This window comes from Lentzea rhizosphaerae (assembly GCF_042649515.1).
GTDB lineage: Bacteria > Actinomycetota > Actinomycetes > Mycobacteriales > Pseudonocardiaceae > Lentzea > Lentzea aerocolonigenes.
This window is the reverse complement of record NZ_JBHRZI010000015.1, coordinates 338,140-394,525: the sequence shown is the minus strand read 5'-3', so window position 1 is coordinate 394,525 and position 56,386 is coordinate 338,140. Positions and strand designations below refer to the sequence as shown.

General features: G+C 69.7%; 56 protein-coding genes, 2 tRNA genes and 1 riboswitch (2 of these 59 running past the window's edge). Of the genes, 36 read left to right on the top strand and 22 right to left on the bottom strand.

The features are described from left to right. From ACFOWZ_RS18800 to ACFOWZ_RS18780, 5 genes are all read right to left on the bottom strand, one after another. A protein-coding gene (locus ACFOWZ_RS18800; protein WP_382374155.1) for a patatin crosses the window boundary here: on the bottom strand, positions 1-784 show its start. Its footprint begins 1,097 nt before the window's first position; only the first 784 of its 1,881 coding nucleotides appear in the window; the start codon lies at positions 782-784; its stop codon lies beyond the left edge, outside the window. A 77-nt stretch (positions 785-861) separates the two neighbouring features. Further along, positions 862-1,305 carry a hypothetical protein gene (locus tag ACFOWZ_RS18795; protein WP_382374153.1) on the bottom strand — a complete coding sequence of 148 codons (444 nt, stop codon included), beginning with the start codon at positions 1,303-1,305 and terminating at the stop codon, positions 862-864. Further along, positions 1,302-1,943 carry a CatB-related O-acetyltransferase gene (locus ACFOWZ_RS18790; protein WP_382374151.1) on the bottom strand — a complete coding sequence of 214 codons (642 nt, stop codon included), beginning with the start codon at positions 1,941-1,943 and terminating at the stop codon, positions 1,302-1,304. Before ACFOWZ_RS18790 ends, ACFOWZ_RS18795 begins: the two co-directional genes overlap by 4 nt. After that, positions 1,940-3,814 (bottom strand): ABC transporter ATP-binding protein, encoded by a 1,875-nt coding sequence (locus ACFOWZ_RS18785; RefSeq protein WP_382374149.1) that lies wholly within the window; start codon positions 3,812-3,814, stop codon positions 1,940-1,942. Before ACFOWZ_RS18785 ends, ACFOWZ_RS18790 begins: the two co-directional genes overlap by 4 nt. Positions 3,815-3,848: 34 nt before the next feature. Then, positions 3,849-4,745 (bottom strand): alpha/beta hydrolase, encoded by an 897-nt coding sequence (locus ACFOWZ_RS18780; RefSeq protein WP_382374147.1) that lies wholly within the window; start codon positions 4,743-4,745, stop codon positions 3,849-3,851. A 70-nt stretch (positions 4,746-4,815) separates the two neighbouring features. On the opposite strand from ACFOWZ_RS18780, the gene ACFOWZ_RS18775 reads away from it, so the two are divergent. Continuing rightward, positions 4,816-5,838 (top strand): M48 family metallopeptidase, encoded by a 1,023-nt coding sequence (locus ACFOWZ_RS18775; protein WP_030472833.1) that lies wholly within the window; start codon positions 4,816-4,818, stop codon positions 5,836-5,838. Between the two features lie 15 nt (positions 5,839-5,853). Next, complete coding sequence (locus ACFOWZ_RS18770) at positions 5,854-6,633, top strand: S1 family peptidase (RefSeq protein ID WP_382374145.1); 780 nt, start codon at positions 5,854-5,856, stop codon at positions 6,631-6,633. Here ACFOWZ_RS18770 and ACFOWZ_RS18765 read toward each other — a convergent pair. Together ACFOWZ_RS18765 and ACFOWZ_RS18760 are read right to left on the bottom strand one after the other, a co-directional pair. Continuing rightward, positions 6,585-8,783 (bottom strand): tetratricopeptide repeat protein, encoded by a 2,199-nt coding sequence (locus ACFOWZ_RS18765; protein ID WP_382374143.1) that lies wholly within the window; start codon positions 8,781-8,783, stop codon positions 6,585-6,587. The two genes, ACFOWZ_RS18770 and ACFOWZ_RS18765, sit on opposite strands and share 49 nt — an antisense overlap. A 5-nt stretch (positions 8,784-8,788) precedes the next feature. Next, a complete protein-coding gene (locus ACFOWZ_RS18760) occupies positions 8,789-9,409 on the bottom strand; it encodes a TetR/AcrR family transcriptional regulator (protein WP_382374141.1) in 621 nt (206 codons plus the stop codon). A gap of 53 nt (positions 9,410-9,462) precedes the next feature. Between ACFOWZ_RS18760 and ACFOWZ_RS18755 the strand changes: the two genes are divergently transcribed. Then, positions 9,463-10,767: a serine hydrolase domain-containing protein gene (locus ACFOWZ_RS18755; RefSeq protein ID WP_382374139.1), complete on the top strand. Its 1,305-nt coding sequence runs from the start codon at positions 9,463-9,465 to the stop codon at positions 10,765-10,767. Between the two features lie 5 nt (positions 10,768-10,772). Beyond that, on the top strand, positions 10,773-11,531 hold the full coding sequence (locus ACFOWZ_RS18750) for a hypothetical protein (protein ID WP_382374137.1): 759 nt from the start codon (positions 10,773-10,775) through the stop codon (positions 11,529-11,531). Positions 11,532-11,536: 5 nt separating this feature from the next. On the opposite strand, the gene ACFOWZ_RS18745 is transcribed toward ACFOWZ_RS18750, so the two are convergent. Beyond that, positions 11,537-12,145, bottom strand: a complete 609-nt coding sequence (locus tag ACFOWZ_RS18745; protein ID WP_382374135.1) for a LysE family translocator — start codon at positions 12,143-12,145, stop codon at positions 11,537-11,539. Between the two features lie 148 nt (positions 12,146-12,293). Here ACFOWZ_RS18745 and ACFOWZ_RS18740 point away from each other — a divergent pair, with 148 nt between their 5' ends. Beyond that, the gene (locus ACFOWZ_RS18740) at positions 12,294-13,028 is read left to right on the top strand and encodes a serine protease (protein ID WP_382374133.1); all 735 of its coding nucleotides are present in this window, start codon (positions 12,294-12,296) and stop codon (positions 13,026-13,028) included. Positions 13,029-13,040: 12 nt separating this feature from the next. Further along, a complete protein-coding gene (locus tag ACFOWZ_RS18735; RefSeq protein WP_382374131.1) occupies positions 13,041-13,499 on the top strand; it encodes a GNAT family N-acetyltransferase in 459 nt (152 codons plus the stop codon). Here ACFOWZ_RS18735 and ACFOWZ_RS18730 read toward each other — a convergent pair. After that, entirely contained in the window at positions 13,453-14,652 is a 1,200-nt protein-coding gene (locus ACFOWZ_RS18730; RefSeq protein ID WP_382374129.1) for an 8-amino-7-oxononanoate synthase, read from the bottom strand. The two genes, ACFOWZ_RS18735 and ACFOWZ_RS18730, sit on opposite strands and share 47 nt — an antisense overlap. A 37-nt stretch (positions 14,653-14,689) precedes the next feature. On the opposite strand from ACFOWZ_RS18730, the gene ACFOWZ_RS18725 reads away from it, so the two are divergent. Continuing rightward, entirely contained in the window at positions 14,690-15,751 is a 1,062-nt protein-coding gene (locus ACFOWZ_RS18725; RefSeq protein WP_382374127.1) for a hypothetical protein, read from the top strand. Here the strand turns inward: ACFOWZ_RS18725 and ACFOWZ_RS18720 are convergent. Then, a complete protein-coding gene (locus ACFOWZ_RS18720) occupies positions 15,735-16,568 on the bottom strand; it encodes a quinone oxidoreductase family protein (RefSeq protein WP_382374125.1) in 834 nt (277 codons plus the stop codon). The genes ACFOWZ_RS18725 and ACFOWZ_RS18720 overlap by 17 nt on opposite strands. A gap of 82 nt (positions 16,569-16,650) precedes the next feature. Between ACFOWZ_RS18720 and ACFOWZ_RS18715 the strand changes: the two genes are divergently transcribed. From ACFOWZ_RS18715 to ACFOWZ_RS18655, 13 genes are all read left to right on the top strand, one after another. Then, the gene (locus ACFOWZ_RS18715; protein WP_382374123.1) at positions 16,651-17,157 is read left to right on the top strand and encodes a helix-turn-helix domain-containing protein; all 507 of its coding nucleotides are present in this window, start codon (positions 16,651-16,653) and stop codon (positions 17,155-17,157) included. Positions 17,158-17,167: 10 nt separating this feature from the next. Next, positions 17,168-18,127: a threonine aldolase family protein gene (locus tag ACFOWZ_RS18710; RefSeq protein WP_382374121.1), complete on the top strand. Its 960-nt coding sequence runs from the start codon at positions 17,168-17,170 to the stop codon at positions 18,125-18,127. A 136-nt stretch (positions 18,128-18,263) separates the two neighbouring features. Beyond that, positions 18,264-18,379, top strand: a riboswitch (cobalamin riboswitch). A gap of 35 nt (positions 18,380-18,414) precedes the next feature. Next, positions 18,415-20,319, top strand: coding sequence for a putative cobaltochelatase (locus ACFOWZ_RS18705; RefSeq protein ID WP_382374119.1), 1,905 nt, complete (start codon positions 18,415-18,417; stop codon positions 20,317-20,319). Between the two features lie 10 nt (positions 20,320-20,329). Then, entirely contained in the window at positions 20,330-20,944 is a 615-nt protein-coding gene (gene cobO / locus ACFOWZ_RS18700) for a cob(I)yrinic acid a,c-diamide adenosyltransferase (RefSeq protein WP_382374117.1), read from the top strand. Continuing rightward, a complete protein-coding gene (locus tag ACFOWZ_RS18695) occupies positions 20,941-22,317 on the top strand; it encodes a cobyrinate a,c-diamide synthase (protein ID WP_382374115.1) in 1,377 nt (458 codons plus the stop codon). The genes cobO and ACFOWZ_RS18695 overlap by 4 nt, the downstream gene beginning before the upstream one ends. A gap of 30 nt (positions 22,318-22,347) precedes the next feature. Further along, positions 22,348-23,382 carry a cobalt-precorrin-4/precorrin-4 C(11)-methyltransferase gene (locus ACFOWZ_RS18690; RefSeq protein WP_382374113.1) on the top strand — a complete coding sequence of 345 codons (1,035 nt, stop codon included), beginning with the start codon at positions 22,348-22,350 and terminating at the stop codon, positions 23,380-23,382. Further along, positions 23,382-24,203: a hypothetical protein gene (locus ACFOWZ_RS18685; protein WP_382374111.1), complete on the top strand. Its 822-nt coding sequence runs from the start codon at positions 23,382-23,384 to the stop codon at positions 24,201-24,203. Before ACFOWZ_RS18690 ends, ACFOWZ_RS18685 begins: the two co-directional genes overlap by 1 nt. Next, positions 24,200-25,456: a cobalamin biosynthesis protein gene (locus ACFOWZ_RS18680; RefSeq protein WP_382374109.1), complete on the top strand. Its 1,257-nt coding sequence runs from the start codon at positions 24,200-24,202 to the stop codon at positions 25,454-25,456. The genes ACFOWZ_RS18685 and ACFOWZ_RS18680 overlap by 4 nt, the downstream gene beginning before the upstream one ends. A gap of 101 nt (positions 25,457-25,557) precedes the next feature. Next, complete coding sequence (locus tag ACFOWZ_RS18675; protein WP_382374108.1) at positions 25,558-26,928, top strand: M36 family metallopeptidase; 1,371 nt, start codon at positions 25,558-25,560, stop codon at positions 26,926-26,928. A 123-nt stretch (positions 26,929-27,051) separates the two neighbouring features. Then, positions 27,052-27,825 carry a S1 family peptidase gene (locus ACFOWZ_RS18670; RefSeq protein WP_382374107.1) on the top strand — a complete coding sequence of 258 codons (774 nt, stop codon included), beginning with the start codon at positions 27,052-27,054 and terminating at the stop codon, positions 27,823-27,825. 45 nt (positions 27,826-27,870) lie between these two features. After that, a complete protein-coding gene (locus tag ACFOWZ_RS18665; protein ID WP_382374105.1) occupies positions 27,871-28,584 on the top strand; it encodes a PIG-L deacetylase family protein in 714 nt (237 codons plus the stop codon). Positions 28,585-28,635: 51 nt separating this feature from the next. After that, entirely contained in the window at positions 28,636-29,844 is a 1,209-nt protein-coding gene (cobA, locus tag ACFOWZ_RS18660; protein WP_382374103.1) for a uroporphyrinogen-III C-methyltransferase, read from the top strand. A gap of 82 nt (positions 29,845-29,926) precedes the next feature. Next, on the top strand, positions 29,927-30,832 hold the full coding sequence (locus tag ACFOWZ_RS18655) for a ricin-type beta-trefoil lectin domain protein (RefSeq protein WP_382374101.1): 906 nt from the start codon (positions 29,927-29,929) through the stop codon (positions 30,830-30,832). Here ACFOWZ_RS18655 and ACFOWZ_RS18650 read toward each other — a convergent pair. Beyond that, a complete protein-coding gene (locus ACFOWZ_RS18650) occupies positions 30,745-31,971 on the bottom strand; it encodes an MFS transporter (RefSeq protein ID WP_382374099.1) in 1,227 nt (408 codons plus the stop codon). The genes ACFOWZ_RS18655 and ACFOWZ_RS18650 overlap by 88 nt on opposite strands. A gap of 48 nt (positions 31,972-32,019) precedes the next feature. On the opposite strand from ACFOWZ_RS18650, the gene ACFOWZ_RS18645 reads away from it, so the two are divergent. Continuing rightward, positions 32,020-32,370, top strand: a complete 351-nt coding sequence (locus ACFOWZ_RS18645) for a DUF3024 domain-containing protein (protein WP_382374097.1) — start codon at positions 32,020-32,022, stop codon at positions 32,368-32,370. A 163-nt stretch (positions 32,371-32,533) separates the two neighbouring features. Here ACFOWZ_RS18645 and ACFOWZ_RS18640 read toward each other — a convergent pair whose 3' ends face one another. The 3 genes from ACFOWZ_RS18640 to yaaA form a co-directional block, all read right to left on the bottom strand. Next, complete coding sequence (locus tag ACFOWZ_RS18640) at positions 32,534-34,072, bottom strand: DEAD/DEAH box helicase (protein ID WP_382374095.1); 1,539 nt, start codon at positions 34,070-34,072, stop codon at positions 32,534-32,536. Between the two features lie 234 nt (positions 34,073-34,306). Next, positions 34,307-35,272, bottom strand: coding sequence for a serine protein kinase RIO (locus ACFOWZ_RS18635; protein WP_382374093.1), 966 nt, complete (start codon positions 35,270-35,272; stop codon positions 34,307-34,309). Positions 35,273-35,482: 210 nt separating this feature from the next. Beyond that, a complete protein-coding gene (gene yaaA / locus ACFOWZ_RS18630) occupies positions 35,483-36,211 on the bottom strand; it encodes a peroxide stress protein YaaA (protein ID WP_382374091.1) in 729 nt (242 codons plus the stop codon). A gap of 21 nt (positions 36,212-36,232) precedes the next feature. Between yaaA and ACFOWZ_RS18625 the strand changes: the two genes are divergently transcribed. The 3 genes from ACFOWZ_RS18625 (at position 36,233) to ACFOWZ_RS18615 (ending at position 37,776) form a co-directional block, all read left to right on the top strand. Continuing rightward, entirely contained in the window at positions 36,233-37,609 is a 1,377-nt protein-coding gene (locus ACFOWZ_RS18625) for a hypothetical protein (RefSeq protein WP_382374089.1), read from the top strand. Between the two features lie 16 nt (positions 37,610-37,625). After that, positions 37,626-37,698: transfer RNA gene (locus tag ACFOWZ_RS18620), tRNA-Gln, on the top strand. Between the two features lie 6 nt (positions 37,699-37,704). Further along, positions 37,705-37,776, top strand: a tRNA-Glu gene (locus ACFOWZ_RS18615). Here ACFOWZ_RS18615 and ACFOWZ_RS18610 read toward each other — a convergent pair. Next, positions 37,776-38,531, bottom strand: coding sequence for an SAM-dependent methyltransferase (locus tag ACFOWZ_RS18610; RefSeq protein ID WP_382374087.1), 756 nt, complete (start codon positions 38,529-38,531; stop codon positions 37,776-37,778). The two genes, ACFOWZ_RS18615 and ACFOWZ_RS18610, sit on opposite strands and share 1 nt — an antisense overlap. 86 nt (positions 38,532-38,617) lie before the next feature. Here ACFOWZ_RS18610 and ACFOWZ_RS18605 point away from each other — a divergent pair, with 86 nt between their 5' ends. Further along, positions 38,618-39,577 (top strand): GNAT family N-acetyltransferase, encoded by a 960-nt coding sequence (locus ACFOWZ_RS18605; RefSeq protein WP_382374085.1) that lies wholly within the window; start codon positions 38,618-38,620, stop codon positions 39,575-39,577. A 731-nt stretch (positions 39,578-40,308) separates the two neighbouring features. Here ACFOWZ_RS18605 and ACFOWZ_RS18600 read toward each other — a convergent pair. Then, complete coding sequence (locus ACFOWZ_RS18600; RefSeq protein ID WP_382374083.1) at positions 40,309-40,668, bottom strand: VOC family protein; 360 nt, start codon at positions 40,666-40,668, stop codon at positions 40,309-40,311. Between the two features lie 134 nt (positions 40,669-40,802). Between ACFOWZ_RS18600 and ACFOWZ_RS18595 the strand changes: the two genes are divergently transcribed. After that, positions 40,803-42,545, top strand: a complete 1,743-nt coding sequence (locus ACFOWZ_RS18595) for a proline--tRNA ligase (protein ID WP_382374081.1) — start codon at positions 40,803-40,805, stop codon at positions 42,543-42,545. A 46-nt stretch (positions 42,546-42,591) separates the two neighbouring features. Here the strand turns inward: ACFOWZ_RS18595 and ACFOWZ_RS18590 are convergent, their stop codons facing one another. Further along, the gene (locus tag ACFOWZ_RS18590; RefSeq protein ID WP_382374079.1) at positions 42,592-43,536 is read right to left on the bottom strand and encodes a hypothetical protein; all 945 of its coding nucleotides are present in this window, start codon (positions 43,534-43,536) and stop codon (positions 42,592-42,594) included. A 118-nt stretch (positions 43,537-43,654) separates the two neighbouring features. Here ACFOWZ_RS18590 and ACFOWZ_RS18585 point away from each other — a divergent pair, with 118 nt between their 5' ends. After that, on the top strand, positions 43,655-44,614 hold the full coding sequence (locus ACFOWZ_RS18585; protein WP_382374077.1) for an ABC transporter permease: 960 nt from the start codon (positions 43,655-43,657) through the stop codon (positions 44,612-44,614). Here the strand turns inward: ACFOWZ_RS18585 and ACFOWZ_RS18580 are convergent. Genes ACFOWZ_RS18580 through ACFOWZ_RS18570 form a run of 3 tightly spaced genes read right to left on the bottom strand, consistent with a single transcriptional unit; the run spans position 44,510 to position 46,450 of the window. Beyond that, positions 44,510-44,917 (bottom strand): YjbQ family protein, encoded by a 408-nt coding sequence (locus ACFOWZ_RS18580; RefSeq protein WP_382374075.1) that lies wholly within the window; start codon positions 44,915-44,917, stop codon positions 44,510-44,512. The two genes, ACFOWZ_RS18585 and ACFOWZ_RS18580, sit on opposite strands and share 105 nt — an antisense overlap. 4 nt (positions 44,918-44,921) lie before the next feature. Beyond that, entirely contained in the window at positions 44,922-45,479 is a 558-nt protein-coding gene (locus ACFOWZ_RS18575) for a sugar O-acetyltransferase (protein WP_382374073.1), read from the bottom strand. An 8-nt stretch (positions 45,480-45,487) separates the two neighbouring features. Further along, positions 45,488-46,450, bottom strand: coding sequence for a GlxA family transcriptional regulator (locus ACFOWZ_RS18570; protein WP_382374071.1), 963 nt, complete (start codon positions 46,448-46,450; stop codon positions 45,488-45,490). Positions 46,451-46,566: 116 nt separating this feature from the next. On the opposite strand from ACFOWZ_RS18570, the gene ACFOWZ_RS18565 reads away from it, so the two are divergent. The 5 genes from ACFOWZ_RS18565 (at position 46,567) to ACFOWZ_RS18545 (ending at position 50,294) form a co-directional block, all read left to right on the top strand. Then, positions 46,567-47,412: an NAD(P)-dependent oxidoreductase gene (locus ACFOWZ_RS18565; RefSeq protein WP_382374069.1), complete on the top strand. Its 846-nt coding sequence runs from the start codon at positions 46,567-46,569 to the stop codon at positions 47,410-47,412. A 1-nt stretch (position 47,413) separates the two neighbouring features. Continuing rightward, the gene (locus ACFOWZ_RS18560) at positions 47,414-47,977 is read left to right on the top strand and encodes a maleylpyruvate isomerase N-terminal domain-containing protein (protein ID WP_382374067.1); all 564 of its coding nucleotides are present in this window, start codon (positions 47,414-47,416) and stop codon (positions 47,975-47,977) included. Between the two features lie 125 nt (positions 47,978-48,102). Next, complete coding sequence (locus ACFOWZ_RS18555) at positions 48,103-48,567, top strand: DUF4442 domain-containing protein (protein WP_382374065.1); 465 nt, start codon at positions 48,103-48,105, stop codon at positions 48,565-48,567. Next, the gene (locus ACFOWZ_RS18550) at positions 48,560-49,513 is read left to right on the top strand and encodes an aminotransferase class V-fold PLP-dependent enzyme (protein ID WP_382374063.1); all 954 of its coding nucleotides are present in this window, start codon (positions 48,560-48,562) and stop codon (positions 49,511-49,513) included. The genes ACFOWZ_RS18555 and ACFOWZ_RS18550 overlap by 8 nt, the downstream gene beginning before the upstream one ends. Positions 49,514-49,568: 55 nt before the next feature. Further along, positions 49,569-50,294 carry a hypothetical protein gene (locus tag ACFOWZ_RS18545; RefSeq protein ID WP_382374061.1) on the top strand — a complete coding sequence of 242 codons (726 nt, stop codon included), beginning with the start codon at positions 49,569-49,571 and terminating at the stop codon, positions 50,292-50,294. 56 nt (positions 50,295-50,350) lie between these two features. Here ACFOWZ_RS18545 and ACFOWZ_RS18540 read toward each other — a convergent pair whose 3' ends face one another. Together ACFOWZ_RS18540 and ACFOWZ_RS18535 are read right to left on the bottom strand one after the other, a co-directional pair. Beyond that, complete coding sequence (locus ACFOWZ_RS18540; RefSeq protein ID WP_382374059.1) at positions 50,351-50,779, bottom strand: ferritin-like domain-containing protein; 429 nt, start codon at positions 50,777-50,779, stop codon at positions 50,351-50,353. After that, positions 50,776-51,219, bottom strand: coding sequence for a hypothetical protein (locus tag ACFOWZ_RS18535; protein WP_382374057.1), 444 nt, complete (start codon positions 51,217-51,219; stop codon positions 50,776-50,778). The genes ACFOWZ_RS18540 and ACFOWZ_RS18535 overlap by 4 nt, the downstream gene beginning before the upstream one ends. Positions 51,220-51,348: 129 nt before the next feature. Between ACFOWZ_RS18535 and rimP the strand changes: the two genes are divergently transcribed. The 4 genes from rimP to infB form a co-directional block, all read left to right on the top strand. After that, positions 51,349-51,873, top strand: coding sequence for a ribosome maturation factor RimP (rimP, locus tag ACFOWZ_RS18530; protein WP_382374055.1), 525 nt, complete (start codon positions 51,349-51,351; stop codon positions 51,871-51,873). Next, entirely contained in the window at positions 51,870-52,883 is a 1,014-nt protein-coding gene (gene nusA, locus ACFOWZ_RS18525; RefSeq protein WP_030472878.1) for a transcription termination factor NusA, read from the top strand. The genes rimP and nusA overlap by 4 nt, the downstream gene beginning before the upstream one ends. Positions 52,884-53,000: 117 nt before the next feature. Beyond that, on the top strand, positions 53,001-53,249 hold the full coding sequence (locus tag ACFOWZ_RS18520) for a YlxR family protein (RefSeq protein ID WP_382374053.1): 249 nt from the start codon (positions 53,001-53,003) through the stop codon (positions 53,247-53,249). Positions 53,250-53,336: 87 nt separating this feature from the next. Continuing rightward, on the top strand, positions 53,337-56,386 hold the 5' portion of the coding sequence (gene infB / locus ACFOWZ_RS18515; RefSeq protein WP_382374050.1) for a translation initiation factor IF-2. It continues 133 nt past the right edge of the window; the window shows 3,050 of its 3,183 coding nt (coding positions 1-3,050); its start codon is at positions 53,337-53,339; its stop codon lies off the right edge, out of view.

Below are 56,386 nucleotides of genomic sequence, written 5' to 3'. Positions count from 1 at the left end.
GCAACGACGGCGTGAAGTCACCGGTGCCCGGCACCAGTCCGAAGTGGATGGAACGCGCGTTGTCCTTCAGGAACCGTTGCATGGCATACCCGTACGTGACGGTCAACGCGCTGACCGCCGCGAGCGACAGCACCAGCCACACGAGCAGCACGACCGCCGCCGTCGCGTAGTGCCGCGAGAACGCCAGGCCCAGCACGAGCGGCACCGCGGCGAACACCCAGGCGGGCCAGGGCAGGCTCGACCGCAACGGCCACAGCACGAGCACCACGCAGGCGATCGCCAGCAGCACGACCAGCGTCGCGAGCCATCCCGCGTAGGACTTCGGCGCCAGCCAGGCCGACCACAGCACCGGTCCGCCCAGCCACAGCAACGCCATCAGCGCGAGCACCGCCTTCGCGCGCAACCCCACGGCACCCAGCAACGCGAAGAACAGGCACGAGATCGCACTACGGCCCGTGGTCTCCCGTTTCTGCATGGTCGCCACGACGATCCGGTACAGCGCACGGGTCTTCTCGGCGGGCTGGAACAGCTGCGCGAGCCGCCACCTGTCCGCACCGCTGCCGGACGTGAACCAGTCGATCAGCTTCGTGAGTCTCTCGAAGCCACCGGAAGCACGACCGCGTTCAGCGGCCGCCGTGAACGCCGCGGCGATCGCACCCGCCGACGCGCCGCCGATCTGCTTGAAACCGTAGTGGCGCGCCAGCGATGCGACGGCCAGGGGATACACGACGCCGCTGGTCGTGCCTCCGCGCATGGTCAGGTCGCAGTAGCGGTCGTACTCCATGTGCTGATGATCGCGCGGTCAGAAGGCTCCGTCGCGAAAGTTCACTCGGACGCCACCGAATCGATCGCCACTCGTGGTCACCACGCCCACGGCGGATCCGGGACGGTGCCGCCCTGCGCGCGGTAGATGCGGGCGAACGCGTCCAGCGCCTTGGTGACGTCCCCGTACCGCGCGACGTCGCCGCGCCGGACGCTGCCGCAGTTCAGGTCGAACACGACGGTCTGGTTCGAACCGTCCGGGTACTCGAACCGCATCCGGTACCCCGGCCGCATCGCAGCGAAGCAGCCATCACCGCGCTTCGTGCTCGACAACGAGTTCAGCTCGCTGACGACCGGAGTGACGTCCTTGTCGATGACGGAGTTGAGCGGCCAGCTGCGCTCGAAGGGCCCGTCCACGGTCAGCTGCGCCTGCACGGCGCCGTCCGGCACGACAGGTGCGACCAGCTCGTCGCGCAGGATGAACGGCAACGACGCGGCGGCCAGCAAGGCCACCGCGCCCACCACGAACCAGCGTCGTCTCACGCCACCCCCGCCGCCTCAGCGAGCTCGGCCGGCGTCCCCGACATGATCACGCGGATGTGCTCGGTGACCTTTTCCACCGGCCAGTCCCACCACGCTATCCGTTCCAGCAGCTCGATTTCGGCGTCGCTGTACCGCTTCCTGAGCAACCGGGCGGGGTTGCCGCCCATGATCCCGTACGCCGGCACGTCCGCCACGACCACGGACCCCGCCGCGATGATCGCACCGTTCCCGATCCGCACGCCGGGCATGATCAACGACTGGTACCCGATCCAGACGTCGTGGCCCACCACCGTGTCCCCGCGAGAGGGCGCTCCCAGCGCGATGTCCAGGGTCTTCTCTCCCCACACGCCGCCGAAGATCGTGAACGGGAACGTGGACACGCCCGCCATGTTGTGGTTGGCGCCGGACATGATGAACCGCACCCCCTCGGCCAGAGCGCAGTAACGACCGATGACCAGCTTCTCCGCGCCGAAGTTGTAGAGCACGTTGCGTTGCTCGAACTGCAAAGCGTGGTGCGGGTCGTCGTAGTAGGTGTATTCGCCGATCTCGATCTGCGGGTTCTTCACCAACGGCTTGAGCTGCACCGTGCGCGCGATGTCCGGCAACGGGTAGAGGTTGTCCGGCGACGGGATGGTCACGGCGCTCCGATCGGCTCTTCGCTGAACTGCGTCCGGTACAACTTGGCGTAGTGGCCCTCCAGAGCCAGCAACGACTCATGCGTACCACGTTCGACGACCTGACCGCGGTCGACGACGAGGATCTGGTTCGCCGCCCTGATCGTCGACAACCGGTGCGCGATCACCAGAGACGTCCGGCCCGCCAGCGCCTCGACCAGCGCCTCCTGCACCGCCGCCTCGGATCGCGAGTCCAGGTGTGCGGTGGCCTCGTCCAGGATCACGACGCGTGGCTTGGCCAACAACAACCGCGCGATCGTCAGCCGTTGGCGCTCACCGCCGGACAGCCGGTATCCACGTTCGCCCACCACGGTGTCCAACTGGTCCGGCAACGACGACACCAGGTCCGCCAGCCGTGCGCGCTCCAGCGCGTCCCACAGTTCCTCGTCAGACGCGTCAGGTGCCGCGAGCCGCAGGTTCGCACCGATCGACTCGTGGAACAGGTGCCCGTCCTGCGTCACCATGCCCACTGTCTCGCGGATCGAGTCGAACGACAGGTCGCGAACGTCCACACCGGACAGTCGCACGGTTCCGGAGTCCGCGTCGTACAACCGGGGCACCAGCGAGGCGATCGTCGACTTGCCCGCGCCGGACGCGCCGACCAGTGCGATCAGCGAACCGGGTTCCGCCACGAAGGACACCCCGCCGAGGATCTCCTCGCCGCCGCGCGTGTCGAGCGACGCGACCTCCTCCAGCGACGCGAGCGACACCTTGTCCGCCGACGGGTAGGCGAAGCGGACGTCCGAGAACTCGACGGACACCGGCCCGTCGGGAACGGCCACCGGGGAGTCCTTCTCTTTGATCAGCGGCGGCAGGTCCAGCACCTCGAAGACTCGTTCGAACGACACGAGCGCGGTCATCACGTCCACCCGTGCGCCGGCCAACGCGGTCAACGGCGCGTACAACCTCGTCAGCAGCAGCGCGAGCGTCACGATCGTGCCCGGCACCATCTGCCCGGCGAACACGAAGTACCCGCCAAGGCCGTAGACCAGCGCCAACGCCAGCGAGGACACCAGCGTCAGGGCCACCAGGAACAGCCACTGCGCCACCGCGGTCCGCACGCCGATGTCGCGCACCCGCCGTGCCCGCGACCCGAACTCCAGGCTCTCCAGCGACGGCCGCCCGAAGAGCTTGATCAACGTCGCACCCGGTGCCGAGAAGCGCTCGGTCATCTGGGTCGTCATCGCGGAGTCGAGGTTCGCTGCCTCGCGGTGCATGGACGCCAAACGCTTGCCCATGCGGCGCGCCGGGATCAGGAAGATCGGCAACAACACCATCGCCAGCACCGTGACCTGCCACGACAGCGTCAGCATCACGGCCAGCGTCAGGATCAGGGCGATGATGTTCGTGACGACGCCGGAGATCGTTTCGGAGAACGCCCGTTGCGCCGCGATCACGTCGTTGTTCAGCCGCGACACCAGTGCGCCGGTGCGCGTGCGGGTGAAGAACGCGATCGGCATCCGCTGCACGTGGTCGAAGACGGCCTGCCGCAGCCGCAGGATCAGGTCCTCGCCGACCCGCGCCGACTGCCAGCGCTCGGCCAGCGAGAAACCGGCCTCCAGGACCGCGACACCGGCGATCGCCAGCGCGAGCCACACGACGAGCCCGAAGTTCTGACCGCTGATGATGGTGTCGACGACGCGACCGGCGAGCACCGGCGAGGCGACTGCGAGCACTGCGGCGAACGAGCTGATGGCCAGCAGGCCGTAGACGGCCCGCCGCTGCGGGCGGGCGAACCGGGCGACACGCTTCAACGTCGCCCGGCTGACGCGACGGCTCTTTTCGTCCTGCATCGCGCTTTCGAGCGCGTACCAGGCGTTGAAGTCGATGTTCATGACGACCAGTCTCGAACTTCGACCTATGACGAGGTCAAGCTGTTTTGAGGAACTCGTCGACCTCCGCGAGGGCCGCCGCGCGCACCGGCTCCGCCGACAGGAACAGGTCGTGCATGCCCGCCTTGATCTCCACGACCTTCACCGAGGTGCCGAGCTTCGGCCCCCACTTCCGCATGCCCTCGACGTCCAGCACGGCGTCGGCCTTGGAGACGTCCTCGCTCCACTCGCGCGCGTTGAGCATGCTCTTGTCGGAGTGCAGCACCAGCACGGGCACGCGCACGTCGAGGCCGTTGTGGACCTTCTCCTGCGCGACGAGGATCGCGCGGATCCACCCGGCCAGCACGGGGAAGCCCGCGAGCGGTTTCCACTTCAGGTCGAAGTCCCACTCGCCGTTGCGCGAGCTGTGGATCGCCGACCCGTACGCCTCACCGAGGTTCGCGCGGATCTTCGCCTTCGGCGCGACCCGCCCGATCAGCTTCACGACCTGCCGCATGAACGGCGGTTCGACGACGTCGAGCCACGGGCTGTTGAGCACCAGGGCGTCGATCAGGTCGCTGGCACGGCGTTCGTGCGCCCACAACGACGTGGTGAGGCCACCCGTCGAGTGCCCCATGAGCACCACACGCGAGTGTTCTTCGCGTACGACGGCGATCGCGGCGTCGATCTCCTCGAAGTACACCGCCATGTCGGTCGTGTAGTTCGGCACCTCGCCGTCGCGCAACGACCGGCCGTACCCGCGCAGGTCGACCGCGTAGAAGTCGTAGCCCTGGGCGGTGTAGTGCTCGGCCACGTGCTCCTGGAAGAAGTAGTCCGCGAAGCCGTGCACGTAGAGGATCGCGCCGCGGTCGTTGGCCGCGGCCCGCCGGCGGACGAGGGTCGCTGATGCGCCGCCCCGCAACGGCAGAACGGTGGTGTCTTCGTCGCTGCTCACCGCGCAAGTTTGCAACGGTCCTGCGCCGATTCCGTGCACCCTTGTCCGGATCGTGTCTAACCTGGATGACGTGACGGGGGATATTGAGCAGTCATCGCGCGTGCGCTTCCCAGGCATCAGCCCGCGCGCCTACGAGCATCCTGCCGACCGAGGCGCCCTCGCGGTGCTGAGGGCGGTGCCCGCGGTGGCACCGATCCTCAAGGCGGTCGCCGGAGCCTTCTCCGAGCGTGGTGAGCGCCTGCTCCAGGTGGCGTCCTCCGTGCGGGTCGGCCCGAAGCAGTACCCGCAGCTCGACCGCATCCGCAACGAGGTGGCGGCGACGTTCGACCTCGACGAGGTCCCGGACCTCTACGTCGAGCGCAGCGCGGGCGCCTACGCCTACACCTACGGCATCGACAAGCCGTTCATCGTGATCAGCACCGGCTCGGTCGACCTGCTCGACAACGAGTCGCTGCGCTTCGTGATCGGTCACGAGATGGGCCACGTGATGTCGGGCCACGCGCTCTACAACACGCTGCTGCGCCGGCTCATCGACCTCACGACGTCGTTCGCGTGGGTGCCCGCGGGCGCGATCGCCATGCGGGCGGTCATCGCGGCGCTGCGCGAGTGGCAGCGCAAGACCGAGCTGTCCTGCGACCGGGCGGGCCTGCTCGCCTGCCAGGACCCGCAGGCCGCGCTGCGCACGCACCTCGCGCTCGCGGGCGACCTCGGCGGTCAGGTCGACATCGCGTCGTTCCTCGCCCAGGCGAAGGAGTACGAGGAGGTCGAGGACATCCGCGACAGCCTCCTCAAACTCCTGCACACCGAGCACCGGTCGCACCCGCTGGTCGTGGTGCGGGCGGCGGAGCTGCAGCGCTGGTCGGCGACCGAGGAGTACCGCGAGATCCTGACCGGCACGTACCCGCGCCGCGAGGACGACAGGCCGACGAGCAACCTCACCGACGACGTGAAGTCCGCCGCCCGGTCGTACAAGGAGTCCATGAGCACCTCCGCCGACCCGCTGATCAAGACGATCAACGACATCGGCGAGAGCGTGATGGGCGCTGCGGGCAGGGTCTGGAGCAAGGTTGCTCCGAACGGAGCATCCGAGTAGCTACCATCTGGAGTCATGCGACGACTCCTGGTGCTGGTCCTCTCGGCGTTGATGGTTTCCGCGGGCACCGCTGCCGCCAGCGAGCAGGTCGTTGGCGGTGAGCGGGCCTCCATCGAGGCCAATCCGTGGGCGGTCTTCCTCACCGACGACCGCGGTGCCCAGTTCTGCGGCGGCACGATCGTCGCGCCGACGAAGGTGCTCACCGCGGCGCACTGCGCGGTGGGCCGCTCGCCGGCTGAACTGCGGGTCGTCGCCGGTCGCGAGGACAAGCTGGACCGCGCCACGGGCGTGTCGGTGGTGCCTGCGGACATCTGGATCCACAGGCAGTACATCGCCGCGGACGAGGGCGAGGACGTCGCGGTCCTGAGGCTGAAGAAGGCCCTGCCGTACACGCCGCTGCCCATCGCCGAACTGTCCGACCGGGTGCTCTACCAGCCCGGCACGCAGCTGCGCGCGCTCGGCTGGGGCCGCACCAGCGAGAACGGCAAGACGTCGCGCTACCTCATGCAGGCCACCGTGCCGGTGCTGCCGGACGCCTTCTGCGCCGAGACCTACCCGCAGTTCGTGAAGACCGACATGTTCTGCGCGGGCTACCAGGACGGCAAGATCGACACGTGCCAGGGCGACTCGGGCGGCCCGATCGTCGCGGAGGGCAAGCTCGTCGGCGTCACGTCGTGGGGCGAGGGCTGCGCGCGCAAGGACAAGCCCGGCGTGTACGTCCGGCTCTCCCGGTACGCGAAGGACCTTCATCCGATCGTGGACGCGGCGCCTGATCTGATCACGTCGGCCCGGTAGCGCAGCCCCGCGCTCTCCGCTCGTTCGATCGCCTGCTCGTACAACGCCCTGTCCTGCAGCAACGCGGCCTTGCCCGCCAACGCGCGCACCTCGATGATCCGGAACTCGGCGTCGACCGCCCGGCGCAGCACCTCGTCGAACTCGGCGACCGAGCGGTTCACCTCCGCGAGCACCAGGCAGGCGTCGACCTCGATGAACAGGTCGTCGTCGCCGGCCAGTTCGAGCGCGCGTTCTGCCTGGTCGCGTGCCTCCGAGGGACGTCCGGCCGCGATCAGCAGCTCGGCGTACTCGACCCGTGCGGACATCTCGATCGGCCGCAGCCCGTGCTCCTGCGACAGGCGGAGGGCCTCGCCGAACGCGGCCTCGGCGTCGGCGTGCCGGTGCTGGGCCGCGAGCACCACGCCGAGGTTGTTGAGGCCGTTCGCGAGGTCCTGCCAGTCGTCGATCTCCCTGGCCAGGCCGACCGACCGGCGCAGCGCGTCCTCGGCGGAGGAGAGTCTGCCGAGCTCCAGCTCGATCAGCCCGAGGTTGCCGAGACCGCCGATGAGCTGCAACGTCATGCCGTTCGGGCCGTAGATCTCGATCGCGGAGGCGAGGTGTTCGCCGGCGAGCCCGAGCTCGCCGATGTCGTGGTAGATCCCGGCGAGGATGTTCAGCGCCGTGGCCTCCTGGGCCCGCGAGCCGGCGGCGCGGTACTCGGCGATCGCGTGCTCGCTGTGCTCGATCGCGCTCCGGTGCTCGCCGAAGCGCCAGTCGAGGTACGCGAGGCAGACCCGCACCGCCGCCGCCCGCTGTCCCGTCTCGCCGCTGTCCAACGCGGCGCGCGCGATCGTGCGGAGGTCGGTGTACTGGCCGGTGAGCAGCAGGTATCCCCGCAGGGCCGCGACCAGTGCGGCGTCGGGGTGGTCCTCGGCGAGCGCCACGAGGTTCGGCCGTTCCGCCTCGAACCACGCCATCGCCTCGTCGCGGCCGGCGAACGGCACGGCGTCCGGTGTGGCCGGCAGCAGGCGGGTGAAGCCGACCTTCAGCTCCGCTTCGGCGCCGTCCGCGTGCTTCAGGTACCAGTCGAACACCGCACGCCTGTCGTCGTCTGTCGTCCGTGCGTGGGCGTACAGCCGTAGGAGGTCGTGCAGTTGGTAGCGGTCGTTGTTCTGTTGTACGAGGTTGGCGGCCACCAGCTCGTCGATCGCGTCTCCGGCCAGGCCGCGCGGGAGGTCGGGACCGGGCACCGCGCCGAGGAAGTCGAACGTCCGTTGCGCGCGTTGGGACAGCTTCCGGTACGAGAGGTCGAACGTCGCCTGCACGGCCGTGTCGTCGTCTGCGATCTCCAACGCTTCGAGCCGGTGCTCGCGCAGTTCCTCGACGTAGTCAGGGAGGTGGCGTCCAGCGAGGTTCGCCCCGGCGATCCGCAACGCCAGCGGCAGCCGCGCGCACAGCCCGATGAGCTCGCTCGTGTCCCCGTCGACGCGCATGCCCTTGAGCAGTTCACTCGCTTCGTCATCCTCCAGCACGCCGAGCCTGACCTGCGCGAACTGCGGCAGGTCCTGGCGGCTGGTGACCAGCGCTGCACAGCCGGGCGTGGCCGGCAGCAGGGGTGCGATCACGTCGGCCGTCGCGTTGTCGAGCACCACGAGCACCCGCCGGTTCTCCAGGAGCGCGCGGTAGTCGTCGTTCGGTCCGCCGCCGAGCGCCTTCACGAACCGCGCCAGCGCCTGCTCGACCGTCATCGACGGGCCGGTGGAGTAGCCGCGCAGGTTCACGTACAGCTGCCCGTCCGGGAACTCGGGCCGCAGCCGGTGCGCCTCCCTGATCGCGAGCACGGTCTTGCCGACACCGGGCAGCCCGGTGATCGCCCGCACCGGCGCGTCGATCAGCTCCAGCCTGGCGATCTCCTCCCTCCTGCCGACGAAGTCCGGCAGGTCGGCCGGGAGCTGGCACGGCGCGGGCGGCCGCGGCACGAGCCGGTAGCCGGTCGGTTCGGTGATCACCTGTTCGGTGGCGCGCAGCCTGCTGACCAACGTGCGCAACGCCGCGCGCGGGTGCTTCGGCGGTTCGTCCGGCCACACCTGCGCGGCCAGCACGTCGAACGGCACGGGCTCACCGGGACGTGCGGCCAGCGCGTCGCGCAGGGCCTGGAGCCGATCCGCCACCGTGGTTACGACCTGCCTTCGCCCAGTCCTGCGAGCACGCGCGCCAGCCCGTACTCGAACGTCTTGTCCCGCAACGCTTTCGACGTTACGCCGTGCAGCGACAGCTCGTCCTCGGACTGGCCACTGCGCGCCAGCAGCTGCACGTACGCCGCCTCGCTCACGGTCATCCCGACCACGTAGCCGAGGACTGTCTTCATCGCCAGATCGGCTTCGTCCTCGGGGAAACCGTCGTCGGTGAACAACGCCAGCAGCCGCGCCGACCGGTCCGACAGGTTCGGTCCCAGTTCGGCCAGACCGACCTGACCGAGCACCGACGCCACCCACGGGTGCCGCAACACCATGGCGCGCAGGCTTCGTGCGGCCTCGGCCACTGACGCCTGCCAGGGACCTTCGTAGGGAACCTCCATCTCGCCGTACACCTCGTCGACGACGAGTTCGATCAGCTCGTCCTTGTTCGCGACGTGCCGGTAGAGCGAGGTGGCCTTGGTGCCGATGCGCGCGGCGAGCGTGCGCATCGACAACGCCTCCAGACCTTCCGCGTCCAGCAGCTCCACGGCTCCGGCCACGATCTGCTCCAGGCTGAGCCCCGCTCGCGGCCGTTGCCGCGTCCACACCGAAGAAACCATGCGATCAATGTACGCACTTGCGTACGGCGGCGCGATCTGCGTACAGTGTTCGCATGACGCGAACGATGTACGCACAGAATCTGCTCGACACCCTCCGCGCGGAGCACGACGTTCCCGGCGCCACCCTCGCCGTGCTGGTCGACGGCGAGATCCACGAGTTCGCCAGCGGTGTCCTGAACACCGGAACGGGTGTCGAGGCGACCACCGACTCGGTCTTCCAGCTCGGCTCGGTCGCGAAGATCTACACGGCGACGTTGGTGATGTCGCTGGTCGACGACGGGCTGCTCGACCTCGACGCACGGGTCGTCGACGTGCTGCCGGACTTCCGGGTCGCCGACCCGGACGCGACGAGCAAGATCACCGTGCGGCAGCTGCTCAGCCACACCAGCGGCCTGAGCGGCGACTTCCAGCCCGACACCGGCCGCGGCGACGACTGCATCGAGAAGTACGTCGAGGCGTGCGTGAAGCTCGGCCAGGACGTGGCGCCCGGAGCGACCGTCTCCTACAGCGGCGCGGGATACGTCGTGCTCGGCCGGATCGTCGAGGTGCTCACCGGCACGACCTGGAACCAGGCGCTCGCCGACCGCGTGCTCACGCCCCTCGGCCTGACGCACACCATGACGTTGCCGGAGGAGGTGCTGCGGTTCCGCGCCGCGACCGGGCACTTCGGCGGTCAGCCAACGCCGGTGTGGGACATGATGCCGCGCGCCGCCGGGCCTGCCGCCGCCGTCTGCGCCAGCGCCGGTGACGTCGTGCGACTCGCCGAGGCACACCTCGACAACGCCGTGCTGAAGCCGGAAACCGTTGCCCTGATGCAGGAACGCCAGGTCGACGTGCCGGACAAGTGGACCGTGAGCGCGGACGGCTGGGGGCTGGGCTGGACGCTCTACGACTTCACCGGCACGCCCGGCATCGGCCACGACGGCGCCGCCACCGGCCAGTACACCTACCTCCGCGTGATCCCGGAGAAGGGCATCGCCATCGCGTTGCTGACCAACGGCGGCGGCGCGCGCCCGCTGTCGTCGGCGATCCTGCGCTCGCTGCTCGGGGAGTTCGGCGTCGAGATGCCACCGCCCTTCGCGCCGCCCGTCGAGCCACTGGACGTCGACATGACGCCCTACAACGGTGTCTACAAGCGCGAAGGCGTGGTCATCACGATCGACGGCCTCAAGGCGCGGTACGAGTTCGTCGACGACATGGCGATCTACCCGTCCATGGACATGGAGCTGGTTCCCGTGGCGCCCAACGTCTTCGCGGCCACCGGTGCCGGATCGTCGTTCCAGGACGACTTCATGCCGGTCGTGTTCGAAAACGGGTGCTGCTACATCGGAATGCGCGCCGCTCCCAAGATCAGCTGACTAGCGTGACGGCCGGGACGAACAGCCACCGCCAGGCCGAGATGGCCGACTGCACCGGAGCCGCGAACCAGCGGTGGGAGCGGGTCGACGTCGCGAACGGCCAGTTCTTCCTCCGCAACGTCGCCGACCGCTGGTGCCTCGACGGGCACTTCTCCCTGGTCACCGACCAGTGCGACGAGACGGAGAAGTACCACCGCTGGGGCCTCGAGTCCGACGCGTCCGGTGCGACGAAGCTGAAGCTCGGCGTGTCGTGGCCCGCGTACGCCGACACGTCGCTCTACGACGAGATTCCCGACCTCATGATCATCCCGGGGGAGCCGCAGGACAGCGACCACCAGCGGTGGATCGTGACCGAGGTCGGCACCGTGCCGCCGCTGCCCGACACCACCGGCGCCGCGGTGACGCTGGAGAACGCCCAGACGCCCGACTACTGCGTCAACGGCGGCGGCATGGGCACCTGTCCGGGTTCGGCGTTCCAGCGGGTCGAGCTCGGCGGCGGTGTCTTCCAGCTGCGGGCCGGGAACGCGTGCCTGCGTCCGGACCCCGCGACGAGGTTCCAGGTCGACCTGCTGGGGGACTGCTCTTCCACTGATCCGGGGCAGCTGTGGCGACTGGAGGGGCCGGACGTTTTCGGCGGTCGCATGATCCGCAACGTCGGCAAGGGCACGTACCTCTCGCCCATCGCGGAGGGACTGCAACTGTTCGAAAGGGAGACGTTCGGCAAGGCGCCGCTGTGGCAGAGGTGGGACCTCCACCTCGCCTGAGGCGACTAGACGACCAGCCCGACCGACATCGTGAGGAAGACGGCCGCGCACACCGCGTCCAGCGCGGTCGTCACGCCGGGCCGCTTGAGCCGGCCGGCCACCCGCGAGGCGGCCAGCACGATCATCAGCTCCCACACGGCGGCGAGTCCGAGGAACAGCACGGCCAGCATCGCGAGCTGCGGTGCCGGTTCACCCGATCCGATGAACTGCGGCAGGAACGCGAGCGAGAACAGGATCATCTTCGGGTTCGTGATGTTGGTCAGGAAGCCCTGCCGGAACGGCCGGTCGCTCATGACCTCCTCCGGCTCGCCGCCGGAGCGCTTCATGAGGCCCCGCGCGATGGAAATCGCCAGGTAGAGCAGGTAGGCGGCGCCGATCCAGCGCAACGCGGCGAGCACCATCGGGTACTGCGCGAGCACCACGCCGAGGCCCGAGATCACGAGTGCCACCTGGACCGCGGCGGCCGAGTGGATGCCCGCCAGCGCCAGCAGGCCGGCGCGGGTGCCGGAGCGCAACGACGTGCGCAGCAACAGGAACGCGTCAACACCGGGGGTCACGATGACGACCGCGCACGCGATGAGAAAGGCCGGAACCTGGCCGAAGTCGAACAACACCGTACATACCCCCGTGAGCTACACCACTGGCCGCAAAATCTTCGGCTCAACGGGACACTAACACGAGAATCTCCGGTTTTGACGGCGTCCTAGCGCTGTCGCTACGGTTGGTGACCGATCGTCCACCTGGCGCAACGAGGAGTGGTCCGTGAGGGGTAAGCGGCTTGCCGTGATCGTGGCGGTGATCGCGCTGGTCAGCGGTGCGTCGACGGCCGATGCGATCGTTGGAGGGACACCCGCGCGGGTGGCCGACACCCCGTGGGTTGTGGCGATCACCACCACGGACGGCCAGCTGATCTGCGGTGGCGCGCTGGTCGCACCGGACAAGGTCGTGACGGCAGCGCACTGCGCGACGATCAAGGGCGTGGTCGGCCGCAACCAGCGTCCCGCCGAGCAGTTGCGGGTGGTCGCCGGGCGCACGGACCTGCGGGCCACGGGAGAGGGGATCGAGGCGGCGGTCGCGAACGTGTGGCGGCACCCCGAGTACAAGGACGTCACGAAGGGCGACGACGTGGCGGTGCTGACGCTCGCCCGCTCGCTGCCGTACCGGACGATCGCGCTCGGTGAGGTCGGCGAGGACGGTGTCGTGCTCGGCTGGGGCCGCACCGCGGAGAGCTCCCCGCCCGCCATGACGTTGCGCAAGGTGACCGTGCCGATCCTGCCGGACGCGGAGTGCGTCGCGAAGGAACCGGACTACCGGCCGGGCGCGATGCTGTGCGCCGGACGCGGTGGCCGTGACGCGTGCGCCGGCGACTCGGGCGGGCCGCTCGTCGTGCGGGGCAGGCTCGCGGGCGTGGTGTCGTTCGGCCGCGGTTGTGCCCGTGCAGATGAACCTGGTGTCTACACCCGGCTCGCTCACTACCGATCGACGCTGGGCTTCTGATATCCACGGTTGGTGCGAACCACACCGTTTCCCGCCACCCTGCGCAGGCAGTGGGGACTCGACCTGAGCCCCGCCCAGCTGTACGCGATCCTGCGGCTGCGTCAGGACGTCTTCGTCGTCGAGCAGAACTCGATCTACTGCGACGTGGACGGCCGTGACCTCGAACAGGGAACACGGCACTTCTGGCTGGAAGCGGACGGATCACACGACCCGCTCGCGTACCTCAGGTTGCTCGAAGAACCCGACGGCACCTTCCGCATCGGACGCGTCGCCACCGCGCGCATGGCCCGTGGGCGAGGCTTCAGCCGTCGCCTGATGCACGCCGCACTGGTCGATGTGGGCAGCGCGCCGTGCGTGCTCGACGCGCAGACGTACGTCGTCGACTTCTACGCGTCGTTCGGCTTCGTCCCGGAAGGCGACGAGTTCATCGAGGACGGGATTCCACACCTGCGGATGCGGCGCATTCCCTGATCACGCGCACCGCGCGCTCGATGTCGGCCTCGGTCAGGTCGGCGCGCGCGGTGAGCCGCAGCCTGCTGATCTGGTCCGGTACCGACGGCGGGCGGAAGCACCCGACGACCACGCCGTTCGTGCGGCAGGCTTCGGCCCACCGGAACGCCTGCTCCGGGCCGGGCGCCCGCACGCTGACCACGGCCGCGGTGGGCGTGCTGACCTGGAAACCGGCCTCCTTCAGGCGGTTGCTCAGGTCGTGTGCCACCGTCAGCGCGCGCTCGGGGCGGTCCGGTTCCTCGCGCAGGATCTTGATCGCCGCGAGGGCCGCCGCGGCACTGCTCGGCGCGAGGCCCGTGTCGAAGATGAACGTGCGGGAGGTGTCGATCAGGTGCTTGATCACGCGGCTCGGGCCGAGCACCGCGCCGCCCTGCGCGCCGAGCGACTTGCTCAGTGTCAGCGTGGTGATCACGTCCGGCGCCTTGATGATGCCCGCCTCTGCCACGGCACCGCGGCCGCCGGGTCCGACGACACCGAGACCGTGCGCGTCGTCCACCACCAACGCGGCACCCGTCGCGCGACAGGCCTCATGCAGTTCGTTCAGCGGTGCGATGTCGCCGTCGACGCTGAAGACCGAGTCCGTGACCACGATCGCGCGCCGCTTGCCGCGGGTCTCCAGCGCGTGCCGGACCTTGCCGACGTCGCAGTGGTCCGCGACGACGACGTCCGCCTTGGACAGACGCGTGCCGTCGATCAACGACGCGTGGATGTGCTGGTCGGCCACGATCGCCGTGCCGGGACCCGTCAACGCCGTGACCGCGCCGAGGTTCGCCATGTAGCCGCTGCTGAACACCAGCGCGGACTGGGCGCCGCAGAAGTTCGCGAGCTCGTACTCCAGCTCGTTGTGCAGCTCCGTCGAACCCGTGACCAGGCGCGACCCCGTGGAGCCCGCACCCCACTTGAGCGTGGCGGCGGCAGCGGCACCGGCGACGCGCTTGTCCCTGGCGAGCCCGAGGTAGTCGTTGCTCGCGAGGTCGAGATCCGTCGAGCCCGCCGTGCGCGGCCGCACGCGACGGGTCAGACCGGCCTTGGCGCGCGCTTCAGAGCGGACGTCGATCCAGTCGAACGTCGACTCACCACCGCTGGAGATCGTCTCGGTTGTGCTCACGGTCACCGCCTGAGTCTCCCATCCGCCGACTAGCGTGCCGCTCGTGGACCTGTTCACCTTCACGCGTGCCGAACTCACCTCGCCGGTGCAGTTCGTCGACGGCCGCTGGGTGGTCTCGGCCTACGACGACGTGCGTGCCGTGCTGGCCGATCCGGTCACCTTCCTGCCCGACAACGCCCTGACCGCCGTGACTCCGGTGGTGCCCGCCGCGTTGCGCGCCCTGGTGAGGGCCCGCTTCTCGTTGCCGCCGACGCTCGCGAACAACGGCTCCGACTCGCACGCCGCCCTGCGTCGGCTGGTGGCGTCGTTCTTCACGCCGGTCCGCGTCGCCGCTGCGGAGCCTCGCATCCGGTCGCTGGTTTTGGAACGGCTGGGTGGCGCGGATCTCGTGCGGGACCTGGCGTGGGACCTGCCCGCGATCGTGCTGATGGAGCTGCTCGGGCTGGAGAACGTCGACATCCCCACGTTGAAGCGGTGGAGCTCCGGTTCGCTGGAGTTCTTCTGGGGCGACATCACCCGCGAACGGCAGCTGGAGCTGGTCGACGACGTCGGCGACTTCCACCAGTGGCTGATCAAGCGCTACCACGCGCGGGACGGCGAGTTCTTCTGCGCGCTGGCCGACGCCGGCGTGTCCGCCGAGGACTCCGCCGGCCTCTGCTACTTCTTGCTGATCGCGGGTCAGGAGACGACGACTCAGTTGTTGTCCACGGCGTTGCGCCGTTCGTTGCAGGACCGCGCGTTGTGGGCGCGCCTGGCCGAACCCGGCGTGGCTGAGTCGTTCGTGGAAGACGTCCTACGGACCGATACGCCTGTCGTGACGTGGCGGCGGCTGACCGCTCGTGAGGTCGTGTTGTCCGGTGTGCGCGTTCCTGCCGGTGCGGAACTCGTGTTGTTGTTGAGCGGTAAGGAAACCGATCCCCGGCATCTGGCGTTTGGCTACGGGCGCCACTTCTGCCTCGGTGCAGGCCTGGCTCGGCTGGAGGCCGCGGTGACGTTGCGGACCGTCGCTGAGCACGAGCCGTCGCTGCACCTGACCGGCGACGATCCGGAGTGGCTGAACCTGCTGTCGTTCCGGGCGCCGAAGTCGGTCACGGTCGCGCGATGAGCTTCCCGGTCGTCGTGCGCGCCTCCATCGCCCGGTGCGCCTCGGCGATCTCGTCGAGCCGGTAGACGTCGCCGAGCACGGGCTTGAGGTTGAGACCGAGCACTTCCTCGGGCGTGGTGTTCTGGGGCAGACCCATGACCGCGACGCCCTTGCGGAAGATGTCGCTCGCCGTCACGTCCAACGGCTCGCCGCTCGCGTACCCGAACACGACCATGCGCCCGACACCGTCCTTGAGCAGCTCGAACGCGCGCTTCCCGACCTCGCCGCCGATCGACTCGAACACGACGTCGACCGGCTCCAGGGCGTCCCAGTCGTAGCCGATGCCGCCCTTGCTGGACGCCGCGAGCACGGTCGCACCCGCGCGTTCGGCCAGCTGCACGAGCAGGGTGCCGACGCCGCCGTTCGCCGCCTCGACCAGCACGCGATCGCCGGGCTGGATCCGTGCCGCCTTGGTCGCCGCGACCGCGGTCGTGCCCTGCAGGAGCAGTGCGAGCGCCTCGTGGTCGCTCACCTCGTCGGGCAGTTCGACCGGGTGCTCGACGACGGCTTTCGTGGCGTACGCGCCGTCTCTCGGGACGCCCATGACCCGGCGGCCATCCCTTGTGGTGCCAACGACTTCCGAACCCAGGACCGCGGGGAAGCCCGGCCCCGGATACCAGGGGAAGAGCTCAGCGCCCTTGCCGCGGCGGATCACCGTCTCGCCGTAGTTGAGGCCGATCGCGGTGACGTCGACCAGCGTGTCGCCGACCGGATCCGGTACCTCCTCCACCTTCAGCACCTCGGGCCCGCCGAACTCGTGGAAACGCACTGCCTTCACGGCTTCCTCCCTCGATAAACGGACCGTCGGTCCGCTTGCTACTATACGGACCGCAAGTCCGGTTAAGTCGAGGGAGGCCGTCGTGGAACGTGCGGACGCCGCACGCAACCGGGCCGCGGTGCTGGCCGCGGCGTCCCGGCTGATCGGGGAACGCGGCATCGAGGCCGTGTCGATGGACGATGTCGCGGTCGCTGCGGGCGTCGGCAAGGGCACGGTGTTCCGCCGGTTCGGCGACAAGGCGGGCCTGGTGCGCGCGGTGGTCGACGAGACGGCGGCGTCGTGGATCCAGGTCGCGTCCCTGGAGTGCCGCACCGCGGGCGAGTTCGCCGGCACGTTGTTCGACCACGTGCTGGCGTCGTTGCCGCTGGTCATCGCCGTGGAACGCACGACGACGCGCAGCTGCGAGGGCAGCTTCGCGCTCACCGTGGAGCGCCTGGCCGGCCTGGTCGGCTCGACCTTCAAGGCGCACACGCTGCTCGCGGTGCTGCGCGGCGAGCACATCGCGTTCCTGCTCGACCAGGGCATGACGGCCGACGAGATCAGGGCCGGAGTCATCTCGCTCGCCGACACGCTCGCGGCTGAGGTTTGATGCGGTGGTGATGAACCGACAGCTCTCGGGAGTCCGGAAGAAGTCGCTGCTGGAGATGCTCGGCCCGGTGCCGGACGTCGACCCCGACCGCTACGGCGAAGGCGGCCCGGTGGGCGCGCTGGAGACGCGGGTCGCACAGCTGCTGGGCACCGAGGCCGCACTGTTCGTGCCGACGGGCACCATGGCGCAACAGATCGCCCTGCGCTGCTGGGCCGACCGCACGCACAACCCGATCGTGGCGATGCACCCGTTGGCGCACCCGCTGCACCACGAGGACGACGCCCTGACCGTGCTGTCGGGCCTGCGGCCGATCAAGGTGCGCAACGCCGACGTGGCCACGTGCCCCGAACCGTTCGGGACGCTGCTGCTGGAGGTGCCGGACCGCGAAGCGGGGTTCATCCTCCCGACCTGGGACGAGCTGGTCACCGTCGTCGACGCGGCCCGCGAACGCGACGCGGTCGTGCATCTCGACGGCGCGCGCCTGTGGGAGAGCACCCACGGTCTGGGCAAGCCGCTGGACGAGATCGCGGGCCTGTTCGACTCGGTGTACGTGTCGTTCTACAAGTCCCTGGAGGGCATCTCGGGCGCCGCGCTCGCCGGCACCCAGGACTTCGTCGACCAGGCACGCGTGTGGCGGCACAGGTACGGCGGCATGTTGTTCCAGCAGTGGCCGGCCGCGTTGTCCGCGCTGCACGGCCTGGACACCGTGCTGCCCAGGCTCGGCGAGTACGTCGCGCACGCCAAGGTCGTGGCGGCCGCGATGGGACTTCCGGAGCCGCACACGCACCAGTTCTCGTTGCACCTGCCGGGTGACCCGGCGCGGCTGACCGAGGTGAGCGGGAAGTTCCTCGGGTCGTTCTGGCGGGACGGGACGCTGGCGAAGACGGAGATCACGGTGGCGGAGCCCGCCCTGGAGTGGACCGCGGACGAGGTGCGGGAGTCCTGGGAGAAGTTCCACAGCCTGCTCTGACCCCTGTTGCTCGACGGCACGCGGGGCCCTTTCGTGCGCTTGGAGAGTACGAAAGCTCCCCGCGTACTCCTCGGCGACGGCCGTTCGGGGCGATGTCGCTCACCTGGCTGTTGGTCCCGGGGGTGCGAAATGCGACGATGCCGGGGCTGTGAGGGGAGCGCGAGGAAGCCGGTGCGAATCCGGCGCCGTCCCGCGACTGTGACCGACCGCGTGTCGGGAGTCAGGAACTCGTCCCCCTCTTACCCCACCGACCGCGGGCGTGGACACCCGAGGAAGGACCTTGCTGCATGTTCCCCTTTTCGGCTGTCGTCGGACATGACGACCTCCGGCTCGCCCTGCTGCTGAACGCCGTGCACCCCGGCATCGGCGGTGTTCTCGTCCGCGGCGAGAAGGGGACCGCGAAGTCGACGATCGTGCGCGCCCTCGCCGCGTTGCTGCCGGAGCTGGCCGTGTCGCGTGGCTGCCGCTTCGGGTGCGTGCCGGGCAGCACGGACTGCCCCGACACGCCGCACGACGGCACGGAGACCCGACCGGCCCGGCTCGTCGAACTGCCCGTCGGTGCCACCGAGGACCGGCTGGTCGGCTCGCTGGACCTGGAGAAGGCGCTGACCGAGGGCGTCCGGGCGTTCCAGCCCGGTCTGCTGGCCTCGGCACACCGGGGCGTGCTCTACGTCGACGAGGTCAACCTGCTGCACGACCACCTGGTCGACCTGCTGCTCGACGCCGCCGCGATGGGGCGCGCACACGTCGAACGTGAAGGCGTGTCGGTCTCGCACCCTTCCCAGTTCCTGCTGGTCGGCACCATGAACCCCGAGGAGGGCGAGCTGCGGCCGCAGCTGCTCGACCGGTTCGGGCTGACCGTGGCGGTGAAGGCCGCACGGGACGTGAGCGTGCGCACCGAGGTGATCCGGCGCCGGCTCGCCTACGAGGCCGACCCCGTCACGTTCGCGGCGAAGTGGGAGGCGGAGGACGCGAAGCTCCGGCAGCAGATCGCCGACGCCAAGCGGAAGCTGCCGCAGGTGTCCCTTCCGGACGGTGAGCTGCGCCGGATCGCCGCCGTCTGCGCGGCCTTCGAGGTCGACGGCATGCGCGCTGACCTCGTCGTGGCCCGTGCCGCCACCGCCCACGCGGCGTGGCGCGGCGCCGAGCAGGTCGAGGAGGTCGACGTCGAGACCGCCGTCCGGCTCGCGCTGCCGCACCGGCGCCGCCGCGACCCGTTCGACGAGCCCGGCATCGAGGAGCAGCAGCTCGAGGACGCCATGCGCCAGGCGGCCGAGCACGCGGAAGAACCGGACGACGGCCCCGACGACGACGGTCCCGGTGGCGGCGAGCTGCCCGAGCCGCAGGAAGGTCCGAAGGGCAACGGGAACGCGCCCAACGACCGTCCGGCACCCGAGCCCGCACCTGCGTTCAAGGCACGCCTGCTCGAGGTCCCCGGCGTCGGGGAAGGCGCGCCGGGCAAGCGTTCCAGGGCCCGCGCCCGCACCGGCAGGATCGTCCGTTCGTCCAAAGTGGACGGGAACGGTCTGCACCTCGTCGACACCCTCACCACCGCCGCACCGCACCAGCAGGCGCGCGGCCGCAGCGGCCCCGGGCTCGTGCTCACCGGAACCGACCTGCGCAGGGCGGTCAGGGAGGGCAAGGAGTCGAACCTCGTGCTCTTCGTCGTCGACGCCTCGGGTTCGATGGCGGCACGGCAGCGGATGTCCGCGGTCAGCGGCGCGGTGATCTCCCTGCTGCGCGACGCCTACCAGCGCCGCGACAAGGTCGGCGTGGTGACGTTCCGCGGCAACCAGGCCGAGGTCGCCCTGCCCCCGACCACCTCCGTCGACGCGGCCGCGACCAGGCTCAAGAAGATGCGCACCGGCGGCAGGACCCCGCTCGCGGACGGCCTGCTGAAGGCCCACCGCGTCCTGGAGATCGAACGGCTGCGCGACCCGCGCAAGCGCCCGCTCGTCGTCCTGCTGACCGACGGCCGCGCCACGTCGTCCGGACTCGGCGGCGACCCGACCAAGGACGCGCTCAAGGCCGCCGGACTGCTGGAGCAGACCGCCGTCGTGGTCGTGGACTGCGAACAGGGCCACGTCCGCCTCGGCCTCGCGCAGAAGATCGCCGAAGCGCTGCAGGGCACGTGCGTCAAGCTCGACCAGCTGTCCGCCGACCACCTCGCCGGCGTCGTCCGGGCCGCATAAGGAGAACTCAGTGCCTCAAGGACAACCCACCGAGGTGCCGAAGGACGGCCTGACCACCCGTCAGCGCCGCAACCGGCCGTTGCTGATGCTGCACACCGGTGAGATGAAGGGGAAGTCGACCGCCGCGTTCGGCATGGCGCTGCGCGGCTGGAACCAGGGCTGGGACGTCGGCGTGTTCCAGTTCGTGAAGTCCGCCAAGTGGAGGGTGGGCGAGGAGTCCGCGTTCAAGGCGCTCGGCCGGCTGCACGAGGAGACCGGCGAGGGCGGCGCGGTCGAGTGGCACAAGATGGGCGAGGGCTGGTCCTGGTCCCGCAAGCAGGGCACCGAGGAGGACCACGCCGCCGCGGCGCTCGAGGGCTGGCAGGAGATCGCCCGCCGGCTGCGGGACGAACGCCACGGCTTCTACGTGCTCGACGAGTTCACGTACCCGCTGCACTGGGGCTGGATCGACGTCGACGAGGTGGTGGACGCGCTGGTCAACCGGCCAGGCCATCAGCACGTCGTGATCACCGGGCGGTACGCGCCGCAGAAGTTGGTCGACGCCGCCGACCTCGTGGTGGAGATGACCAAGGTCAAGCACCCGATGGACGCCGGGCAGAAGGGCCAGCGGGGGATCGAGTGGTGAACAGACTGGTCGTCGCCGCCCCCGCCTCGGGCAGCGGCAAGACCACCGTCGCCACGGGCCTGATGGCCGCGTTGCGCCGCGCCGGATCCAGGGTCGCCCCCTTCAAGGTCGGCCCCGACTACATCGACCCCGGCTACCACTCCCTGGCCACGCGGCGGCCGGGCCGCAACCTCGACCCCGTGCTGGTCGGCGAGCACCGCATCCCCGGACTGTTCGCGCACGGCTCCAAGGGCTGCGACATCGCCGTCGTCGAGGGCGTGATGGGCCTGTTCGACGGCCGCGTCGACACCGCGGGTGTCGGCTCGACCGCGCACGTCGCCAAGCTGATCAACGCCCCAGTGCTGTTCGTCGTGGACGCGCGGGGGCAGAGCCGGTCGCTCGCCGCGCTGCTGCACGGGTTCCGCGGCTACGACCCCACGGTCCGGCTCGGCGGCGTGATCCTCAACCAGGTCGGTTCGGAACGCCACGAGCAGGTCCTGCGCTCGGCCTGCGACGAGGTCGGGCTCGACGTCCTCGGCGTGTTGCCGAGGGATCCTCAGTTCTCCTTGCCCTCACGGCACTTGGGGCTCGTGACGGCGGCGGAGCACGGGGCGGAGGCCGTCGCCGCGGTCGACGCGATCGCCGCCGCGGTGGCCAAGCACGTCGACCTGGACGCCGTGCGCAGGCTCGCCCGTTCCGTGCCCGCGATGGCGGTCGCCGCGTGGGAACCGCAGGTCGAACCCGTTGCGCACGAACCCGTGATTGCTGTGGCGGGCGGGGCGGCGTTCACGTTCGGGTACGCCGAGCACGTCGAGGTGCTGAAGGCGGCGGGCGCGGAGGTCGCCGTCGTCGATCCGCTCAACGACGAAGATCTTCCGGAAGGCACGGCTGGACTTGTCCTTCCTGGCGGATTTCCCGAGCAGCACGCGGAAGCGTTGTCGGCCAACGCGAAGTTGCGCGACGCGGTGGCCCGGTTCGCTCGATCGGGTGCGCCGGTGCACGCCGAGTGCGGTGGGTTGCTGTACCTCGCCAGGTCGCTCGACGGGCACCCGATGTGCGGCGTGCTCGACGCCGACGGGTTCATGACGCCGAAGCTGACCTTGGGTTACCGGGACGCGGTGGCGTCGGCGGGCTCGCCGCTGCACCTGCCCGGCAGCCGCGTGACCGGCCACGAGTTCCACCGGACTCAGCTGTCCACACCGCACTCGGACCCTCCCGCGTGGCACTGGCGCGGCGTCGACTCACGACCTGTCGCCGAGGGTTTCGTCGCCGGTGGCGTGCACGCGTCGTACCTCCACACGCACCCGGCAGGTGATCCGGAAGCCGTAGCCCGTTTCGTGCGCGCCTGCCACCCGTTCGTGGCCGGAGCGGCAGGCGGTACGGTCTTCGCTTAAGCCTCTCGCCGAAACCCCTGTGGAGCTGTCGTGACGACGACCGGTCGGGTCTCCTTCGTCGGCGCCGGTCCCGGTGCCGCCGACCTCATCACCCTCCGCGGCGCGCGCCGCATCGCGGAAGCCGACGTGGTCGTCTGGGCCCCCAGCGCGGTGGACGCCGAGTGCGTCCGCGAGCACGCCCGTGCCGACGCCGAGCTGGTCGACTTCTCCCGCGTGACGCAGGAGGAGATCACGGACCTGTACCGCCGTGCCGCCGCGTCACGTCTGACGGTCGTCCGGCTGCACGCGGGTGACGCCGCGACCGGTGGTGGCGTGCAGGAGCAGCACGACCTGTGCCTGCGTCTCGGCCTCGAGGTCGAGGTCGTGCCCGGTGTGTCCGTCGTGGCCGCCGCTGCCGCCAAGATCGGCCGCGAGATCACGCTCACCGAGGCGTCGTCGACCGTGCTGATCTCGCCGGAGAGCAGCGAGCTCGTGCAGGAGTTCGCCGCGCTGCAGACCACGATGGCCGCCACGGTCTCGGGCGCGCGCACCGGCCAGTTCGTCGAGAAGCTGCTCCAGGGCGGCTACTCCGAGACCACGCCGGTCGTCGTCGCGTACAAGGTGAGCCAGACCGACGAACTGGTCGTGCACACCACGATCGGCGAGCTGGAAGCCGTGGTGAAGAAGCACAAGCTGTACCGCCCGACGTTGTTCCTGGTCGGTTCCGCGGTGAAGGCCCCGACCCGCCGCGTCTCGACCTCGGCCACCACCTCGGTGGACGAGCCGATCCGCGCCGCCCGCCCGACCCGCTGGTCGCGCCGCGCCGCCTCGCGCATCTCCACGCGCGTCGACGAGCCCGTCCCCGCTGCCCCGGTTCCCGCCGCGGCTCCCGCCGAGCCGAACCCGGCCTGGACCGCGGTCGAGGGAATACAGCAGTCCGTGCGCAAGCCCGCCGAGGAGCCCGCGCCGAAGCCGAAGCTGACGGTGGTGGCGGCGGAGAAGCCGAAGCCGCCGACGGTGCGCGCCTCGACGGCCACGCCGAAGAAGAAGCCCGCCGCCCGTAAGCCCAAGCGCACCAACAGCTGATGACGGTGGAGAAGCTGCTGGAGGCAGCGGGCCGGCCCGTCGAGATCGTCGACGCGGCGGACGGCCTGCGCCCCGCGCTGAACGTGTGCCGCGCGCAGTCCGCCGTGATCGTCAAGCTGGCCGAGGGCATCGGTCCCGCCGAGATCGGCGCGGGTCTCGCGGGCTGGCGCCGCACGCTCACGGTGGCGGACTCCGGCGAGCTGTCCACTGTGGACCCGAAAGACGCGGTGACCCGTCGCTGGACCGCGCCCGAAGCCGTGTTGTGCCTGGCGGACAACGAGTTCCTCCGGTCGAACGACGGCTGGGCGCTGCCGGACGAGTCGTTCGCGAGCCGTTCGCACGTGCTCGGCGCCGAGGTCCGCGCGTTCGTGCTGGCACGGCTCGCCCCACGTCCCGGCGTGCTGGTGTGGGACGTGCTGGCCGGTTCCGGTGCGGTGGGCGTGGAGTGCGCACGGCTGGGTGCCGCGGTGATCGCGGTCGAGCCCGATCCGGTGCAGTGCGTGCGGATCATCGCGAACGCGTCCGCGCACGGCGTCGACGTCCGGGTCGAGGAAGCCGAGCTGGACACGTCGTCGTTGCCACGCCCGGACGCGGTGTTCGTGGGCCGTGGTGAGATCGGCGCGGTCAAGGCGTGTGCGGCCGTGTCCGCGCGGCGCGTCGTGGTCGCGACCGAGAGTGTGGACGAGATCGTGCCCGCACGGGACGCGTTGCTGGCAGCCGGGTACGAGGTCGAAGGTGTGCACTGGACCGCTTCCCGTTTGCTCGACTCGGGTTTCGCGCCCGCGGTGCCCGTGACCGTGTTGTGGGGTAGCAAGAAGTGATCGGTGTGTTCGCGGGTCCGGCGCAACGTGGCGACGGGGCCGACCTCGCCGGCCTCCTCGGGTCCGACGCGGTCGTTCCGGACGGCCCGGTGAAGTCCGCGGTGCAGCAGCTGTGGTCGCGGCTCGGTGCGGTGGTCCTGTTCCTGGACGCGGGTTCCGCGGTCCGGCTGATCGCGCCCCTGTTGCGGGACAGGCGATCCGACCCCGCTGTGGTCTGCGTGGACAAGCACTTCGTCGTGGCGCTGGCCGGTGACGCGGACGCGTTCGCCCGGCACGTCGCCGATCTGCTGAACCGCACGGCCGTCGTGACGGGTGGTCCGTCGATCGACTCGGTGCTGGACGAGCTCGTCGAGCAGCTCGACGCCACCGCGGACGGCGACGTCGAGGCCTGCGCCGCCGCCATCGAGGCGGGCGAGAAGGTCGTGCTGCGCAACCCGTTGAACTTCCCGCTGCCCGCGCTGCCGCCCAACGTCGTCGGCGCGGGCGAGGACGCGACGTGGCTGATCGTCGTCGACGACCGCGCGGCCGCCACCAAGGACAACGTGCTGCGGATCGTGCCCCGCACGCTCGTCGTCGGTGTCGGTTCCACGCGCGGTGCGTCGGCCACGAGCGTCGGTGCCGCGCTGGCGGAGCTGGACGCGCAGGGCGGCCTGGATCTGCGCGCCATCAAGGCGTTCGCGACGGCGGACGCGAAGGCCGACGAGCCCGGGATCGTGGATGCCGTGGAGGACTGGGGTTTCTGGCACGGTGACACCGCCGAGCTGCTGACGTTCCCGACCGAGGAGCTCGCGGAGATCGGCGTGCCGAACCCGAGTTCGGTGGTGCGCAACTCGATGGGCACCGCGAGTGTCGCGGAGGCTGCGGCGTTGCGCGGTGCGCAGACGCTCGGGCACGGCGGACAGGTCGAGCTGGCGGCCGAGAAGTTCAAGCGGGACAACGTGACCGTGGCCGCGGCACGGGTGCTGCCGCGCGGGCGGCTCGCGCTGGTCGGACTCGGTCCGGGCGCGGCGGAGGAGCGCACACCCCGTGCGGAGGCGGAGATCCGGCGCGCGGCGTTCGTGGTCGGCACACCGGAGGCGATCGACGCCGTCGGACCGCTGCTGCGTTCCGGCACGGAGGTCCGTCACGAGGGTGCGTGCGATTTGGCCGCGCGCGGTGCGGCTGTCGCGTTCGTCGCTTTCGGAACCGGACCAACGCTGGACAATCCGGTCGAAGCCGACGTAATTGTTGTTCCCGGTGTATGGGAACACTGACGGTTTTCCTCCTTTCGTAGGGTCTCTGTCGAAGATTTCTTGATTAGCGTCCCCGCGCACACGGCCCACCCTGCCTCGGGCCCGAAGCACTGGAGACCGACATGAGATCGCGTCGTCTCGTCGCTGTCGCCTGCACTGCCGGTGTGGCGCTGTCCCTGCTGGCGATCAACGCCCAGGCCGCGGCTGGGAAAGAAGGTCTGCGCCTGCTGACCGTCAAGGACTCGCTGACCGCCACGCACACCTGGTACGAGCAGACCTACGACGGAAAACCCGTGCTGGGTGCCTACTACGTCGAGCACGTCGACAAGGCGACCGGCGTGAAGACCGTGGACGACGGCCGGGTCGCGGTCGGCACGGTCGACGTCACGCCGGCTGTCACCGCGGAGGACGCCAAGACCAAGTCCGCCGGTGTGCCGGAAGGGGCGAACCTCAAGGTGCTGCCCGGCACCGGCCTGGTCTACGAGGTGATCTCCGACAACGGCAAGGGATCCGAGCGCACGCTGGTGCACGCGGAAACCGGCGCGGTGGTTCGCTCCGAGAGCCTGGTCAAGCACGCGGACGGCACCGGCAAGGTGTTCAGCCCGAACCCCGTGTCGTCGCAGCAGAACCAGAACCTGGTCGATGCGAACGACGCCGACTCGGCCGTGCCCGCTGCCGCGTACCAGTCGGTGACGCTGTCCGATCTGGACGGTTCCGGCTACCTCAAGGGCAAGTACGCGGCGTTGACCGGCACCAAGAGCAAGCTCGCGTACAGCGCGAACAACCAGTTCGACTACACGCGCAACAACGACTTCTTCGAGCAGGTCAACGCCTACTGGGGTGTGACGGAGGCGCAGAAGTACATCCAGGGCCTCGGCTTCACCAACATCAACAACGAGGCCCAGAAGATCACCACGATCGGCCTGAAGGCCGACAACTCGTTCTACGACCCGTCGAAGGACCAGATCACGTTCGGCAGCGGTGGCGTCGACGACGCCGAGGACGTCGAGGTGGTGTGGCACGAGCTCGGCCACGCGATCCAGGACGCCCAGGTGCCGGGCTTCGGTTCCTCCACGGAGGCGGGCTCGATCGGTGAGGGCTTCGGCGACTGGTGGGCGTTGATCATGTCCTCCCGCGACGCGCAGGACACGGCCACCGTCCCGCTGGCGTGCATCATGGACTGGGACGCGACGTACTACACCACCACGACGCCGCATTGCCTGCGCCGCACCGACACCGAGCTGAAGTACGCCGACCGCAACAACGAGGTGCACCACGACGGCCAGATCTGGTCGCGCGCTCTGTGGGACGTCTACAAGACGTTCGGTCGCGACAAGTCGGCGAAGATCGTGCTGGAGGCGCAGTTCTCGTACTCGCCCTCGACGACGTTCTCCGCTGCTGCCAAGGCGACCGTCGCCGCGGCCAAGAAGCTCTACGGTGACGCGGACGCCGCCACCGTGCAGGCCGCTTTCACCGCGCGCGGCATCTCGTAGTCAACTGTCAAACCGCCCGTAACGACTTGTGGCGGTTGTGCGTTTGATTCCAGGCCCGTGACGCTGTGTGTGCCGCCGCTTGACACCCTGCACACACAGCGTCATCCGGGAAGGACTGGCTACATGGCGAAAACCCTGCATCGCCTGATCGTGTCCGTCGTGGTGTCCGCTCTCGCGAGCATCTTCTTCATCGCACCGGCCGCCAACGCCGACGTCTCGCCGATGATCGTCGGCGGCACGCGGGCGAGCACGTCGACCTACCCGTGGGTCGTGTACCTGGCCACCACCACTGGTTCCCAGTTCTGCGGTGGAACGCTGACGAAGGCCAACAAGGTCGTCACCGCCGCACACTGCGTGAAGGGTCGCACGCCGGCCAGCACGCGGGTCGTGCACGGGCGTGACGACAAGCAGAGCACCGCGGGCACGGTCGCGAACGTGACCAAGATCTGGGTGCACCCCAGCTACACCACCGCGACCGCCGGCTACGACGTCGCCGTGCTGACGCTGGACCGCAACATCAACTCGGCGACCCTGCCGCTCGCCACGCCGTCCGACACCGCCCTGTACACGGCGGGCAACTCGGCGCTGATCCTCGGCTGGGGCACCACGTCCTCCGGCGGTTCCGCCTCGCGGTACCTGCTCAAGGCCAACGTGCCGCTGACCTCGGACTCCACCTGCAAGACCGCGTACTCGCAGTACAGCAACACGTCCATGGTGTGCGCGGGCTACCCGCAGGGCGGCACCGACACCTGCCAGGGCGACTCCGGTGGCCCGCTGGTGTTCGGCGGCAAGCTCATCGGTGACACGTCCTGGGGCCGCGGTTGTGCCGCAGCGGGCTACCCCGGCGTGTACGGCCGCATCGCGCCTTACTACTCGGTGATCACCGCTCAGCTGTAAACGGCTCACTTGCCATGCCCGCAGGATCACGCGCATCCTGCGGGCATGGCTGATCTTGAAGCGATGCCAGAGGACTGGTCGAGCGCGCTGGTCGTCGTCGCACACCCCGATGACATGGAGTACGGCGGTGCGGGCGCTATCGCGCGTTGGACCGCTCAAGGCAAGAAGATCGCGTACCTGCTGGCGTGCCGTGGTGAAGCCGGCATCGACACGATGAACCCAGCGGAATGCGGCCCGTTGCGGGTCAACGAGCAGATCGCCTCCTGCGCGGCCGTCGGCGTGAACGTGGTCGAGTTCCTGGACCACCCGGACGGCCTCATCGAGTACGGCGTGCCGTTGCGGCGCGACATCGCGGCCGCGATCCGCCGTCACAAGCCGGAGGTCGTGATCACCGGCAACTTCCGCGAGACCTGGCCGGGCGGCGGGTTGAACATGGCGGACCACATCGCAGTCGGTCGCGCGACCGTCGACGCGGTGCGGGACGCGGGCAACCGGTGGATCTTCCAGGAACTGCGACTCGAACCGTGGAACGGCGTCAAGTACGTGGCGGCGGCGTCCTCGCCGTTGGCCACGCACGCCGTGGACATCACCGACTCGTTCGACGCTTCGGTCGAGTCGCTACGCGCGCACAAGGCGTATCTGGCTGCGCTGAGCGGGGACATGGCCGAGCCCGAGCCGTTCCTGCGGGGCGTGGCGGAGGCGGTGGGACAGCGGTTCGGAGGCGTTCTGGCGACCTCTTTCGAGCTGCTTCAGCTGTGACCATGTTCCCTTCGGCTGGACACGACGTGTCGGGTGTGGATGCTTCTACGCATGCCCTTTGAACAGCACTACCTGGCCGGCCTCGACCTGAGGGGCCGGCGCGTCCTCGTGGTCGGCGGAGGCACGGTCGCGCAGCGCCGCCTACCTCGCCTGATCGCGTCCGGCGCCGCCGTCGAGCTCGTGTCGCCGTCCGTCACACCCGCCGTGCAGGGCATGGTCGACGCGGGGGAGCTGACGTGGCACCAGCGGCGGTTCGAGCCGGGTGACGTCGAGGGCGCGTGGTACGTGGTGGCGTGTACGTCCAACGTCGAGGTGAACACACAAATCGGCGAAGAGGCGCTGTCGCACCGTGTGTTCTGCGTGCGCGCGGACATCGCCGTCGAGGGCACGGCCGTGACACCGGCCACCGGTATGCACGACGGCATGCTGATCGGCGTGCTGGCAGGCGGCGAGCACCGCCGTTCGGCCTCCGTGCGCGACGGCCTCGTGGCGGCGTTGCGCGACGGCCGCATCGCGGACCAGGCCGCACCGCCCGTCGGCGTGGCGCTGGTCGGCGGCGGCCCCGGCGACCCCGAGCTGATCACCGTGCAGGGCAAGCGTTTGCTGGCCCACGCCGACGTGGTCGTCGCCGACCGCCTGGCCCCGCGCGAGCTGCTGGAGGAACTGCCCGCGCACGTCGAGGTCGTGGACGCGGCGAAGATCCCTTACGGCCGTGCGGCAACGCAGGAGTTCATCAACCAGACGCTGATCGACCGCGCCAAGGAGGGCAAGTTCGTCGTCCGGCTGAAGGGCGGCGACCCGTACGTCTTCGGCCGCGGCTTCGAGGAGCTGCTGGCGTGCGCGGAGGCGGGCATCCCCGTGACCGTCGTGCCGGGCGTGACGTCCGCGTTCGGTGTGCCCGCATTGGCCGGTGTGCCGGTCACGCACCGAGGAGTGGCACACGAGGTGGTCGTCGTTTCCGGACACGTTGCACCGGACGACCCGCGCTCTCTCGTGGACTGGCCAGCGATCGCACGCCTCCGTGGCACCGTCGTGCTGATGATGGCCGTAGAACGCGCCGGTGCGTTCGCCACGGCGCTGATGGAAGGCCGCCCGGGCTCGACCCCCGTTGCCGTCGTCCAGGAGGGCAGCACGGCAGCCCAGCGCGTCCTGCGCTCCACTTTGGACTCCCTGGCGGCCGACATGGAGGCACAGGCGATTCGTCCGCCGGCGATCATCGTGGTCGGCCCGGTAGCCGACATTGCTTCAGCAAATAGTTAGATAAGTTTCTTTACAAAATCCGCTCGACCGGTGGACCCTGCTTTCACGCCGCCGAAGTCCACCGGTTCTTGCGGAGGCACGCATGAAACGCGCCCTGTCTTTGGCGGCAGGCATCTTGCTGGCGATGTCCGGTTTGGCGGTTTCATCCCCGGCGAACGCAGCGTCCCAACAGGTCTTCTGGACCTTCTACGGCTGGTACGACAACACGCCGCCCGGTGGTGACATCGCCTACCCGCAGATCCACGACAAAGCCGGCGGCAAGGGCACCTGGTCGGACCCGATCACGTTCGCGACGTCCAGCAAGGAAGCCAAGCCGGGCACGCGCATCTATTTCCCGCGCGTGAAGAAGTACTTCATCATGGAGGACTCCTGCTCCTCCTGCGAGCAGGACTGGAACGGCAACGGCCCCAACGGCGGCCCCAAGCTGTGGCACTTCGACGCCTGGGTGGGTGGCAAGGGCGCCAACGCCATGAACGTCATCGACTGCGAAGACGCGCTGACGAACTACCACGACAACGGCAAGCCGGTGATGGAGGAGACCATCCTCAACCCGCCGTCGAACCTGGCCGTGGACCCGACGCCGATCTTCAACACGCAGACCGGCGAGTGCTACGGCGGCGCGAAACCCAAGACCACCAACGGCGAGTACAAGAACGTCTCCACCGGCAAGTGCCTGCAGGGCGGCGCCTCCGGAACCCAGCTGACCACCGCCACGTGCAACGGCTCGGCGCCGCAGCAGTTCAAGTTCCACGGCGCGTTCATGGAACAGGGCTCGCCGCAGCTGTGCACGACGCTGTCCTCGGGCAAGGTGCTGCTGAAGAAGTGCGACGGCGGGCCGAACCAGCAGTGGTCCATCAACCCGAACAAGACGATCTCGGACATGCAGTACAACACGAAGTGCTACCGGGACGCGTCCGGGAAGGTGACGGCCGCGTCGTGCTCGGGTGACGCTGCCAAGTGGACGTTCAAGGCGGCAGCCGAGAAGTGAGCTCGTAACGGCTTGAGGCAGATCAACCCGACCGTGGTTCGCAGTGCGACAGCGACGAACCACGGTGCCAACAGTCCGAAGTAGTCGGCTGTGAGCCCTCCCAGCAGCGCGCCGATCGGTTGAACACCCCAGGTGATCAGGGTTTGCGCGCTGCTGACGCGGCCGAGGAGTTCGGTCGGCACAGCGCGCTGCCGCAGAGTCGCCGTGGCAACGCCCCACACCGCCGTGCAGAACGAGCTCACCACGGCGAACACCGCGACCGTGGGCAGATCGTGTGCCACGGTGGCAATCCCCAGCCACATCAAGGGAATCAGCACCACGGTCACGGTCACGGTGTTCCGATACCGGAGCAGCCGTTCCGCGAGCACCCCGCCCGCGACGCCTCCACAGGCGAGCGTGGCGAGGAACGCGCCGAACCCCGCGTTCGTCAGCCCGAGCCGGTGCTGTGCGAACAACACCAGGGTCGCCATGGTCATCGCGATGCACAGGTTCGTCGTCGCGGACACCACCGTGACCGTCCTCAGCGCCTTGTGCTTCACCAACCACCGCAAGCCCTCGGCAACTTTCGGCCTCACTTGCGGGCGTTCTTTCCGTTGTGTTCGCATGCATGTGACAAGCAGTGCCGCGATGGCGAACGTCAGAGCGTTGACCCAGAACGGCGCCGGCACCGCGACCGCGAACAACAACCCACCCAGCGGCGGTCCCGCGAACTGCAACGCCACCGCCTGCGACGCGAACAACCGCCCGTTCGCCCGCTCCAGCAGATGGTTGTCCACTGTGGCCTTGATGAGCGGCTGCCCGACCGCTCTCGGCACGTTCTCCGCGGTGCCGATCAGGAACGCCATGCCGTAGAGGAACGCGATGTGCGCGCTGTGGAAGGTGGCCAGCAGAGCCATGAGCGCGCACTGGACCCACAAGGCGGTGAGAAGGAGGCGCCGGCCGTCGTACCGATCCGCCGCCGCCCCGGCCGGGAGTGCGGCCAGCAGCCAGGGGAGCGCGCCGAAGAAGCTGACGCCGGCGATCAGCTTCGGGTCCTGGGTGAGGTGCGCGGCGAGCAGGGGGAGTGCGGCCAGGAAGATTCCGTCGCCCACCGCCGAGATCGCGCTGCCGCCCCACAGCAGGTACCAGTTCCGCCCCATGCGGCACCCTACCGGCGCTCCCGCGGGTGACCTGGGACCATCAAGGGCATGCCTGTTCCAGAGACGCATCTCCGCCGGATCATGCGCTGGTGTGCGGCCAAGGTTCTGGTGCGCAATACTTACCGGCCCTATTACCAGATTCGGTTCGAGCACGCCGTGCGCGGGTCGAACGTGACGATCTTCGAACTCACAGCGCCGTGGGGGGAGGGGCTCGAACCCGTTTGGACCCGGCGCAAGTGGGCCCAGCTGCGCTACGACGGATCGTTGTGGCGGTTGTACTGGTGGTGCCGCAGCCGCCGGTGGCGCCTGGACACGTGGGGGACTCCCAGCGCCGCGATGTCACCGGGTCCGCTGCTGGAACTGCTCGACGATCCCTACTTCCCGACCTGGGCGTACTAGCGCCTGTATTGAACCAGAGCAACTCAGACATACCGGACATGTTTTTTGGCGCGAAAAGCACGTTCGGGCCATCTATCGGCCCGAACGTGCTTTTCGCGCCAAACAGCAGGCGCTAGAAGGCCGCCTCCCCGCAGCGGGGAGGCGGCCTCAGCCGTCGATCAGATCAGTGCTGCGGTGCCCGGCGCGGACGGCCGGTGCGCTCGGTCCGGCCGAAACTGCGACCGCCCTCGGAGCGCTCCGAGCGACGCGGACCGCCGCGGAACTCGCCGCCCTCGGAGCGACGGCCCGAGCCGCCGCGGTACTCGCCGCGGCCGCCACCGGTGGCGGGGGCGCCGAAGCGACGCCCACCGTTGCCGCCGCGACGGGCCGGCTTCTCGCGTTCCACGATCGGCTCGCCGCTCGGGATGCGGGCGCCGGTGATGCGGATCAGGTCGTCGTCGCCGGGGCGCACCTTCGTGCTCTCCGGACGGATGCCCGCGCGGGCCGCCATGCCCTGGACCGCCCGGCGCTGGTCGTGCGTCACCAGCGTGACGACCGTGCCGGACTGACCTGCGCGGGCCGTGCGGCCTGCGCGGTGCAGGTAGTCCTTCGGGTCGGCCGGCGGGTCGACGTGGACGACCAGTGACACGTCGTCGACGTGGATGCCGCGGGCCGCCACGTCCGTCGCGATCAGTACGGGCGTGGTGCCCTCGCGGAACTCGCCGAGCACCCGCGTGCGGGCGCTCTGGGCCTTGCCGCCGTGCAGCGCGCCGGCGTGGACGCCGACCGAGCGCAGCTTCTTGGCCAGGCGGTCGACGTGGTGCTTGGTGCGCACGAACATGATCGTGCGGCCCTCGCGTGCGGCCACCTCGGTCACCACGTTCTGCTTGTCCTCAGCGGACACGAACAGCAGGTGGTGATCCATCGTCGTGACGCTCGCGGTGGGCGGGGCCACCGAGTGCGTCACCGGGTTGTGCAGGTACTGGCGGACCAGCTTGTCCACGTCGCCGTCGAGCGTCGCGGAGAACAGCAGGCGCTGCCCGTCCTGCGGGGTCAGGTCGAGGATCGCGCGGACCTGGGGCATGAAGCCCATGTCCGCCATCTGGTCGGCCTCGTCCAGCGCGGTGATCTCGACCTGGGACAGGTCGCAGGTGCCCTGGCGGACGTGGTCGGACAGACGGCCCGGCGTGGCGATCAGCAGGTCGACGCCGCGGCGCAGGTGATCGATCTGGCGCGGGAACGACGTGCCGCCGACGACGACGCGGCACCACAGGCCCAGCGCGCGGGCGTGCGGCATGAGCGCCGTCTCCACCTGCATCGCGAGCTCACGGGTCGGGACGAGGATCAGGCCGCGCGGCTTGTGCGGCGCGGAGCGCCCGCCCGCGAGGCGGGTCAGCATCGCGAGGCCGAACGCGAGCGTCTTGCCGGAGCCGGTCTGGCCGCGGCCGAGGATGTCACGGCCCGACATCGAGTCGGGCAGGGTGGCCGCCTGGATGGGGAACGGCTCGGTGATCTCGTTGGCGGCGAGCGAACGGATCAAAGCGTCGGAAAGGCCGATCTCGGCGAACGAGGGCAGCGGGCCTTCCGGCAGCGTGCTCTCGAAGTGCTCGGCGACGATCGGTTCCTCGACCCGCTGCTGCGGACGCGAGGAGTTGCCCTGGCGACCCGAGCGGCGCCGCGGTGACCTGCGGCTTTGTGCGCGCTCGGAACGGCCTTCGGACATGGATGGCAAAACAAACCTCCGGGACATGGCACGTCTCGAGGCTGCCCCGCGCGCTACCGCGGTGCCGATCACAAGGACGGGCCCGGCGTGATGGTCACGCCGCTGATGAGTGGGTGGAAACACCGGTCAACGGCTGTCAGGCCTTCATCGGTGCACAGCACAGTCTAGCTGATCATTGAGGGTGCGCCGCGCGCCCGGCAGTGTCGTTGGACACGGCCGGACGCGCAACGTGGGTCATCCCATACCGGCCACGTCCAGCAGCGTTGCCACCAGCGCGGACGGGTCGCCGATCTCCGGCGGGAGGCCGCGCGAGGCGAACCACCCGCTGATGTTGCGGACGTCGCGGTCGAGGAACTCCGCACCGCGCGGGTTCCTGACCAGGTCGACCACCTGCGGCAGGTCGATCATGATCAGCCTGCCTTCGTGGACCATGAGGTTGTACGCGGACAGGTCGCCGTGGGTGAGGCCCGCCTCCGCGAGCGTCATCAACGTGCTGACCAGCTGACGCCACAGGTCGAGCAGCTCGTCCTCGTCCGGACGGGTCTGCGCGAGCCGTGGTGCCGCGTTGCCCTCGTCGTCACCGATGAACTCCAGCAGCAGCTCGGTGCCGCTGCGCTGCACCGGGTACGGCACGGGTGCGCCGATCTGCCACAGTCCGGACAGTGCGGCGAACTCCGCGACCGCCCACTGCTCCGCGATCAGGTTGCGCCCGAACGCGGTGCGGTTCGCGATGGCCCGCGTTTCGCGGGACTTCTTCATCCGGCGACCTTCCAGATATCCCGCGTCGCGGTGGAACATCCGGTGGTCGTTGCTGCGGTAGCGCTTGGCGGCGAGCAGGCACGCCTTCTCGCCGATCGCTCGTTCCAGCAGGAAGACGTCCGCTTCCTTGCCGGTCTTCACGATGCCCAGCTCGCGGTCGACCGCGGCGAGTTCGGTGATGAGCCAGCCCGGATGCGGCTTGGGGCCCTGCTCGGCGTCGCCCCACGTGGACCAGCGATCGCCGTCCTGCGGGGTGTCCGCCGTGCTGAGCTGGTCCTCGCGCAGTCGGGCGACTCGCAGCTTCTCTGCTTCCGTCATTCGGCCGCGACGCGTCGGTTCCGCGTCGTCGGCGGTGCGCTTGGCGCGCTTTCCCTTGCGCCGCATGGTGTCGGCGTCGTCAAAGGATGATTCGAAACGCTCGAAAAGATCGTGCTCGCGCACGGTGGGGTCTCCCAAAAGGTGAAGGTGACCGCCCCACTGGCGCTCTGCGATCAAACGGTGCTGATCAGGCGCGAAGGGCGGCTGGACGGGTCGCGAACGCGGTGCCACGTCCAAAGACAGGCTCTGACATCACGCACCTCCTCGATCCAGCTCCGATGTCACGCTTCGAGGCAGAAGACTGCCGTGCGGCCCCCACCGGCCGCAACCGAATTAATCGGTGATCAGGTCCGCGGTCTTGTCGCCCGTCGGAACGATCTTGAGCCCGCCCTTCTGCGCGAGCTTGACCAGGCCTTTCAGGTCGGTCGGCTCCGTCTTGGCGCTCGCGATGGCGCGGGCCAGCAGACCCTTGTGCGCCTTGTTGAAGTGGCTGACGACCTTGCCCTCGCTGGTGACCACCCGCACGACGACGGCGTGCGGCACCTTCGCGAGGCTTGAGTACGCGCCGGAGCGCAGGTCGACGATGAACTCGTCGGCGTCTTTGAGGACCGGTTCCAACGCCGGCTTCCACAGCGTGCGCAGGCTGCCGTGGGACGGGAGCGTGCTGCCGCCCGACAGCCGGTACGCGGGCACCGGATCGCCACCGCGGATAGCCCCGAACAGCGCCGACGCGACCGCCAGCCGCTCGAAGGCTCGCTCTTTCTCGGCCTTCTTGAGCGACGGGAAGTCGAGGTTGTCGTAGAGCACGCCGGTGTAGCGCAGCAGCGCGGGCGTCGTCTCGGACGTGCGCAACGCCGCGTTGCGGTGCACCTCGTCGACCTGGCGCTCGGAGATCTCCAGCGCCTTCAGACTCGCCGGGACGTCCTTCGCGAGATCGGCCAGTGCGGACACCAGCTTGTCGCGCACCGGGTTCAGCTCGGGGAACGACAGCGCGTCGAGGTCGAGCGGCGCGCCCTCGCCGCCGATCGCCTTGGTCTCCGACGGGGGAAGCAGCACCAGCACGGTTGGAAAGGGTAGGGCAACGTGCGAAAACCGCTGGACCTGCGTGGTGCTCTGGAAGGCGTGGACGCACTGGACCGCCTGTACGACTCGCTGGACGCACGGCTGCGCCCGGAGGACGTGGTCACGCTCGTGCTGGAGGCGCTGCCGTCGCTGACACGCCGGGAGCGTGCGGTGCTGCGCGACGTGGCGGAGCACACGCGGCGTTGGCACGGCTTCTCCGGGATGAGCATCGACTACGCCCGCCCGGTCGGTGCCGCGCGCCAGATCGCCGCCACCCGGTTCGTGTTCGGAGTGGACGGCGGCACCGTCGACGCTGACGACCCGATCTCGGTGCTGGAGTTCGCGGCGCTCGTCGGCTCCGAGATCAACTGGGACCCTGCGCACACCGACTTCCTCACCGACCGGCTGAACCGCGAGGACCGTGCCGCCGCGGGCATCGAACTGTCCAAGCGCAAGTACAACCGGCGGTTCCGCATGTTGCGCCGCCTCGCCGCGAAGGCCGCGCGGCTGGAGCGCGCGCGGAAGATGCGCGGCCTGACGGTGCTGGCGGCGGCCGGGTTCGTCGGCGCGATCGACCGCGACCGGTTCCGCGCCGACCCGGACTCGGCCTGCTTCATCGCCTACTTCACGGCACGGCGCAAGCTGCGCCGCGAGTTCTCGCTCGCGGGCCGGGAGAACCCGTTCGACCAGGTCGCCGAGGTGTTGTTCGCGCGCTGCGAGGCCCGTGACGAGACCGACTGGGAGATGATCGCGCTGGCCTGCCCGACCTGGCAGGTGCTGCGCCGGCTGCGGGCCGAGCAGCTCGGCGAGCTGCTCGGCCGGTGGTCGGCGGCGACCAGGTCGGTGGCGGAGCTGCTGGCCTCGGAGTGGCGGTCGTCCGAGATCGACAAGGCGACCATGATCGTGCGTCGCGGCGTGGACTCGTCGAGCTGGAACGCCCTGGCCGGCGCCTACAACGCCGCACGCACCGGCTGGATCGCCTGCCTGCACGCGTCCGGGCTGACGTCGCTGGTCGAGGACGCGTGGCCGGGCAAGGTCATGCGCGTGATGGCCGCCGACCTCGCCGCCTGGCACCAGACGTCCGGAGGCGGCCTGCACCCGGACACCTCGGTGTGGTCGCGCCTGCCGCTGCCGTGGGACGTGCTCGACGGCACGGCAGCCTGCTCCCGTGCCGACGTGGAAGCTGCCTGCCGCGAGCACCGCGTGGACCCCGAGCGTTCCGGATGGACAGCACCGCGAACGCACACGGCGATCGCGCGCTTCCGGCCGACCCCGGAGCTCGTGCACGGCGTCGCGGTGTCCGACCCGTTGTGGGCCATGGCGTTGCGTCGCGCGCGGGTGTTCAGCGGCAAGCCGTTGAACACCGGGGTATTCGGTGGACAGGACGCGCTCGACTGAGCAGGCTGTACCGCGTTCGGCTGTAGTTCAGCGGTAGAACACCCGGCTCTGGGGCCGGGCGGACGCCGGTTCGAGCCCGGCCGGCCGAACGCGTGGAACGCGTAGCTCAGTGGTGGAGCGCCCGGCTCTCACCCGGGAGGACGCCGGTTCGAGCCCGGTCGTGTTCTCACGGTGCCTGCAACGTCAGGTAAGCCAGGCCGAGCGTGCCGCGCCAGCCGCGCAGGCGGAAGGTGCGGTGCGTGTCGGCCTTCGCACGGATCTCCTCGGCGTGCGGGGAGTCCGGGTTGTCCCGCAACCAGCGTTCCCACGCGAGCCCGTGCCCGTTCTCGAACACGTCCCACTCGTCGAGGCTCGCCTGCTCCACCGCGAGCAACCGGTACCCGTGAGCGTGCGCGAGGTCGACCAGGTCGGCCAGGGAGCCGTACTGGTCGCGCGGGATCGGCATCGCGGCGAGCTGCGCCTCGGTCGGCTCGCGTTCCCAGAAACCCTCGCCCAGCAACAGCTTCCCGCCCGCGCGCAACAGCCCTTTCGCCGCCGTGAGCGCGTTCGCCGTGTGCTGCAACGGATCTCCGCCCCACACCTGGCTGGCACCGTTGACGATCACGGCGTCGACCGGCCGTTCGGACTGCCACTGAGCGACGTCGGCCACCTCGAGGCTGACGCGGGACGCAAGGCCTCGTTTCTCGGCGCTGGCCTGGCCGTGGGCGATGGCCGCCTCGTCCAGGTCGACGCCGGTGCCGGTGGCGGTGGGCGCGGTTTCCAGCACTCGCAGCAGGAACTCCGCCCAGCCGCAGCCGACGTCGAGCACGTGCGCGCCGTCGAGCGGGAGCAGACCGCGGATCAGGCGTGCGGCCCGTTCCTCGGACAGCGGCCCGTGGAAGGTGAGGTCCTCGTGCAGCGGTGCGATCTCTGGTGTCGTCATCGCCCGCAGGATGGCGTTGATCGCCTGGTCCGGGCAACGCGTTATTCAGTTGTTGGGGTCATCACCTCCCCGTAGCGTCAGTTGGCGTGGAACTCGTGTGGCGTCCGCTCACGACAGCGGACATTCCTGCGGTTGCCGCGCTGTACAACGCGGCCGAGGCGATCGACGACACCGGCGAACTGCTGTCCGAAGAGGACTTCGCCGAGTCGTTCGCCGAGGCGGACCTGCCCAGGGGATCGCTGGCCGTGCTCGTGGACGACGAGCTCGCGGCGTACGGCCTGGTCGTGCTGCGCGACAACCCGGCAGGCACCCACCGCGTCCGCCTGGACGGCGCGGTGCACCCGAAGTTCCGCCGCAACGGCATCGGCCGCCAGCTGCTGGCCAGCCTGGTCGCCTCGTCCCGAGAACTGCACTCCGAGCGCCACCCGACTATGCCGCTCACCGTGAGCACCATGGTCGAGAGCCGCTCGGCAGGGCACGTGGCACTGGCCGAGGAAGCAGGGTTCACCGCACAACGCCACTTCTACGAGCTGGAGGTGGCACTGGGCGAGTCACTCGCCCAGGTCCCGATCCCGCCCGGCTACGAGATCGTGCCGTTCTCCCCGGACCGCGACGAAGAGGTCCGCCAGGTGACCAACTCGACCTTCGCCGAGCACTGGGGTTCGGTCGAGCGCAGCCCCGAGGAATGGGCGTCGTCGTTCACCAACAGCAAGAGGTTCGTGAAGGAGACCTCCTTCCTGGCGCTCGCACAGGGCGCCGTGGTCGGGTTCGTGCTCGCGCGGCACTACCCGGTCGTCGAGGAGATGACCGGCGTCCGCGAGCTGTGGATCGGGGACGTCGGCACCCTCGCGGAACACCGCGGGCGCGGGGTCGCCTCCGCCCTGCTGAGCTGGACGCTGGCTCAGGGCAGGGCGCAGGGGTACCAGCGAGCCGGGCTGTCCGTGGACACGGCCAACTCGACCGGTGCGCTGGGTGTGTACGAGCGTGCCGGGTTCGGGGTGGCGCGGACGTGGATCGACTTCGGGTTGCCGGTCTTGTTGGGGTAGTGGGGTTTTCGGCTGGCCTTCGACGTGGTCGGTGGGGTGTGTGGGTGCTGGGTTCGTGTCTCCTCACGTCAGGGGAAGCGCGGCTCTGGGACCCCGACGCGCCCTGTCTGAGCGGCCGGGTGCCAGGTGAACGTCCGTGGTGACGGCACTGGTCGAGCGCGTTGGGTGTGCGCGGACGCGGCTGACTTCGGCCGAGTCCGGGTCGCCGGTCGTGTTGGGGCAGTGGGTTTTCGTCGGCTCACCGTGGTCGCCAGAGTGCCTCGGTGCCGGGCCCACGTCTCCTCACGCCAGCGGAGGACGCGGGACCGCGTTGCACCCGACTCGACCCGCGCGGTCGGTGGTGCAGGAGCGCGCTGCAGTCGGGCTGAGCAGTTCGGCCTTCAGCAGGTCGTGGGGCGGCCAGCAGGGTGGCTTCGGTGCCGGGCCCGTTTCCTCACGCCAAAGGCGGACACGGGGGCGGCACGGCAGTGCACCATCTGATCGGCGGGGCATCGGGTGAAGGCGGTGACGGCACTGTTCTTGGACGCCGCCAACTCGACCCGTGCGCTCGGCCTGCACGAGCGCACCGCGGTCGAGGTGGCACGAACCCGGATCGACTCGGGCTTCCGATCGAGCTGAGCAGCGAGGTCTCACCAGACTCCGCGGCGGCCAGCAGGGTGCCTCGGGCCCGCGCCTCCCCACGCCAGAGGAGGACGCGGACACCACGAACACCCGGCTGACCGGCCGAGAGGCTAGAGCTCCTCGCCCGCCTGGCCGACGCAGAACTCGTTGCCCTCCGGGTCGGCCAGCACCGACCACACCAGGCCGGGGATGCTGTGCACCGCGACCTCGGTGGCGCCGAGGCCCACCAGCCGGGCCACCTCGGCCTTGCGGTCGGGCACGTGCGAGTCGAAGTGCATTCTGTTCTTGCCCGGCGTGGGGTCCGGCACCTGCTGGATGCCCAGGGCGGGGCCGTGTTCGGTGTTCGGCGCCAGGACGATGAACTCGCCCCAGTCGTTCTGAACGGTGGTGTTCAGGGCGGCCGTCCAGAACTCCGCGAGCTTGCGGGCGTCGCCGGTGTCGATGGTGATCATTTCGATGGTCAGGGACATGGGAGGGACGCTACTCAGGGGGTCTGACAGTTTTGGTTCTTGCAGGTCAGATGCGGTGAAACCTGCCGCCGCGATTCCATGAGCAGGGCAACCAGTACGCTGCTCCAACAGCCCGTGAACGAGGAGTACCCACCGTGATCACCAGGATGTCGTCGCTGTTCCTGCGCACTCTTCGCGAGGACCCGGCCGACGCCGAAGTGCCCAGCCACAAGCTGCTGGTGCGCGCCGGCTACGTCCGCCGCGTCGCGCCGGGCGGATACTCCTGGCTGCCGCTCGGGCTGAAGGTCCTGCGCAACATCGAGGCCGTCGTCCGCGAGGAGATGGACGCGTTCGGCGCGCAGGAGATCCAGTTCCCCGCCCTGCTGCCCAAGGAGCCCTACGAGGCGACCAACCGGTGGGAGGAGTACGGGCCCAACATCTTCCGGCTCAAGGACCGCAAGGGTGCCGACTACCTGCTCGGCCCCACGCACGAGGAGCTCTTCACCCTCACCGTGAAGGGCGAGTACAGCTCGTACAAGGACTACCCGGTCACGCTGTACCAGATCCAGACCAAGTACCGCGACGAGGCGCGTCCCCGTGCGGGCATCCTGCGCGGCCGCGAGTTCCTCATGAAGGACTCGTACTCGTTCGACCTCACCGACGAGGGTCTGAGCCAGTCGTACCAGAACCACCGCGACGCCTACATCCGCATCTTCGACCGGCTCGGCCTCGAGTACGTGGTCGTGTCGGCGACGTCCGGTGCGATGGGCGGCTCCGCTTCCGAGGAGTTCCTCGCCGTCGCCGAGACGGGTGAGGACACCTTCGTGCGCAGCACCGAGTCGGACTACGCGGCGAACGTCGAGGCCGTCACGACCCCCGTGCCCGCCGAGCAGTCGATCGACGACAAGCCCGCCGCGCAGGTGCACCACACGCCGAACACGCCCACCATCGAGACGCTGGTGGACTTCCTCAACGCCAACACCGACCGCAAGTTCACCGCGGCGGACACGTTGAAGAACGTCCTGGTGAAGCTCAAGCACCCCGGCAAGGACTGGGAGCTGCTCGCCGTCGCCGTCCCCGGTGACCGCGAGGTCGACTTCAAGCGCCTCGAGGCCGCGCTGGAGCCCGCCGAGGTCGCGATGGTCGACGAGGCCGACTTCGCCAAGAACTCGTTCCTGGTCAAGGGTTACATCGGTCCGGGCGCGATCCAGGCGAACGGCATCCGCTTCCTCGCCGACCCCCGCGTCGTCAAGGGCACCGCGTGGGTCACCGGCGCCGACAAGGCCGACCACCACGTCGTCGACCTCGTCGCAGGCCGCGACTTCACGCCCGACGGCGTCATCGACGTCGCCGAGGTCCGCGAGGGCGACCCGTCGCCCGACGGCAAGGGTGTGCTGGTCGCCGCGCGCGGCATCGAGATCGGCCACATCTTCCAGCTCGGCCGCAAGTACGCGGACGCGTTCTCGCTCGACGCCCTGGGCCCGGACTCCAAGCCCGTGCGCATCACCATGGGCTCGTACGGCATCGGCGTCTCGCGTCTCGTCGCGGCCATCGCCGAGCAGTCGCACGACGACCGCGGCCTGATCTGGCCCCGCAACGTCGCCCCCGCCGACGTCCACGTCGTCGTGGCCGGCAAGGACGAGACGCTGCTGACCGCCGGTGAGGACTTCGCGAAGCAACTCAGCGAGAAGGGCCTCAAGGTCCTGCTGGACGACCGCAAGGCGAGCCCCGGCGTGAAGTTCGCGGACGCCGAGCTCGTGGGCGTGCCGACGATCCTGGTGATCGGCCGCGGGCTGAAGGACGGCGTGGTCGAGGTCAAGGACCGCAAGTCCGGTGACCGCGTCGACGTGCCGGTTGCCGAGGTCGTGGATCACCTGGTGCAGGTCGTCCGCGGTTAGTCGTTCGGACCGCTGGGCGGGTCAGCCCGCCCAGCGGTGACGACGGTCAGGTCGTCGGCACCAGCGAGTCGACCATCTTCTGCAGGTCGGCCTCCTTGGGCAGCGGCGGCGTCGTGCCACCTCCGCCGCCCTCCAGGTCGCCGTTGATCGCCAGCACGTGCAGCTTGCTGCTGCCGTTCAGCACGACGACCTTCACCATTCCCTTGCTCGCCAGGCACTTGTTCGCCGACTGGGTGATCGTCGCGTCCACCTGCACGCCCTCGACGACGACCTTCTTGCCGTCCTTCTGCGTGTGCTGGATCTTCACGGCCTTCGGCTGGGTCAGCTCCACCTTCGGCTCACCGCCCGACGAGTAGTACTGCGTCGCCAGGGCCTTCGTGAAGTCCGTGGCCGTCTGGTTGATGTCGCCCTTGGGCAGCAACGTGCCGCCGTTGGTGCCCTTCGTGTACGACTTGCCCTCGCAGGTGTAGTTGCCGTACGAGGTCACCCCGGACAGGGCGATGTCGTCGAACTTGTCGACCGGGATCCTGGCGTCGGCGACGACGTCCCAGTTCTTCGGGACCTCGTAGTTGAAGCCGAGCGACGTCTCGACGCACTGCACGCCCTCGTTCTTGCACGCCCCGGTGGTGCCCTGCGCCGTCGAGTTGGGCGGCGCGGTGCTGGGCTGGGCGTTCGGGTCGGTCGTGTTGCGGGACAGCACGAGCCACGTCACGCCGCCGCCCACGAGCAGTACCAGCACGACCGCGCTGATCACCAGGAAGAGCGTCTTGTTGCTCTTCTTGGGCGGCTCGTTGTCGAACCCGCCGTACACGCCGAGGCCGCCGTACCCGCCCTGGCCCTGTTGAGGGAAACCGCCCTGCTGCTGCGGGAAGCCACCCGTCTGCGGATAACCGCCGACCTGGTAGCCACCGCTCTGGTAGTCACCCTGCTGCTGGCCCCAGCCCTGCTGGTCGTTCCAGCCGCCCTGTCCGCCCCCACCTGGGTAAGTCACGGGCAAACGGTACCTGGTGGGTCTGACAGTGATTAATTCATCATGCGTTGACTTCCGGAGCGCGCCGGGCGTAGCGTGCTCACTGAATTCAACGTGTGATGAACTTTGGAGGCCCGTGATGCGCACCGCGCTGGTCACCGCCGCCGCAGGTGCGGTGGTGACGTTTCTCCTGGGATTGCTGACGTTCGGCGTGCAGGCGACCGTGCACCCGCACGACGTGCCGCTCGCCGTGGTGGCGCCTCCGCCGATCGCGGAACGCGTCGAGGCCGCCGACTCCGCCGAGGTCCAGATCACCGTCGCGTCCGCCGACGAGGCCCGGACCCTGTTGGCGGACAAGAAGGTCTACGGGGTCCTGGAGATCACGCCCGGCCAGGCGACGATCCGGCTCAACCCCGCGGTCAACCCGTCCGGCACGCAGGTCGCGCAGCAGGTCCTGACCGGTGTCGCGCAGGGAGCCGGCCTGCCCGTGAAGGTCGAGACCCAGGCCGTGTCCGCGGCCGAACGCACGGCGCCGCTCGCCGCCTCCGCACTGCTGTGGGTCGGCGGCATGGTCGCCGGACTGCTGTTCGTCGTGCTGAAGGGCAATCGGTTCCGGTGGCTGTCGGCGCTCACCACGGCCGTGCTGGTCGTTGGTTCCGTGACGGGGTTGCTGGCGTGGTGGGGCGTCACGTTCAGCGCGACCGCAGTGGGTTTCCTGCTCGCTGTCGCCGTGTCGTTCGCACTGCTGCAGGCAGGGTTGTTCAAGCACCTCGGCATCCGCGCGATGGGGATCCTCGGCCTGCTGTACCTGATGGCGCCCGCGGTGGCGGGTCAGGTGCCGGAGCTGCTCAACCCCGCCTACCGCGCGGTTCTGTGGTCGTGGACGCCGTTCCGCTTCTCGACGGAAGGCCTGCGCAGCCTGATGTACGACGGCTCGATCAGCACCGAGTGGTGGGTGTTCGGCGGGATCGCGCTCGTCGGGCTCGTGCTGCTGCTAGCCGGCAAGAAAGCTCAGACGGACCGTGCGGACGGGGTTGTCGACGTTGGTGTCGACGAGGCAGACCGACTGCCACGTCCCGAGCGCCAGCACACCGCCTAGCACCGGGATCGTCGCGTACGGCGGCACCAGTGCGGGCATCACGTGGTCACGGCCGTGACCAGGGGTGCCGTGCCGGTGCCGCCACTTCACGTCGCGGGGCAGGATGCGCTCCAACGCGGTCAGCAGGTCGTCGTCGCTGCCGGCGCCGGTCTCGATGATCGCGACACCGGCGGTCGCGTGCGGCACCCACACGTGCAGCAAACCGTCGCCGTTCTCGCTGTCGAGGAACCGCTGGCATTCGCGGGTCAGGTCGTGCACGACCTCGTCGGAGCCGGTGCGGATCTGGATCTCCTCGCTGCGCATGACCTCAGATCTTACGAACGACCCGTGCGGGGTTGCCGACCGCGAGCACGTGATCAGGCAAATCGCGCGTCACGACACTGCCCGCGCCGACCACCGTGTTGTCGCCGATGGTGACTCCAGGGCAGACGATCACGCCGCCGCCGAACCACACCCGGTCGCCGATGACGATCGGCGCGGTGGTCTCCCAGCCGGCGATGCGGGCGTCGTGGTCCTCGATCGGGTGCAACGCCGTCAGCAGCTGCACGCGCGGTCCCATCATCACGTTGTCACCGATCGTCACCGGCCCGCAGTCGAGGATGATGCCGTCGTAGTTCATGAAGCTGTTCGCGCCGATGCGGGTGTTGTAGCCGTACTCGATCTGCAGGCGTGGCAGCAGAACCGTGTTCTCGCCGATCTCCGCGACGAAGTCCTTAAGGGTTGCATGCATGCCCTCGTAGTCACCGGGTTCCAACGCGTTGTAGCTGTTCATCACGCGCCACGCCCGTTGGCGGTCCAGTTCGAGCTCGGGGTCCATCGACAGGTAGGGCTCGCCGTTGATCATCTTCTCGCGGTTGGTTCCCATGAGGAGATTCAACCTGCGTAGGCCCGCCGGTACTCGGTGGGCGGCACACCGACGTGGGCGGTGAAGTGCCGGCGCAGGTTCGCGCCGGTCCCCAGACCGCAGCGTTCCGCGACCTGTTCCACGGACAGCGCGGTCGTCTCCAGCAACGCCTGGGCGTGGGCGACGCGCTGGGCGAGCAGCCACTGCAACGGGGTGCTGCCGGTGGCGTCGTGCAGGCGGCGGAAGAACGTGCGCTGGCTCATCCCGGCGCGGCGGGCGAGCTCGGCGACGGTCAGCGGGCGGTCCAGGTGCCGGACGGCCCACTCCAGCACCGGCGCGATGCTGTCGTCGTCGGTCTCGGGCACGTGCCGGATGACGAACTGCGCCTGGCCTCCGGTGCGGTGGGCCGGCACGCACAGCTTGCGCGCCAGCTGGTTGGCGACGTGTGCGCCGAAGTCCTGCCGCACCAGGTGCAGGCACAGGTCGAGTCCCGCGGCCGCACCGGCGCTGGTGAGGATCGCGCCGTCGTCGATGTAGAGCACCGAGTCGTCGACCTCTACCTGAGGGAACCGGCGAGCCAGACGGTCCGTGTACGACCAATGTGCTGTGGCGCGACGTCCGTTCAGAAGTCCCGCTTCAGCCAGAACGAACGCACCGTTGCACAACGCGGCGATGCGCACGCCGTTGTCTGCGGCGTCCTGGAGTTCCTTGACCAGCAACGGGTCCAACGGCTCGTTTCCGTCCAGCACTGCTTGCGGGACTGACGGGACGATGATCGTGGACGCGCCGTGCAGGCCCTCCAGGCCGTGTTCGGGGTTGAGCGTCCAACCGTGCCGGGCCCGTGGTGCCGCGGGATTCAGGCCGCACAACCGCATCGTGTACCAGGGATCGAAGTGGTCGACGCCGAACACCACGCACGCCAGCCCCGCCTCGTACACGTCCCAGACGGCCGGTGCGTCGTCCTCGGTCACCAAGATCGCCACCACGCTCATGCCCGCACGGTAGCTGGCAGCAATCGTTCGACAGTAGGCATTTCCGCCACTGTCGGTGCGCGGCACCGCTTGCGAGGGTGGGGGAGGTCAATCGACAACCCTTGGGGGACAACGCAATGCACTCGGATGTTGCCGTGCTCGGACTCGGTCAGATGGGCTCGGCGCTCGCCGCGGCCTTCCTGCGCGCCGGTCACCGCGTCACGGTCTGGAACCGCTCCGAAGCCAAGACTGCGCCGCTGGTGGCCCAGGGCGCCCGCCGGGCCGCTTCAGCCCTGGAGGCCCAGCGGTCCGCACCGGTCGTGGTGGCCTGCGTGCTGGACTACCCGGCGCTGACCGAGATCCTCGACCCCGAACTGCCGGGCGTCCTGGTCAACCTCACCTCCGGCTCACCGGAACAGGCGCGCGAGATGGCCGCGCGTACGCCGCGTTACGTCGACGGCGGCATCATGACGACCCCGCCCGGCATCGGCGACGAGCGCTCGATGATCCTCTACAGCGGCGACCAGGACGCGTTCGCCGAGGCGAGGAACCTGCTGTTCGCACTGGCCGAGCCGGTGAACCTCGGTGCCGAACCCGGCCGCGCCGCGCTGTACGACACGGCGTTGCTGGGCATCATGTGGGCGACGCTGACCGGCTGGCTGCACGCGAGCGCTCTCGTCACCGCAGACGGTTCGACCGCCGCGCACTTCACGCCGCTCGCCACCCGCTGGCTCGGCCCCGTCGCGGGGTTCGTCACCACCTACGCCGAGCAGGTCGACGCGGGCAGCTACCCCGGCACGGACGCGACGCTGGACGTGCACCTGGCCACGCTCGACCACCTCGTGCACGCGAGCGAGGTCCGCAAGATCGACCCGACGCTGCCCAGGCTTTTCCACGAGTACGCGCGTCAGGCGGTCGAAGCCGGTCACGGCGGGGACGGCTGGGCGCGGATCATCGAGCTGCTGCGCGCGAAGGCGGTCTGAGGTGGACTGGCCGAAACTGCTCGACGCAGCGGCCGAGGACTGCGTGCGGGCGCTGGCCACCCTGCCGGGGGCCGGTTTCACCCGCCGCGCCCACGGCCTGGAGTGGTCCCGCCGCGAGACGCTCGACCACGTCGTCGAGGGCCTGCTCGGGTACACGGCGCTGCTGGCGACCCGTGCGGAGAGCCGGTGGACGAGCCTGCTCGGCAGCCTGCGTCCCGGCTTGCCGCTGGAGCACTGCCTGGAAGGCATCACGACCGCGGCGACACTGCTGTCCCGAACCGTTGCCGCGAGCCCGCCGGACGCCCGCGCGTGGCACCCGTGGGGCACTTCGGACGCGACGGGGTTCGCCGCGATGGGCATCACCGAGCTGACCATGCACACGCACGACATCACGGGAGCCCAGTGGCGGCCGGACCCGGAGCACTGCGCACCGGTGATCGAGCGGTTGTTCCCCGATGCCCCGCGCCACGCCGATCCTGTCGCGCTGCTGCTGTGGTGCACCGGACGCGGTGATCTGCCAGGGGTGCCACGACGAGAGAAGTGGCAGTGGCACGGCCAGGTTTAGCGGCTGCTGCTCGTGGACGGCCGGTACCGCGAAGTCGCAGGTCAGATAGCGGAAGAGATACGTCACACGCCTTCACCGAAGGAAGTTGCGGACAGTCTGGCGGACGTTGTGTAACACTGTTTTTTATGAAGGCAAGCCGCCTGCGCTTCGGGATGAACCTGTGGCCGCCGTTCCTGTTCGCCGGCATCCGTGTCGAGGAGATCTCGCCGGACTACCGCTATGCGCGCGTGCGCATGCGTCTACGTCCGTGGAACCGCAACTTCTTCGGCACGCACTTCGGCGGTTCGCTGTTCGCGATGACCGACCCGTTCTGGGTGCTGTTGCTGTTCAACCAGCTCAACAACGAGCACGTGGTGTGGGACCAGGCCGGCGAGATCGAGTTCATCGCTCCCGGCCGCGGCACCGTGTACGCGGAGTTCCGGCTGGCCGACGAGCACGTCGAGCAGGTGCTGGAGCAGACGGCGAACGGTGAGAAGGCGTTGGTCTGGTTCGACACGGACGTGGTCGGGCAGGATGGAACCGTGATCGCTCGAGTGCGCAAGCAGGTCTACGCGCGGCGCAAGCGCGGCAAGCAGCTCGCCCATGCGTGAGGCCTTCGGTGCCGTCTTCGACGTCCAGCCCGGCTACCTGAACACGGCGTCCATCGGGGTGCCTCCCCGGCACGTCGCGAACGCGGTGGCGGGCGCTCACGAACGGTGGCGGCGCGGCGAGGACACGTCGTCGGACTTCACCCTCGTGGTCGAGACCTCACGTCAGGCGTTCGGCCGGCTGGTCGGAGTGCCCGAGACGTCGATCGCGTGCGGCGCCACGGTCTCGCAGTTCGTCTCGCTGGTCGCCCAGGCGTTGCCGGCGGGGTCGAAGGTCTTCGTCGAACCCGGCGAGTTCACCAGCGTCACGCTGCCCTTCGTCGCGGCGGGCCACGAGATCGTGTCCGCAGTGAACGCCGCGGATCTCGTGGCGACGAGCGTGGTCCAGTCGGCGGACGGCAGGGTCGCGGACCTCGAAGCGCTGAGGTCGAGCGGCAAACCGGTGCTGCTGGACGTCTCGCAGGCAGCCGGGTGGATGCCGTTGTCGTTGGCGTGGGCGGATTTCGTCGTCGGAGTCTCCTACAAGTGGCTGATGGCTCCCCGCGGCGCGGCCTGGATGGCGGTGCGGCCGGACCGGCTGGACTTCCTCAAGCCGTTGGCCGCGAACTGGTACAGCACGGAGGAGAACTACGGCACCGAGCTGGTGCTCCGTCCGGACGCGAGGCGGTTCGACCTCTCGCCGACCTGGTTCGCGCACCTCGGTGCGGCGGTGGCGCTGCCGTGGGTGGCGTCGCTGGACCTGGAGGCCGTGCGGGCGCACTGCGTGAAGCTGACGGATCACCTGCTCGCCGGACTCGGTCTGCCGTCGAACGGTTCGTCGATCGTCTCCGTCGACGTACCACCCGTTCCGGGTGTCGTTTCGTCGGTTCGCGCAGGTCGGACCAGGTTCGCGTGTCACATGTACAACACGGTCGAGGACGTTGATCGGGTGCTCGCAGCGCTTGGCTGACCGCCGTCCGTTACCGTGGGTCCTTGTGTCGGAACCACGTCAGTCACCTGAAGAGGTGACCCAGAACCTGCCTCGCTTCCCACCGAGGCCGTCCGACACCGCACCGCTCTACCCTGCCGACGAGCTGATGAAGCTCCAGTCGATCATGGACAACCGCCAGGGGCACCTGCCCCCTCCGCCGCCCGCGCCCCCGCGCAGAGCGTGGCTGGGCAAGGCGCTGGCACTCGTCGGCGTCGCGGTGGTGTCGGGGTTCGTGTGGTGGGTGTTGCAGCCGTCCGAGCCGATCGACAAACCCGTCGCGCAACCGCAGAAGACCGCGGGCGAGTTCGAGTTCACCACGGTCGGGCAGCTGCCGGAGCCGGTGAAGGACAGCGACTGCGCGGCCCACGCGACGGGGCAGACGCAGGCGTTCTTCAAGACCACGCCGTGCCTGCAGCTGACGCGGGCGTTCTACACGGCGAAGCTGCAGGACGGCCGGGCCGTGTACTCGTCGGTGTCCGTGGTGAAGATGCGCAACGCCGAGGAGGCCAGGCAGCTGCGCGAGCTGACCCAGAAGGACGGCACCGGCAACGTCAAGGACCTGGTGCTGGACAAGGCCATCAGCGTGCCGCCGCTGACCACGCTGGCCAACGGCGGGTACGCCTCCGAGCAGCGCGGCCAGGAGGTCGTGATCGTCGAGTCGGACTCGCCGAACAAGGGGACGGACGCGCTCGCGCACAACAAGGAGATGAAGAGGGTCTCCGCGGACGCGATCAGGCTCGCGTCCTCCTTCGGCGGCTGATCGTTTGGCGTTTGCAAGTACCCCCAACTCCGTGTTGGTGGTACTTGCAGACGCCCTCAGCCAGAGGCGACACCGGGCATCGTGATCGACGCCGGGTTCGTGCCCGCCGCCTTGCGCCACCGCGTCGCCCGCACGGCCGCCGTCGTCAGCGCCTCCAGTGCCGACGTCCGCAGCGCGGCGTCGTCGGTCCGTTCGAGGACGCCGTGCCACGCGGCACAGGTGTCCTGCTCGACGGCGGCGAGCGCGGCGAGTGCGGAAGGGCCGTCCGACACCGGTGCGGGCGGCAGGTAGGCCGCGGCGGGCGGGTTCGGTGTCGCGCCCTTGTCCCGCAGCCACCTCTCGGTCGTGTCGCGGCGCGCCCGGTGCGCGTTGGCGCCCTCCGCGACGGCCGCGGCCTGGTTGCCCAGGAACGCCGACACCAGGCCGTAGGTCCACAACGCGGCGTGCTCGGTCCCGAGCGCGGTCTGCACGGCGTCCACGTTCACGCGAGCACCTCCCGCAGCGAGGCGCAGCCGGCCGCCACCGACCCGACGAGGCCTGCCCGGTGGCTGGGCAGCGAGGCGACGAGGGTGGAGGCGTCGCGGACGGCGTCGTCGAGCGCGGTCCGCAGCGCCGCCAGCGGATCCGGTGGCGTCGGCGGGCTGGTGGGAGCGGGCGGGGCCGTGGAGGACAGCGGCGGGCGTTCGCGGTCGACCTCGGCCTGCAGCAGGCCTGCGTGCGTCTCACGGGCCTTGGCGATCTCCGCGGCCGCAGGCACCGACGTGAGCGACTGCGCCAGCTTCGCGTCCGCACGGGCCTGAGCGGCGAGAGCGGACAACGGATCCGGCGGCGGTGGTGCGGGAGGTTCTGTGGTGCACGCAACGGCGAGCGGTGCGGCGGCCACCGCGAACAGCACGCGGCGGCGGCTGACCGATTCGGAGATCACGCGAACCCATATTGCCAGCAGCCGTGCGGGTCGGTGGGAGGCGGGCGAACGAGATAGTCTTGGCGTCCACGGCCGCCGGGTTTCGCGTCGGCCGGGGTTTTCATGCGTTCGAACTGAAGGAGACACCACGTGTCCAGCCCGCCGCGCGGAGAGCTTTCCGCGCAGCTAGCACCCGTTGTGCGGGAAGCTCTCGAAGCCATCGGCTTCGACCTCGACGCGCTCGACGTGAATCAGGCTGGGCGCCGCCGTCTGGTCAAGGTCGTCGTGGACGGCGAGGACGGCATCGGGCTCGACGAGGTCGCCGAGGCGAGCCGCGTGGTCTCCGCCGCGCTCGACGCGCACGACCACCTGATCAACGGGCCGTACACCCTCGAGGTCACCTCGCCGGGTGTCGACCGCCCGCTCACCCGCCCGCGCCACTGGAAGCGCGCGCACCTGCGTCTCGTGAAGATCAAGCAGCCCGAGCAGGTCGAGTGGTTCGGCCGGGTCGGGGAGTGCGACGAGACCGGGGTCGAGCTGCTGCACCAGGGCGAGCTGCGGCGCGTGGAGTACCGCCACATCGAACGCGCGGTCATGGAGATCGAGTTCAAGCAGCCGCCGGTCGAGGAACTGGCTCGGCTCACTCGGAAAGCACCGAAGGAGGAGCCGAGGTGAACGTCGACATCGCCGCCCTGAGGGCGATCGAACGTGAAAAGGACATCCCCTTCGAGACGGTCCTGGAGGCGATCGAGTCAGCACTGCTGACCGCCTACAAGCACACCGAAGGGCATCACTCGCACTCGCGGGTGGAGATCGACCGCAAGACCGGCGTCGTGCGCGTGCTCGCGCAGGAGCTGGGGCCGGACGGCGTGGTGCAGGAGGAGTGGGACGACACTCCGGAAGGCTTCGGCCGCATCGCCGCCACCACCGCGCGCCAGGTCATCCTGCAGCGCCTGCGCGACGCCGAGCACGAGCGCACCTTCGGCGAGTTCGCCGCCAAGGAGGGCGAGATCATCGCCGGTGTGGTGCAGCGTGACGCCCGCGCGAACGCCCGCGGCATGGTCGTCGTCCAGGTGGGTGACACCGAGGGCGTGCTGCCGCCGGCCGAGCAGGTGCCGGGCGAGCAGTACAACCACGGCGAGCGCATCAAGTGCTACGTCGTGAGCGTGTCCCGCGGTGCGCGCGGACCGCAGATCGCTCTTTCGCGGACGCACCCGAACCTCGTGCGGCGGCTCTTCGCCCTCGAGGTTCCGGAGATCGCGGACGGCACCGTGGAGATCCCCGCGGTGGCACGTGAGGCAGGTCACCGTTCGAAGATCGCGGTGAAATCAACGGTTGCCGGAGTGAACGCCAAGGGCGCCTGCATCGGCCCGATGGGTGCCCGCGTGCGCAACGTGATGCACGAGCTCGGCGGCGAGAAGATCGACATCATCGACTTCTCGGACGACCCGGCAACTTTCGTCGGGAATGCTTTGTCACCTGCGAAGGTTGTGTCCGTGCGGGTGCTCGACGAGCGTGCCAAGACGGCCCGTGTCGTGGTCCCGGACTTCCAACTGTCGCTGGCGATCGGCAAGGAGGGGCAGAACGCCCGCCTCGCCGCCCGCCTGACCGGCTGGCGCATCGACATCCGCAGCGACGCGGAGTCGCCGGCTGCCGGAGCAGTCACATCCAGTTCGGCCGAATGAGCTCCAGGGGATAGACTTATCAACGGTTCAACGTCGGGTCCGGTCACCCAACACATCGGCCCTGTTCGCACGTGCATTGGATGCCGCACCCGGACGTTGCCCTCTGAGCTGCTGCGTGTGGTCGCGGTGGACGGTTCGGTGGTTCCGGACGTCCGCAGGCGACTTCCTGGTCGGGGTGCTTGGTTGCATTTCGATCTCGAATGTCTGCGCAACGCCGAGCGGCGACGGGCGTTCTCGCGGGCCCTCCGGGTCCAGGGAGCACTCGACGTCGCTTTGTTGCGCGAGCACCTGGAGCAGCACGGGAACTTGGCCGCGGGACAGCCCCGTGGCCAGCAAGCAACAAGGAAGCAGGTCGACCCGTCATGAGTCAGCCGTGAAGCTGAAGACATGAACGCGCGACGTTAAGACGAGGTCGATGGGACTTGCCCGCCGGCCTCACGACCAAGGAGAGCAGTGGCAGGCAAGGCCCGCGTGCATGAGCTCGCGAAAGAGCTCGGTGTTACGAGCAAGGAAGTTCTCAACAAGCTCGCCGAACAGGGCGAGTACGTGAAGTCCGCGTCTTCGACCGTCGAGGCCCCCGTGGCCCGGCGGCTTCGTGACGCCTACGAAGCCAAGTCCTCGAAGCCGGCTCCCAAGCCGTCCGCTCCGAAGCCCAAGGCTCCGGCACCCGCTGCCGCCGCAGCGCCCGCCGCACCGGCGGAGTCCAAGCCGGCGGCGTCCGACTCCAAGCCGGCCGCGCCCAAGGGCGTGCCCGGTCCGCGTCCGGCTGCTCCGCGTCCGCCGGCCCCGAAGCCCGCTCCGGCAGCTCCTGCCGCGCAGGCTCCGGCTCCCGCGGCGCCCGCACCGGCTCCCTCTCAGACCCAGGCTCCGGCCGCAGCGGCACCCGCCGCGTCGGCTCCGGCAGCCCCCAAGGCCGCTCCGGCTCCCGGCGCCAAGCCGGGTGGCCCGCGTCCGGGCCCGCGCCCGGCACCGCAGCAGCAGCCTGAGCCCCAGCAGCCGCAGGCCCCGGCCGCGTCCGCTGGTGCGCAGTCCCCGTCCGTGGTGCCGCCGCGCCCGCAGTCTCCCAAGCCTGCCGGCCCGCGTGCCCCGCGTCCGGGCAACAACCCGTTCGGCGTCGGTGGCGGCAACGCTCCCTCGCCGCGTCCCGGACCTCGTCCCGGCCCGCGTCCGGAGCAGGGCGACCGCCCCTCCGGCCCGAAGCCCGGCGACCCGCGTCCGTCGAGCCCCCGTCCCGGTGGCGCTCCCGGTCAGGGTGGTCAGCGTCCGGCTGCCGCGCAGGGCGGTCCCCGTCCCGCGCCCGGCCAGGGTGGTCCTCGCCCCGCTCCCGGTCAGGGTGGTCCTCGCCCGAACCCGGGCAACATGCCTCCTCGCCCGAACCCCGGCATGATGCCGGGCCGTCCGGCCGGCGGTAACCGTCCTGGTCCTGGTGGCGGCGGTGGCCGTCCCGGTGGCGGTGGCGGTCGTCCCGGTGGTGGCGGCGGCGGTGGCGGCTTCCGCGGCGGTGGCGGCGGAGGCGGCGGCGGAGGCGGTGGCTTCCGCGGCGGTGGCGGCGGAGGCGGCGGTGGCGGCTTCCGTCCCGGTGGCGGCGGTGGCGGAGGCGGTGGCTTCCGTCCCGGCGGTGGTGGCGGTGCCGGTGGCGGCGCCCCGGCCGGTGGTGGCGGCGGTTTCCGCGGCCGTCCCGGTGGCGGTGGCGGCGGCGCTGGTCGCGGCGGTACCGCTGGTGCCTTCGGTCGTCCGGGTGGTCCGGCGCGTCGTGGACGCAAGTCCAAGCGGCAGAAGCGCCAGGAGTACATGGACAACATGCAGGCGCCTTCGGTCGGTGGCGTCCGCCTGCCCAAGGGCAGTGGCGAGACGATCCGCCTGCCGCGCGGTGCCTCGCTGACCGACTTCGCCGACAAGATCAACGCCAACCCGGCGTCGCTCGTGCAGGTGCTCTTCCACCTGGGCGAGATGGTCACGGCGACCCAGTCGGTGTCCGACGAGATCCTGGAGCTGCTCGGCTCCGAGATGAACTACGTCGTGCAGGTCGTGTCCCCCGAGGAGGAGGACCGCGAGCTGCTCGAGACGTTCGACATCACCTACGGCGAGGACGCCGGTGACGAGGACGACCTGCAGGTTCGCCCGCCGGTCGTGACCGTCATGGGTCACGTCGACCACGGTAAGACGCGACTCCTCGACACCATTCGCAAGGCGAAGGTGCACGAGGGCGAGGCCGGTGGCATCACCCAGCACATCGGTGCGTACCAGGTGGAGACGGAGCTCGAGGGCAACCCGCGGCTCATCACCTTCATCGACACCCCCGGTCACGAGGCGTTCACCGCCATGCGTGCCCGTGGTGCGAACGCGACCGACATCGCGGTCATCGTCGTCGCAGCCGACGACGGCGTGATGCCGCAGACGGTCGAGGCGATCAACCACGCCCAGGCCGCCGAGGCGCCGATCGTGGTCGCGGTCAACAAGATCGACAAGGAAGGCGCCAACCCGGCCAAGATCCGTCAGCAGCTGACGGAGTACGGCCTGGTCGCCGAGGAGTACGGCGGCGACACGATGTTCGTCGACATCTCGGCGAAGCAGGGCATCAACATCGACAGCCTCCTCGAGGCCATCCTGTTGACCGCCGACGCTTCGCTGGACCTCCGGGCCAACCCGGACATGGAGGCCCAGGGTGTCGCGATCGAGGCGCACCTCGACCGCGGTCGCGGTCCGGTCGCCACGGTGCTGGTCCAGCGCGGCACGCTGCGCGTCGGCGACTCGATCGTCGCCGGCGACGCCTACGGCCGCGTCCGCCGCATGGTGGACGAGCACGGCGACGACGTGCACGACGCGACCCCGTCGCGTCCGGTGCAGGTCATCGGTCTGACGTCGGTGCCGCGCGCCGGTGACACGTTCCTCGTGGTCGAGGAGGACCGCGTCGCTCGCCAGATCGCCGAGCGTCGCCAGGCCCGCACTCGCAACGCCGCCAACGCCGCGAAGCGCAAGCGCGTCAGCCTGGAAGACCTGGATGCGGCGCTGAAGGAAACCAGCGCTCTCACCTTGATCATCAAGGGTGACAACTCGGGTACCGTCGAGGCCCTCGAGGACGCGCTCATGAAGATCGAGGTCGGCGACGACGTCGAGCTGCGCGTGATCCACCGCGGTGTCGGTGGCATCACCGAAGGCGACATCAACCTCGCCGTGGCCGGCTCCGCCATCGTCCTGGGCTTCAACGTCCGGGCCGAGGGCAAGGCGACCGAGCTCGCGAACCGCGAAGGTGTGGACGTCCGGTACTACACGGTCATCTACCAGGCGATCGACGAGATCGAGGCGGCCCTCAAGGGTCTCCTCAAGCCGGAGTTCGAAGAGGTCCAGCTCGGCCGCGCCGAGATCCGCGACGTCTTCAAGTCCTCCAAGGTCGGCACGATCGCGGGTTGCATGGTCCTGTCGGGCGAGATCCGCCGCAACGCGCGTGCTCGCCTGATCCGTGACGGCAAGGTGATCGCGGAGAACCTCCCGATCAGCTCGCT

Excerpts from the sequence above, each read along its gene's own strand:
- ACFOWZ_RS18585 (WP_382374077.1), top strand. The coding sequence starts at position 43,655 with ATGCGCACCGCGCTGGTCACCGCCGCCGCAGGTGCGGTGGTGACGTTT.
- ACFOWZ_RS18565 (WP_382374069.1), top strand. The coding sequence starts at position 46,567 with ATGCACTCGGATGTTGCCGTGCTCGGACTCGGTCAGATGGGCTCGGCG.
- ACFOWZ_RS18710 (WP_382374121.1), top strand. The coding sequence starts at position 17,168 with ATGAACCGACAGCTCTCGGGAGTCCGGAAGAAGTCGCTGCTGGAGATG.
- ACFOWZ_RS18665 (WP_382374105.1), top strand. The coding sequence starts at position 27,871 with ATGGCTGATCTTGAAGCGATGCCAGAGGACTGGTCGAGCGCGCTGGTC.
- ACFOWZ_RS18705 (WP_382374119.1), top strand. The coding sequence starts at position 18,415 with ATGTTCCCCTTTTCGGCTGTCGTCGGACATGACGACCTCCGGCTCGCC.
- ACFOWZ_RS18580 (WP_382374075.1), bottom strand. The coding sequence starts at position 44,917 with ATGCGCAGCGAGGAGATCCAGATCCGCACCGGCTCCGACGAGGTCGTG.
- ACFOWZ_RS18645 (WP_382374097.1), top strand. The coding sequence starts at position 32,020 with ATGCCTGTTCCAGAGACGCATCTCCGCCGGATCATGCGCTGGTGTGCG.
- ACFOWZ_RS18760 (WP_382374141.1), bottom strand. The coding sequence starts at position 9,409 with ATGGTTTCTTCGGTGTGGACGCGGCAACGGCCGCGAGCGGGGCTCAGC.
- ACFOWZ_RS18655 (WP_382374101.1), top strand. The coding sequence starts at position 29,927 with ATGAAACGCGCCCTGTCTTTGGCGGCAGGCATCTTGCTGGCGATGTCC.
- ACFOWZ_RS18675 (WP_382374108.1), top strand. The coding sequence starts at position 25,558 with ATGAGATCGCGTCGTCTCGTCGCTGTCGCCTGCACTGCCGGTGTGGCG.
- ACFOWZ_RS18785 (WP_382374149.1), bottom strand. The coding sequence starts at position 3,814 with ATGAACATCGACTTCAACGCCTGGTACGCGCTCGAAAGCGCGATGCAG.
- ACFOWZ_RS18555 (WP_382374065.1), top strand. The coding sequence starts at position 48,103 with ATGAAGGCAAGCCGCCTGCGCTTCGGGATGAACCTGTGGCCGCCGTTC.
- ACFOWZ_RS18550 (WP_382374063.1), top strand. The coding sequence starts at position 48,560 with ATGCGTGAGGCCTTCGGTGCCGTCTTCGACGTCCAGCCCGGCTACCTG.
- ACFOWZ_RS18685 (WP_382374111.1), top strand. The coding sequence starts at position 23,382 with ATGACGGTGGAGAAGCTGCTGGAGGCAGCGGGCCGGCCCGTCGAGATC.
- ACFOWZ_RS18610 (WP_382374087.1), bottom strand. The coding sequence starts at position 38,531 with ATGACGACACCAGAGATCGCACCGCTGCACGAGGACCTCACCTTCCAC.
- ACFOWZ_RS18570 (WP_382374071.1), bottom strand. The coding sequence starts at position 46,450 with ATGAGCGTGGTGGCGATCTTGGTGACCGAGGACGACGCACCGGCCGTC.
- ACFOWZ_RS18575 (WP_382374073.1), bottom strand. The coding sequence starts at position 45,479 with ATGGGAACCAACCGCGAGAAGATGATCAACGGCGAGCCCTACCTGTCG.
- ACFOWZ_RS18770 (WP_382374145.1), top strand. The coding sequence starts at position 5,854 with ATGCGACGACTCCTGGTGCTGGTCCTCTCGGCGTTGATGGTTTCCGCG.
- ACFOWZ_RS18650 (WP_382374099.1), bottom strand. The coding sequence starts at position 31,971 with ATGGGGCGGAACTGGTACCTGCTGTGGGGCGGCAGCGCGATCTCGGCG.
- ACFOWZ_RS18640 (WP_382374095.1), bottom strand. The coding sequence starts at position 34,072 with ATGTCCGAAGGCCGTTCCGAGCGCGCACAAAGCCGCAGGTCACCGCGG.
- ACFOWZ_RS18670 (WP_382374107.1), top strand. The coding sequence starts at position 27,052 with ATGGCGAAAACCCTGCATCGCCTGATCGTGTCCGTCGTGGTGTCCGCT.
- ACFOWZ_RS18755 (WP_382374139.1), top strand. The coding sequence starts at position 9,463 with ATGACGCGAACGATGTACGCACAGAATCTGCTCGACACCCTCCGCGCG.
- ACFOWZ_RS18600 (WP_382374083.1), bottom strand. The coding sequence starts at position 40,668 with ATGTCCCTGACCATCGAAATGATCACCATCGACACCGGCGACGCCCGC.
- cobA (WP_382374103.1), top strand. The coding sequence starts at position 28,636 with ATGCCCTTTGAACAGCACTACCTGGCCGGCCTCGACCTGAGGGGCCGG.